Source organism: Streptomyces sp. NBC_00376, from assembly GCF_036077095.1.
GTDB lineage: Bacteria > Actinomycetota > Actinomycetes > Streptomycetales > Streptomycetaceae > Streptomyces.
In genome coordinates this window covers 4,766,357-4,824,027 of record NZ_CP107960.1, presented here as the reverse complement: position 1 = coordinate 4,824,027, position 57,671 = coordinate 4,766,357, and the positions used below count along the sequence as shown (strand labels likewise).

General features: G+C 72.2%; 40 protein-coding genes, 1 tRNA gene and 2 pseudogenes (2 of these 43 running past the window's edge). 14 read left to right on the top strand and 29 right to left on the bottom strand.

Annotated features, from left to right (window positions below; genetic code table 11):
- From OG842_RS21815 to OG842_RS21805, 3 genes are all read left to right on the top strand, one after another.
- A protein-coding gene (locus OG842_RS21815) for an ion channel protein (RefSeq protein ID WP_266731863.1) crosses the window boundary here: on the top strand, positions 1 to 343 show its final stretch. It extends 944 nt beyond the left edge of the window; the window shows 343 of its 1,287 coding nt (coding positions 945–1,287); its start codon lies off the left edge, out of view; its stop codon occupies positions 341 to 343.
- A 153-nt stretch (positions 344 to 496) separates the two neighbouring features.
- Positions 497 to 1,120, top strand: a complete 624-nt coding sequence (wrbA, locus tag OG842_RS21810; protein ID WP_266731862.1) for an NAD(P)H:quinone oxidoreductase — start codon at positions 497 to 499, stop codon at positions 1,118 to 1,120.
- A gap of 12 nt (positions 1,121 to 1,132) precedes the next feature.
- Positions 1,133 to 2,557 (top strand): glutamate decarboxylase, encoded by a 1,425-nt coding sequence (locus tag OG842_RS21805; RefSeq protein WP_266731861.1) that lies wholly within the window; start codon positions 1,133 to 1,135, stop codon positions 2,555 to 2,557.
- A gap of 24 nt (positions 2,558 to 2,581) precedes the next feature.
- Here OG842_RS21805 and OG842_RS21800 read toward each other — a convergent pair whose 3' ends face one another.
- The 4 genes from OG842_RS21800 to OG842_RS21785 all read right to left on the bottom strand — a co-directional run bounded on the left by OG842_RS21800 (position 2,582) and on the right by OG842_RS21785 (position 6,258).
- Positions 2,582 to 3,202, bottom strand: coding sequence for a PadR family transcriptional regulator (locus tag OG842_RS21800; protein ID WP_266731859.1), 621 nt, complete (start codon positions 3,200 to 3,202; stop codon positions 2,582 to 2,584).
- An 18-nt stretch (positions 3,203 to 3,220) separates the two neighbouring features.
- Entirely contained in the window at positions 3,221 to 3,772 is a 552-nt protein-coding gene (locus OG842_RS21795; protein WP_266731858.1) for a DinB family protein, read from the bottom strand.
- Positions 3,773 to 3,863: 91 nt separating this feature from the next.
- A complete protein-coding gene (locus tag OG842_RS21790; protein WP_266731857.1) occupies positions 3,864 to 5,321 on the bottom strand; it encodes an aldehyde dehydrogenase family protein in 1,458 nt (485 codons plus the stop codon).
- A gap of 55 nt (positions 5,322 to 5,376) precedes the next feature.
- The gene (locus tag OG842_RS21785; protein ID WP_266731855.1) at positions 5,377 to 6,258 is read right to left on the bottom strand and encodes a helix-turn-helix domain-containing protein; all 882 of its coding nucleotides are present in this window, start codon (positions 6,256 to 6,258) and stop codon (positions 5,377 to 5,379) included.
- 327 nt (positions 6,259 to 6,585) lie between these two features.
- On the opposite strand from OG842_RS21785, the gene OG842_RS21780 reads away from it, so the two are divergent.
- On the top strand, positions 6,586 to 7,083 hold the full coding sequence (locus OG842_RS21780) for an ATP-binding protein (RefSeq protein ID WP_266731853.1): 498 nt from the start codon (positions 6,586 to 6,588) through the stop codon (positions 7,081 to 7,083).
- A gap of 258 nt (positions 7,084 to 7,341) precedes the next feature.
- On the opposite strand, the gene OG842_RS21775 is transcribed toward OG842_RS21780, so the two are convergent.
- On the bottom strand, positions 7,342 to 7,584 hold the full coding sequence (locus tag OG842_RS21775) for a DUF397 domain-containing protein (RefSeq protein WP_037690973.1): 243 nt from the start codon (positions 7,582 to 7,584) through the stop codon (positions 7,342 to 7,344).
- A 265-nt stretch (positions 7,585 to 7,849) separates the two neighbouring features.
- Here OG842_RS21775 and OG842_RS21770 point away from each other — a divergent pair, with 265 nt between their 5' ends.
- Positions 7,850 to 8,338: a hypothetical protein gene (locus tag OG842_RS21770; protein WP_266731850.1), complete on the top strand. Its 489-nt coding sequence runs from the start codon at positions 7,850 to 7,852 to the stop codon at positions 8,336 to 8,338.
- Between the two features lie 16 nt (positions 8,339 to 8,354).
- Here the strand turns inward: OG842_RS21770 and OG842_RS21765 are convergent, their stop codons facing one another.
- Both OG842_RS21765 and OG842_RS21760 read right to left on the bottom strand, forming a co-directional pair.
- Positions 8,355 to 10,520, bottom strand: a complete 2,166-nt coding sequence (locus OG842_RS21765; RefSeq protein WP_266731849.1) for an FUSC family protein — start codon at positions 10,518 to 10,520, stop codon at positions 8,355 to 8,357.
- Between the two features lie 137 nt (positions 10,521 to 10,657).
- Positions 10,658 to 11,848, bottom strand: coding sequence for a DUF2786 domain-containing protein (locus OG842_RS21760; protein WP_266731848.1), 1,191 nt, complete (start codon positions 11,846 to 11,848; stop codon positions 10,658 to 10,660).
- A gap of 105 nt (positions 11,849 to 11,953) precedes the next feature.
- On the opposite strand from OG842_RS21760, the gene OG842_RS21755 reads away from it, so the two are divergent.
- From OG842_RS21755 to OG842_RS21730, 6 genes are all read left to right on the top strand, one after another.
- Complete coding sequence (locus tag OG842_RS21755; protein WP_266731847.1) at positions 11,954 to 12,763, top strand: ABC transporter ATP-binding protein; 810 nt, start codon at positions 11,954 to 11,956, stop codon at positions 12,761 to 12,763.
- Complete coding sequence (locus tag OG842_RS21750; protein ID WP_266731846.1) at positions 12,757 to 14,913, top strand: ABC transporter permease; 2,157 nt, start codon at positions 12,757 to 12,759, stop codon at positions 14,911 to 14,913. Before OG842_RS21755 ends, OG842_RS21750 begins: the two co-directional genes overlap by 7 nt.
- Before the next feature lie 206 nt (positions 14,914 to 15,119).
- Positions 15,120 to 16,124 (top strand): DUF1259 domain-containing protein, encoded by a 1,005-nt coding sequence (locus OG842_RS21745; RefSeq protein WP_266731844.1) that lies wholly within the window; start codon positions 15,120 to 15,122, stop codon positions 16,122 to 16,124.
- 209 nt (positions 16,125 to 16,333) lie between these two features.
- On the top strand, positions 16,334 to 17,539 hold the full coding sequence (locus OG842_RS21740; protein ID WP_266731842.1) for a cytochrome P450: 1,206 nt from the start codon (positions 16,334 to 16,336) through the stop codon (positions 17,537 to 17,539).
- A gap of 532 nt (positions 17,540 to 18,071) precedes the next feature.
- Complete coding sequence (locus tag OG842_RS21735) at positions 18,072 to 19,130, top strand: type III polyketide synthase (protein ID WP_266731840.1); 1,059 nt, start codon at positions 18,072 to 18,074, stop codon at positions 19,128 to 19,130.
- A 108-nt stretch (positions 19,131 to 19,238) separates the two neighbouring features.
- On the top strand, positions 19,239 to 20,936 hold the full coding sequence (locus OG842_RS21730) for a bifunctional 3'-5' exonuclease/DNA polymerase (protein WP_266731838.1): 1,698 nt from the start codon (positions 19,239 to 19,241) through the stop codon (positions 20,934 to 20,936).
- Here OG842_RS21730 and OG842_RS21725 read toward each other — a convergent pair.
- From OG842_RS21725 to OG842_RS21715, 3 genes and pseudogenes are all read right to left on the bottom strand, one after another.
- A complete protein-coding gene (locus OG842_RS21725) occupies positions 20,899 to 21,117 on the bottom strand; it encodes a hypothetical protein (protein WP_266731836.1) in 219 nt (72 codons plus the stop codon). The two genes, OG842_RS21730 and OG842_RS21725, sit on opposite strands and share 38 nt — an antisense overlap.
- A gap of 151 nt (positions 21,118 to 21,268) precedes the next feature.
- Positions 21,269 to 22,102 (bottom strand): dioxygenase family protein, encoded by an 834-nt coding sequence (locus OG842_RS21720; RefSeq protein ID WP_266731835.1) that lies wholly within the window; start codon positions 22,100 to 22,102, stop codon positions 21,269 to 21,271.
- Between the two features lie 209 nt (positions 22,103 to 22,311).
- Positions 22,312 to 22,500, bottom strand: a pseudogene (locus tag OG842_RS21715) (carbohydrate-binding protein); the annotation flags it as partial.
- Between the two features lie 222 nt (positions 22,501 to 22,722).
- On the opposite strand from OG842_RS21715, the gene OG842_RS21710 reads away from it, so the two are divergent.
- The gene (locus tag OG842_RS21710; protein WP_266731831.1) at positions 22,723 to 23,403 is read left to right on the top strand and encodes a phosphotransferase; all 681 of its coding nucleotides are present in this window, start codon (positions 22,723 to 22,725) and stop codon (positions 23,401 to 23,403) included.
- Positions 23,404 to 23,424: 21 nt separating this feature from the next.
- On the opposite strand, the pseudogene OG842_RS21705 reads toward OG842_RS21710, so the two are convergent.
- The 3 genes and pseudogenes from OG842_RS21705 to OG842_RS21695 form a co-directional block, all read right to left on the bottom strand.
- A pseudogene (locus OG842_RS21705) lies at positions 23,425 to 24,127 on the bottom strand (serine hydrolase domain-containing protein); the annotation flags it as partial.
- A 112-nt stretch (positions 24,128 to 24,239) separates the two neighbouring features.
- A complete protein-coding gene (locus OG842_RS21700; RefSeq protein WP_266731829.1) occupies positions 24,240 to 25,364 on the bottom strand; it encodes a winged helix DNA-binding domain-containing protein in 1,125 nt (374 codons plus the stop codon).
- Positions 25,361 to 26,350: an MDR family NADP-dependent oxidoreductase gene (locus OG842_RS21695; protein WP_266731827.1), complete on the bottom strand. Its 990-nt coding sequence runs from the start codon at positions 26,348 to 26,350 to the stop codon at positions 25,361 to 25,363. Before OG842_RS21695 ends, OG842_RS21700 begins: the two co-directional genes overlap by 4 nt.
- 96 nt (positions 26,351 to 26,446) lie before the next feature.
- Between OG842_RS21695 and OG842_RS21690 the strand changes: the two genes are divergently transcribed.
- Entirely contained in the window at positions 26,447 to 27,403 is a 957-nt protein-coding gene (locus tag OG842_RS21690; RefSeq protein WP_266731825.1) for a helix-turn-helix transcriptional regulator, read from the top strand.
- 154 nt (positions 27,404 to 27,557) lie between these two features.
- Here OG842_RS21690 and OG842_RS21685 read toward each other — a convergent pair whose 3' ends face one another.
- The 6 genes from OG842_RS21685 to OG842_RS21660 all read right to left on the bottom strand — a co-directional run bounded on the left by OG842_RS21685 (position 27,558) and on the right by OG842_RS21660 (position 39,439).
- Positions 27,558 to 30,515, bottom strand: coding sequence for a tetratricopeptide repeat protein (locus OG842_RS21685; RefSeq protein ID WP_266731823.1), 2,958 nt, complete (start codon positions 30,513 to 30,515; stop codon positions 27,558 to 27,560).
- Positions 30,516 to 30,517: 2 nt separating this feature from the next.
- On the bottom strand, positions 30,518 to 32,365 hold the full coding sequence (locus OG842_RS21680; protein WP_266731821.1) for an HSP90 family protein: 1,848 nt from the start codon (positions 32,363 to 32,365) through the stop codon (positions 30,518 to 30,520).
- A 106-nt stretch (positions 32,366 to 32,471) separates the two neighbouring features.
- The gene (locus OG842_RS21675; RefSeq protein ID WP_266731819.1) at positions 32,472 to 33,458 is read right to left on the bottom strand and encodes a hypothetical protein; all 987 of its coding nucleotides are present in this window, start codon (positions 33,456 to 33,458) and stop codon (positions 32,472 to 32,474) included.
- 616 nt (positions 33,459 to 34,074) lie between these two features.
- Positions 34,075 to 36,246, bottom strand: a complete 2,172-nt coding sequence (locus OG842_RS21670; protein ID WP_443063994.1) for a protein kinase domain-containing protein — start codon at positions 36,244 to 36,246, stop codon at positions 34,075 to 34,077.
- Positions 36,243 to 38,492 carry a protein kinase domain-containing protein gene (locus OG842_RS21665; protein WP_266731817.1) on the bottom strand — a complete coding sequence of 750 codons (2,250 nt, stop codon included), beginning with the start codon at positions 38,490 to 38,492 and terminating at the stop codon, positions 36,243 to 36,245. The genes OG842_RS21670 and OG842_RS21665 overlap by 4 nt, the downstream gene beginning before the upstream one ends.
- Positions 38,493 to 38,548: 56 nt before the next feature.
- Positions 38,549 to 39,439, bottom strand: coding sequence for a hypothetical protein (locus OG842_RS21660; protein ID WP_266731816.1), 891 nt, complete (start codon positions 39,437 to 39,439; stop codon positions 38,549 to 38,551).
- A gap of 227 nt (positions 39,440 to 39,666) precedes the next feature.
- Between OG842_RS21660 and OG842_RS21655 the strand changes: the two genes are divergently transcribed.
- Positions 39,667 to 42,840, top strand: coding sequence for an AfsR/SARP family transcriptional regulator (locus OG842_RS21655; protein ID WP_328512443.1), 3,174 nt, complete (start codon positions 39,667 to 39,669; stop codon positions 42,838 to 42,840).
- Positions 42,841 to 42,953: 113 nt separating this feature from the next.
- Here the strand turns inward: OG842_RS21655 and OG842_RS21650 are convergent, their stop codons facing one another.
- From OG842_RS21650 to OG842_RS21605, 10 genes are all read right to left on the bottom strand, one after another.
- Positions 42,954 to 43,169, bottom strand: coding sequence for a hypothetical protein (locus OG842_RS21650; RefSeq protein WP_266731812.1), 216 nt, complete (start codon positions 43,167 to 43,169; stop codon positions 42,954 to 42,956).
- 84 nt (positions 43,170 to 43,253) lie between these two features.
- Positions 43,254 to 43,330, bottom strand: a tRNA-Thr gene (locus OG842_RS21645).
- Positions 43,331 to 43,448: 118 nt separating this feature from the next.
- Positions 43,449 to 44,993, bottom strand: a complete 1,545-nt coding sequence (locus OG842_RS21640; RefSeq protein ID WP_266731811.1) for an alpha/beta hydrolase — start codon at positions 44,991 to 44,993, stop codon at positions 43,449 to 43,451.
- Between the two features lie 239 nt (positions 44,994 to 45,232).
- Positions 45,233 to 46,438 carry a DNA polymerase III subunit delta' gene (locus OG842_RS21635; protein ID WP_266731810.1) on the bottom strand — a complete coding sequence of 402 codons (1,206 nt, stop codon included), beginning with the start codon at positions 46,436 to 46,438 and terminating at the stop codon, positions 45,233 to 45,235.
- A gap of 178 nt (positions 46,439 to 46,616) precedes the next feature.
- The gene (gene tmk, locus OG842_RS21630; RefSeq protein ID WP_266731809.1) at positions 46,617 to 49,739 is read right to left on the bottom strand and encodes a dTMP kinase; all 3,123 of its coding nucleotides are present in this window, start codon (positions 49,737 to 49,739) and stop codon (positions 46,617 to 46,619) included.
- Positions 49,740 to 49,902: 163 nt separating this feature from the next.
- A complete protein-coding gene (gene topA / locus OG842_RS21625; protein WP_266731808.1) occupies positions 49,903 to 52,761 on the bottom strand; it encodes a type I DNA topoisomerase in 2,859 nt (952 codons plus the stop codon).
- 330 nt (positions 52,762 to 53,091) lie between these two features.
- Positions 53,092 to 53,289 (bottom strand): hypothetical protein, encoded by a 198-nt coding sequence (locus tag OG842_RS21620; RefSeq protein ID WP_266731806.1) that lies wholly within the window; start codon positions 53,287 to 53,289, stop codon positions 53,092 to 53,094.
- 450 nt (positions 53,290 to 53,739) lie between these two features.
- Positions 53,740 to 55,254: a N5-glutamine methyltransferase family protein gene (locus tag OG842_RS21615; RefSeq protein ID WP_266731805.1), complete on the bottom strand. Its 1,515-nt coding sequence runs from the start codon at positions 55,252 to 55,254 to the stop codon at positions 53,740 to 53,742.
- Positions 55,255 to 55,436: 182 nt separating this feature from the next.
- A complete protein-coding gene (locus OG842_RS21610) occupies positions 55,437 to 56,054 on the bottom strand; it encodes a small secreted protein (protein WP_266731803.1) in 618 nt (205 codons plus the stop codon).
- A 323-nt stretch (positions 56,055 to 56,377) separates the two neighbouring features.
- On the bottom strand, positions 56,378 to 57,671 hold the 3' portion of the coding sequence (locus OG842_RS21605; RefSeq protein ID WP_266731802.1) for a sodium-translocating pyrophosphatase. Its footprint extends 1,166 nt past the window's final position; the window shows 1,294 of its 2,460 coding nt (coding positions 1,167–2,460); its start codon lies beyond the right edge, outside the window; its stop codon occupies positions 56,378 to 56,380.

The window sequence follows — 57,671 nt, the reverse complement described above, 5'->3', positions numbered from 1 at the left end:
CGCGCTCATGGCTCTGGTGAAGGCGGCCGCGCTGGTGATCGCGGCGAGCTGCGGCTTCCGGGGCGGGCGGATCTTCCCCGCCGTCTTCGTGGGCGTCGCGCTGGGACTCAGCGCACACGCCCTGGTCACCTCGGTGCCGGTGGCGCTGGCGGTGACCTGCGGGGTGCTGGGGGTGCTGCTGGCGATCACCCGGCAGGGCTGGCTGAGCCTGTTCACCGCCGCGGTGCTGGTCGGCGACGCGGGCGTGCTGCCGATCCTGTGCATCGCCTCGCTGCCCGCCTGGCTGCTGGTGACCGGGCGGCCGCAGATGCAGCTGCACGAGGACGGTACGCCGCTGAAGTGAGCCGTCGGGGTCGGGACGGACAAAGGGTGCGCGGTCGAAGCGCCGAATGACCGGCTCTTCCGTATCGTCGCATCCGTACGCATTCCTCCCGCAAGGCCCCTGCCTGCCGGGTCCGTACGGATGCGTCCCATCAGCTTGCCGGAGGTTCGCGCAATGCCCACGCCCGTCAACGTCGCCGTCATCTACTACTCGTCGACCGGAACCGTCGCCACGATCGCCAAGGCCATCGCGCAGTACGCCGAGAAGGCCGGTGCCGAGGTGCGGCTGCGCAAGGCCCGTGAGCTCGCCCCGCAGGCGGCCATCGACTCCAACCCGGCCTGGGCGGCCAACGCGAAGGCCACCGCCGACGTCACCGAGGTCTCGCCCGACGACATGATCTGGGCGGACGCCGTGGTCCTCGGTACGCCGACCCGGTTCGGCAACGTGAGCGCCCAGCTCAAGCAGTTCCTCGACACCCTCGGCGGCCACTGGCAGGCGGGCCACCTCGCGGACAAGGTCTACAGCGGCTTCACCTCCACCAGCACCGCCCACGGCGGCCAGGAGTCCACGCTGCTCGCGCTCTACAACACGATCCACCACTTCGGCGGCATCCTGGTCGCCCCCGGCTACACGGACCCGTCGAAGTACGTCGACGGCAATCCGTACGGCACCTCGCACGTGGCCGGCCAGGGCGACATCCCGGTCGGCGAGCAGACCCTGACCGCCGCCCGGGTCCAGGCCGAGCGGGTCGTGAAGTTCACCCGGGCCATCAAGGACGGCCTCGCCGCCGAGAGCTGAAAGGGCTCCCCGATGCCTCTCCACAAGGGCTCGTCCCAGAGGACGGAACCGTCCGAAGCCCGCCGCAGACTCGCCCTCAACCCGTTCTACGGGGAGGCGGACCCGGCCGCCGGCATGGAGTCGGCGCCGCCCCGGCACCGGCTGCCCGACGGGCCGATGCCTCCGTCGACCGCGTACGGCCTGGTCCACGACGAGCTGATGCTCGACGGCAACTCACGGCTCAACCTCGCCACCTTCGTCACCACCTGGATGGAGCCCCAGGCCGGGGTGCTGATGGGCGAGTGCCGCGACAAGAACATGATCGACAAGGACGAGTACCCGCGCACGGCCGAGCTGGAGCGGCGCTGCGTGGCGATGCTCGCCGACCTCTGGAACGCCCCCGACCCCTCGGCGGTCGTGGGCTGTTCGACGACCGGCTCCAGCGAGGCCTGCATGCTCGCCGGGCTGGCGCTGAAGCGCCGCTGGGCGGCCCGGAACGCCGACCGCTATCCGGCGGCCGCCCGGCCGAACCTGGTCATGGGCATCAATGTGCAGGTCTGCTGGGACAAGTTCTGCAACTTCTGGGAGGTCGAGCCCCGGCTGGTCCCGATGGAGGGCGACCGCTTCCACCTCGACCCGCAGGCCGCGGCCGACCTCTGCGACGAAAACACCATCGGCGCCGTCGGCATCCTCGGCTCCACCTTCGACGGTTCGTACGAGCCGGTCGCGGAGCTGTGCGCGGCGCTGGACGCCCTCCAGGAACGCACCGGCCTCGACATCCCCGTCCACGTGGACGGGGCCTCCGGGGCGATGGTGGCGCCGTTCCTGGACGAGGACCTGGTGTGGGACTTCCGGCAGCCGAGGGTGGCCTCCATCAACACCTCCGGGCACAAGTACGGCCTGGTCTACCCGGGCGTCGGCTGGGTGCTGTGGCGCACGCCCGCCGACCTGCCCGAGGAACTGGTCTTCCGGGTCAACTACCTGGGCGGCGACATGCCGACCTTCGCGCTGAACTTCTCCCGGCCGGGTGCGCAGGTGGTGGCGCAGTACTACACCTTCCTGCGGCTGGGCCGAGAGGGCTACCGGGCCGTCCAGCAGGCGTCCCGGGACGTGGCCTGCGGGCTCGCGAAACGGATCGAGGAGATCGGCGACTTCCGGCTCCTCACCCGGGGCGACCAGCTGCCCGTGCTCGCACTGACGACCGCGCCGGACGTGGAGGCCTTCGACGTCTTCGACGTGTCGCGGCGGCTGCGCGAACAGGGCTGGCGGGTACCGGCGTACACCTTCCCCGCCAACCGGCAGGACCTGTCGGTGCTGCGGGTGGTGTGCCGCAACGGCTTCTCGTCGGACCTCGCCGAACTGCTGCTGGAGGACCTCGGGCTGGTCCTTCCCGACCTGCGCCGCCAGCCGCATCCGATGAGCCGCGACCGGCAGATGGCTACGTCGTTCCACCACTGAGACGCCGTCCACCACTGGGCGGAGTCAGTGCCCCGTCGCGTAAGGGTTTTTTTGCCCTTCGGCGAGCACCCCGACGAAGGGCTCGCCCTCCCCCGCGAAGGTGTACGCCCCGCCCTCGATACGAGCGATCAGCCCGCGCGTCCACTCGGCCCCGGCGTCCGCCGAGTGGACCCACATGTTCATGATCTCGCCGATGTGGCCGATCGACTGGGGCCCGGCCTCCGGCGTGTAGTACTCCGTGACCGTGGCCCGCCACGCCTCAAGGCCCGCGACCCGCTCCTTGAGCAGCGCGACCGCCTCGGCCCGCTCCAGGTCGACCATGCCGCCGAGGGCCGCCGACAGCACGTCCGGCTTCTGGTCGTACGAGGTCAGCGCAGCTCGCAGCAGCGTGAAGTACTCCTCGTCGCCCCGCTCGGTGATCTCGTACTCGGTACGGGGCGGGCCGCCCGCCGTGCTCGGCGCGGTCTCGTGGGCGAGCAGCAGCCCCTGCTTCGCCATCTGCTTCAGCGCGTGATAGACCGAGCCGGGTTTGGCGTTCGACCACTCGTGCGCGCCCCAGTACTCCAGGTCGTTGCGGACCTGGTAGCCGTGCGCCCGGCCGTGCTGGCGGACGGCGCACAGGACCAGCAGCCGGATCGCGGACATCTCACGCACCCCTTCTGCTCAACTTTGATCAGAGTAGCCCCCCGCCTCGGCGGCCAGCTCCAGCGCGGTGCGGCCGTCCAGGGACTCCCGGATGATGTCGGCGTGCCCGGCGTGCCGGGCGATCTCCTCCACGAGGTGGGCCAGCAGCCACCGCATCGAGACCCGCCCGTCCTTCGGGAACCAGGGCGCCTCGGGCAGCGGGAAGGTGTCGCTCAGGTCGGGCACCGAGCGGATGAACTCCTCCTCCTCGGCCACGACGCCGTCCCAGAACTTCAGCACCTGCTCCACCGTCTCGTCGCCGACGAGCCGGAAGCTGTCCGCCCAGGTGTCCTGGGTGCGGGCGTTCTCGTTCGGCTGCTGCTGGGCCATCCGCAGCCAGTTCAGCTCGGTCTCGGCGACATGCTTGAGCAGTCCGGACAGGGAGAGTTCGCTGGCGCTGGGGCGGCTCGCCGCCTGCTCCTCGGTCAGCCCGAACAGCGAGCGCCGGATCGCACCGCGCTGGGCCTCGACGAAGGAGAGGAGCATGCCGCGCTCGTCGCCGGAAGCTTCTGCGGGAACGTGAGTGACCATGGTGTCCGCCTTGATGATCCGTGCCGGTTCTTCCTGACACCGACCAAGCTACGGACCCTTGCGGTCAGCCACGGTCCTCAACTCGCGGCGTTCAGAAGGGGAACCCGCTCCGGCCGTGCTGGATCGAGATCCACTTCTGGGTGGTGAAGGCGTCGACGGTCGCCTCGCCGTTCAGCCGGCCGAGCCCGGAGGACTTCTCGCCGCCGAACGCCACCAGCGGATCGTCCTGGATGGTCGAGCCGTTGACGTGGAACATGCCGCTGACGACGCGCCGCGCGAACCGCACCCCGCGTTCGGTGCTGCGGGTGTGCACGGCGCCGCTCAGCCCGTACGGGGTGTCGTTGGCGATGCGTACGGCCTCGTCCTCGCCGTCGAACGTCATCAGCAGCGCCACCGGACCGAATATCTCCTGGGACAGCAGCGGGGAGCCTTCGGGGAGCCCGGCGAGCACGGTCGGCTCCACGAGGTTGCCACGGGTCCGGCCCCGGACCAGTGCGGTGGCTCCTTCGGCGATCGCCTGGTCGACCAGGGCGGTCAGGGCGTCGGCCTGGAAGGTGTTGATGACCGGGCCGATCCGGGTCTCCGGTTCGCGCGGGTCACCGGTCCTCAGCGCGGCCACCGCGGCGGTGAACCTCTCGGTGAACTCCCGCTCGACGCGGCGGTCCACCAGGATCCTGTTGGCGGCCATGCAGACCTGCCCCTGGTAGACGAAGCGGCTGTGCACTGCGGCGTCGACCGCGCAGCCGATGTCCGCGTCCTCCAGCACCACCAGGGGGCTGTTGCCGCTGAGTTCGAGGATCGTCCGCTTGAAGTGCCCGGCCGCGACGGCGCCGACATGGCGGCCGACCCGGTCCGATCCCGCGAACGAGATCACCTTGGGCACGGGGTGCTCGATGAACGCGTCACCGATCTCGGCGACATCGGTGATCACGATGTTCAGCAGCCCGGCGGGCAGTCCGGCGTCCTCGAAGATCTTCGCGATCAGCGTGCCGCCGACGACCGGGGCGTTCTGGTTGGGCTTGACGACGACCGCGTTGCCGAGCGCGAGGGCCGGTGCGACGGACTTCATCGCCACCAGGAAGGGAAAGTTGAAGGGGCTGATCACGCCGACGACGCCGACGGGCAGCCGGTAGAGACGGTTCTCCTTGCCGTCCGCCAGGGCGGGCAGCAGGGCGCCCGGCGGACGCAGCGTCTGACGGATCGCGTCGCGCAGGAATTCCTCGGCGACCCGGACCTCGTACTCCGCCTTGACCCGGGTGCCACCGAGTTCGTCGATGATCGCGTCGACTATTTCCTCGTGCAGTTCGCCGGTGATGCGCAGTGCGCGTTCCAGGATTTCGCGGCGCTCGTACGGTCCGGTGGTGGCCCAGGTCCGCTGGGCGCGCTCCGCGGCGCGGTAGGCCAGGTCGATCTCCTGCGCGGTGGCAATGGTGATCGCGGCGAGTTTCTCCCCGTTGTAGGGGTTGAAATCGATGATGTCCCACGAGCCGGTTCCGGTCCGCCACTCACCGTCGATGTATTGGTCGGCCAGCTCGTAGAAGAAGGACATGCAGATCCCTTGATTCAGGTGCAGACTCCCGTCGAACCGTCATCGTACTTACGAATCAGGTGAGTTGGAGTAGACCACGGAGCAGATCGCGGCTCTCCTCGGGGCCCGGACTGTCCTCGTGGAGCCGCACCATGGCCTTTTCGTACTGCGCGACTTCTTCGGCCTTGTCCAGATAGAGCGCACTTGTCAGCTGCTCCAAATAGACAATGTCCGACAGATCGGATTCCGGGAATCGCAGCATCGTAAAAGAACCGCTCTCGCCGGCATGCCCGCCAAAACTGAAGGGCATCACCTGGAGAGTGACGTTGGGCTGTTCCGACATTTCGATCAGATGCCGCAATTGCCCACGCATCACTTCGCGGTCACCGTAGGGGCGGCGCAGTGCGGCCTCGTCCAGTACGGCATGGAGATGGGGTGCGCGTTCGGAGACGAGGGCCTTCTGGCGTTCCAGCCGCAGCGCGACCCGGCGGTCGATCTCGACGGCGGGCGCGGCGCCCATGCCCCGGGAGACGACCGCGTGTGCGTACGCCTCGGTCTGCAACAGGCCATGGACGAACTGGACTTCGTACACCCGGATGAGGGATGCCGCTCCCTCCAGTCCGATGTACGTCTGGAACCAGCCGGGCAGCACATCTCCGTAACTGTGCCACCAGCCCGCCACGTTGGCCTCACGGGCCAGGCCGAGCAGAGCGTCCCGCTCCGCCTCGTCCGTGACTCCGTAGAGCGTGAGCAGGTCCTCGACGTCCCTGGCCTTGAAGCTCACCCGTCCCAACTCCATGCGGCTGATCTTCGATTCGGAGGCCCGGATGGAGTAGCCGGCCGCCTCACGGGTGATGCCGCGCGAGTCGCGCAGCCGCCTGAGCTGCGAGCCCAGCAGGATGCGCCGCACCACAGATCCACTCGACTCGCCTGCCGCCACTGGCCCGGTCCTCCCCATCGCTTCCCTGGCATCGGGGCTCCCCCTGACCCCAAGTGCCGGATTCTGCCATCAAAACGCTTCAGCCCGTACTCATTCGATTACGGAAATGAGAAGCCTTCCAGAGAGCTGTGAAAATACACGCAGGAAGAAATGACCAAGAACCGGCACGGGGTCGGACAGGTCAGGCGCGTGCACGTGCATCTGCCCTTGCATCTGCCCAACGCATTGGGAACCATGGGGCTCGCGCACCTGCGTGCTCGTTCGTGTTGTGCCGCTGTACCCCCCGCAGTACTGATACAGCCGCGAATCCCGGGAGTGCCTCGCATGGGGACGAATGGATCGACGATGCTCGAGCCGTTACGGCAGGGGCTTCCCCCCATCGATCCCTCAGCCGTCTCCGGCTCGGCCACCTGCACACTGCCCGCCCGCTACGAAGCCGTGGGCGGGGCAAGGCGGTTCACCCGGACGACGCTGAACGGATGGGGAATGGCCGAGCGTTTCGACGACGTCGCGCTGGTGGTCTCCGAACTCGTCACCAACGCCCTGCGCCACGCCCTGCCCTCGGACATCTCCGCTCCGGAGCCCCAGGACCCGCCGGTACGGCTGCACTTGATGCGCTGGAGCTCACGGCTGGTGTGCGCGGTGCGCGATCCCAGCCGGGAGAGCCCGGTCGCCTCCGAGGCACCGGACTGCGCGGAATCCGGCCGCGGTCTCTTCCTCGTGGAGTCCTTCAGCGACTCATGGGGCTGGCACCCCGCCCCGGAGGCGGAGAGTCCGAACACCCCGGCGGCATCGCGCGGCAAGGTGGTCTGGGCGCTGTTCCGGCTCTCCGACGGCATGTGACCCGCCCGGCCGCGACGAGCGGCCGGCGGTCCGGGCCGGACACCGGCCCGCGGGAAGTGGTCTGCCGCCTGCCACGAGGCGGCCAGTCGCCTGCTGCTAGGCGGTCGGCCACCCGTTGCGAGGTGGTCTGCCGCCTGCCACGAGGCGGCCAGTCGCCTGCTGCGAGGCGGTCGGCCACCCGTTGCGAGGTGGTCAGCCGCGCTCTGCGAAGTGGTCGGCCACCGTCCGTGAAGTGGTCACCCACCCACTGTGAGGCGGTCAGCCGCCCGCTATGAGGTGGTCGAACTCCCCGTCCTTCACCCCGAGCAGCAGTGCCTCTATCTCGGCCGGCGTATAGACCAGCGCCGGCCCGTCGGGGTGGCGCGAATTCCGCATCGCCACATCTCCGTCGGGCAGTTTCGCGAACTCCACGCAGGAACCCTGGGAGTTGCTGTGTCTGCTCTTCTGCCAGACGACTCCGCGAAGCTCTGTGGCCGCCATGCCGTTGTACACGTGGTGCACAGGACGCTCCCCGAGTTGCAAGGTGCAAGTGTCAACTGTCTCGGATCATAGCTCTGTTCAAATATTGCTGCATGCGCAGATGCATGTGCCGATGCACGTGCACGCGGGGTGTTCTCGCGATTACAGCTTTACTCCGATCCTTGCTCCGTATGGACAGACGCACGGAACGCCGTTTCGGCTGCGTCTACCCCCGGTCGATCTCTCCATCTCGGCGGAACGCGCTGATAACTTGGCTCGGTCTTTCGTCAACAAGGGGGAATTACAGATGCACGGAGCCGTACGGACCGGCGCGGCGATCGCCGCCGGAATCCTCTGCACCGCGGCACTGACCAGCTGCAGCAGCGACAGCGAAAAGAGCGACGAACGGGGCGGCTCCACCGCCTCGGACCAGCCCGGCCGCCAGGCCGACGAAACCAGCGGGTCCGGGACCGACGCCGCTGCGCTGGAAGGCGGTTGGGCCGGAAAGACCGACGGCAAGGCGGTCGTCCTGTCGGTGGCGTCGGGGAAGGCCGTGCTCGTCACCGAACAGCATGCCTGCACGGGCACCGCGCAGGGCGCGGGCAAGGTGACGCTCACGCTGAAGTGCGTCGACAGCGGCGACGACCGCACCTCGGGGTCCGTCGACTCCAACGACGGCAAGACCGTCGTGGTTTCCTGGGACAGCGGGGTCAAGGACACTCTGGCCAAGACCGACCCGGGTGCCCTGCCGTCCGGCCTGCCGGACCTGGCCGACCTGCCGACCACTGCCCCCTGACGGCCGCCGCCCGGCCTCAATCCGCCTTGCCTCCAGGCGATTTCTGCTTCGTCCCGGATTCGGACCTTCCGTCCAGCCCCCGGGAGAAATCCTCCAGGGCTTCGAGGAGCAGGTGAGCCCCTTCCCGCACGAAGGGGTCCGCCTCGCCCTCGTCCGTGCGCTGCCGCGCGTCCCACTCCGCCAGCGCCTCGCGTACCTCGGACCAGTCCGGCACCCGCCGCTCCCGCACCGCCTTCGCCCCCTGTTCGGTGGCCTGGCGCAGCGCCTCAGCCAGGTGTGCCGCGTCCGGTACGGGGGCGGCTCCGCCACCCGGGAGGTGGGCCTCCAGCAGCATCGCGGCCCGGCCCAGCTGGGCGAGCGCGTGCTGGGTGTCGTCGGCGGCGGAGCGCGAGAGGCCGCGGTTGCGCACCGGTTCGTGCTGGGCGGCGGCCAGCGCCTCCTGCCAGGCGACCCGGGCCTCACGGGTGTCGAGCAGTGCGGATCGCACGTCGTCGTGGCCGCGCTCGGCCGGTTCGGCGTACTGGTCGACGACCGAGGCCGCGTACCGCCCGTCCGCCTTCAGCCAGTCACCGAGCCTGCCGCGGAGCCGCGGGGTCTCCCAGGCCGGGTAGAGGGCGTACGAGGCCATCGCGAGGAGGCCGCCCGCGAGGGTGAGGACGACGCGTTCGAGCACGGTCTGCGACCAGTTGTCGCCCGCCATGCCGAGCAGGAAGACGACGTACGCCGAGACGCAGGCCTGGCCGACCACATACCCCGTGCCCATCAGCAGGTACATCAGCAGGGCGCAGAGCACGGAGAGCGCCGCGGCCGTGGTCACCCCGGGGTGGGCGGTCTGCACGATCGCGGTGGCGAGCGAGACGCCGACGATCGTGCCGCCGAACCGGGCCACGGACCGCGCGTACGTCTGGGAGAACTCCGGCCGCATGACCATGACGGCGGCCATCGGCGCCCAGTAGCCGTGGCCGAACGGCAGCACGGTGCCGATGAGATAGCCGCCGGCCGCGACGACGGAGACCCGGACGGCGTGCCTCAGGATCGGTGAACCCGGGCGCAGCTCCGCGCGCATCGCCGCCAGCACGACGGGGACCAGCCGGAGCAGGGTGGGGCGGCGGCGGTGCGGGGCGGCGGGGGTCCCGTCCGCGGGTGCCTCGATGGCCTCGGCGGCCGCCTCGGCCTTGGCTTCCTGCTCCTTCGTGCCCTCGCCCTCGGCTGTTTCGATGACGTCGGAGAGCAGTGCGCCGAGCCGGTCGGCGGCGCGGAGCGGTGGGCCGGTGAGGAGCGTTCCGGTGTCCGGGGTCTTCAGCGCGGCGACGGCGGACGGGGCGAGCTCGACCGGGTTGCCGTGGCGGATCGCGCGGGCCGCCGAGTCGAGCACCGATCCGGCGGCGGCGAGCAGCTCGCGGACGCGCTCCCGTTCCGGTCCCTCGGACGGCACCCCCAGGGACGGGTCGGCGAGCGAGGCGAGCACCGGCCTGATCCGTTCGGCGACCCCTCGGGAGCCCCGCAGCTCGGGCGGCCGGCGGCGGGCCTGGCGCGGGGTGACCGCGGCCGCCTTGCGGGCCGTCATCAACGGCACCGGGTCGAACGGGGCGAGCGGGTCGTGGCGCAGCCGGCGGGCGTAGTCGGCCTCGGCGGCCAGCGCGTCGGCGAGGGCGTCGCGCTGGGCGCCCCATCTGCGTACCGGGAACAGGACGATCAGCGCCGCCTGCACGATCCCGCCGAACAGGATCATCACGGCATGCACGGCCGAGTTGGCGACGGAGGTGGGCAGGGTGACCGTGACCAGCATGATCGCCACGTTCGACGCCGCGATGATGCCGGCGGTCGGGCCCGCCGCCCAGGCCAGGCCCGCGACGAAGGTCCAGAGCACCAGCAGGGCGAGGAACAGCACGAGCCGGGAGCCGGTGAGATAGCCGAGGAACGTCGACACGGCGAGGCTCGCCCCGGAGACCAGGGCGAGGACGGGCCGGGGACGCCAGCTGCGCTGGAAGGTGGCGATGGCCGCCTGGAACGCGCCGAACGCGGAGCTCGCGGCGACGACCGGCCCGAAGAACGCGAGGCTGATCCCGATGACGAGGGCGAGACCGGCCGCGCCCCGGATCGCGATGAGCGGTTCGAGACGCCGCCGCTCGATCGACAGCCCCGAGCGGGCGGTCTCCTTCAGCGCCCGGAGCCAGCTCATGCCCAGAGCCTAACCGGAATTAGCGTTTAGCCCGAGTTGCCCCGGAATCTGATCGTGGGGGCGGTCCCTGCCTCCGCCTGCGATCGCCGGGGCGGCACTGCCTGCCCCTCTGCCGACGTTCGTCGGGGCGGCGCCGCCTACCGCCTCCCGCGTCCACCACGGAGCTCCGGGCCGTTGCCGCCCATCCGTGCCCGGTCCGCCGCGGCCGTGCCATGGGTCCATCCGTCCAGGTCGGTGGCGCCCCGGACCCGGGTGGTCGTGGTCTCGGGGAACATCCGCTCGGCGGTGTCCGTGACGGCCATGTCGCGGGCGGCGAGGACCGGGAGGAGATCCGGGTCGCCGGCCTCCGCCGGTCCGGCCCCGGTCCCGGCCTCGGCGGCGGCGGTGACCCGGGCGGTGTCGGAGGCGAGCCTGCTGCCCAGCCGCTGGGCGTACGCCATCAGGAAGGACTGCCGGAACGTCTTGGTCCGCTTGCGCCCCCCGGCCCGCTGGCCCGCCTCCGCCTTCGTCATCGCCACCGTGCCCTGGACCAGTAGCGAGGTGTACAGCAGTTCCACGGCGTCCAGGTCCGGTTCGAAGCCGACCACCGTGGAGAAGCCGAGGTCGCTGTTCCACACCGCACGGCAGCGATTCGCGGCGGCGACCGCGTCGAGCAGGATCGCCTTCGCCGTCTCGTACGGCGCGTCGACCCCGATCCGGCACGCCCCAGGCGCCTCCTTGCTGTGCGTACGGGCGGCGAGCAGGGCCTCGTCGATGGAGTGGCGGGCCATCAGCTCCTGCGCCTTGGTGGTGAGGGCCTCCGCCTCCTCGGGAAAGCCGGTCGCCTCCGCCTTGGCGAGCAGGGCGCGTATCCGGGTCAGCATCCGGGGTTCGTCGTGCGCCGGCGGCAGGTGGAGCCCGTGCGGGGCGGTGCCGGGTGGGGGCCCGACCGGTTCGATCGCGGGGAGCCGCAGCAGCAGCCGGTACAGGCCGAGGACGGCGGACGCGTAGGAGAAGCGGTCCGGACGGTTACGGGGCGGGGCGTCCGGGAGCCCGTCGAGCTGGGCACGCCAGCGCGGCGGCAGCCGCTCGTACCGCGCGGTCTCCGAGACGATCAGCCCGGCGGCGAGGCAGGCCGCCGTCTCGTCGAGGTCGCGGCGGACCAGGCGTACGACATCGGCGGGCTGCCAGCCGCGCTCCCAGGCCCGGCGGACGAACTCCTCGCCGCGCCGGAACAGTTCCGCGTCGGCCGTCGGATCGGCGGCGAGGAGGGAGGCGCCGGCGTCGAGACCGGCGTCGCCGTCCGAGTAGAGGGCTGCCGCGAATGCCTGGTCGGTCACCGGTTCCATGAGGTCAGGGTAGGCAGGGCGGTGCGGCGGGGTATGGCTGGCCCTACCCCGTGGACGGGCTCTGGTGGTCGTGATCGCGGGGCGCGGAAACGGTTCGATCGGCGTATGACTTCCTCCCGAGCAACCGCCGCCCCCGCGAGGACGGGTGCGAGCGCCGCCGACGCGGTACGGCTCCGCTCCGTGCGCCGCGCCTACGGTGAGGTCGAGGCCCTCGGCTCCATCGACCTCACCGTCCGCACCGGCACCTTCACCGCCGTCATGGGCCCGTCCGGTTCCGGCAAGTCCACGCTGCTGCACTGCGCGGCCGGGCTCGACCGGCCGACGTCCGGCACCGTCGAGGTGGGCGGGGTGGAGCTGACCGGGCTGAGCGAGCGCCGGCTGACGCTGCTGCGCCGGGACCGGATCGGCTTCGTCTTCCAGGCGTTCAACCTGATCCCCTCGCTGACCGCCGCCCAGAACGTCGCGCTGCCGCTGCGGCTCGCGGGCCGCCGCCCGTCCCGTACCGAGGTACGGGACGCCCTGGCCCGGGTCGGTCTCGCGGACCGGGCGGGGCACCGGCCCGCCGAGCTGTCCGGCGGGCAGCAGCAGCGGGTGGCCCTGGCACGGGCCCTGATCACCCGGCCCGCGGTGCTCTTCGGCGACGAGCCGACCGGCGCGCTGGACACCGCGACGAGCCAGGAGGTGATGGGGATGCTGCGGGAACTGGTGGACCTGGAGGGGCAGACGATCGTGATGGTCACCCATGACCCGGTGGCCGCGGCGTACGCGGACCGGGTGGTCTTCCTGGTCGACGGACGGGTGGCGGACGATCTGACCGGACTCGACGCCGGGCGGATCGCGGCCTGGATGGCTGCGGGGCGCCGCACCGCCGGTGGAGGGGCCGTCGCGGCTCACGTCCGGGAGGCGTCGTGCTGACCGTCGCCCTGGCCTCCCTGCGCACCCGCTGGACCGCGCTGACCGGCACCTTCGTCGCGCTCGCGCTGGGCGTGGGGCTGATCGCGGCCATGGGTCTCGGTCTCGCCTCGACCGTCGGCGCCCCGGACCGGGCACCTCAGCGCTTCGCCTCGCCGGTGGTGGTGATGGGCAACGACACCCTGACCGTGCCGGTGCGGCGCGGGCCGTCCACGGCCGGGGCGAGCCGGAAGCTCGCCCATCCACACCCTGTGGATACCGAACTCCTGCGCGAGCTCCGGGCGCTCGGCCCGGTGACCCGGGACGACGGGAAGGACGCCGTACGCGACCGGCACGAACCCGACGCCGTGGGGGTGGACGCTCCCGTCGCCGAGGTGCGCCGGGTGGTCGGCGACCGCGCCCTGGTCCTCACCGGGGACGACCGCCGCCGGGCCGACCCGGCCACCGAGCGGGACGCCGAGGGGCTGCTGACCGCGAACGTGCTGCTCGGCACCGCGGGCGGCCTCACCGCCTTCGTCTCGGTGTTCGTCGTCGCGTCGACGTTCGCCTTCGCGGTGGCGCTGCGCCGGCGCGAGTTCGGGCTGCTGCGCACGGCGGGCGCCACGCCGGCCCAGCTGCGGCGGCTGCTGCTGACGGAGGCCGCCGTGGTCGGCTCCCTGGCCTCCGCCGCCGGGTGTGTGCTGGGCGGTCTGGGCGCGCCGCTGCTCGCCGGGCTGCTCGTCGACGAGGGGATGGCGCCGCCCTGGTTCGTCATCCGTCCGGCCGCCTGGCCGCTGCACGCCGCCTTCTGGACCGGGCAGGCGGTGTCCCTCGCCGGGGTCTGGGCCGCCTCGCGGCGGGCGGGCCGGACCGGCCCCGCCGAGGCGCTGCGCGAGGCCGATGTCGATACGGGGGTGCTCCCGCCGGTCCGCCGGTTCCTGGGCTTCGCCCTGCTCGCGGGCGCCGCGTTCCTGATGACGCGGACCCTTGCCACCGACCCGTCCGCGATGCTGAAGCGGAAGACGTACATCACGCAGCCGATGGTCCTGATCACGGCCGTCGCCCTGCTCTCGCCGCTGCTCGTACGCCCGTTGGCCCGGCTGGTCCGGCTGCCGGGGGCGACCGGGATGCTGGTGAACGCGAACACCTCGGCGGCACTTCGGCGTACGGCGGCGGTGGCCGCTCCGGTGCTGATCACCGTGGCGCTGGCGGGTGCGGTGGCCGGCTCCGCGATGACGGGTCCGGCGGCGAAGGCGGCGGAGGCGCGCGAGCGCACCGGGGCCGATCTGGTCGTGACGGGCGAGGAGTTGAGGCCCCGTCCGGTGCCCGGCGCCACGCTGTCCGCCTCCGCCCCGACCGCCGTCTACGTACGCGAGGAGGGCACCGCCCTCGTCGCCTCCGAGGCCCGCGCGGTGGACGACGCGAAGGCGCTGGCCCGGGTCGGGCGGCTGCCGGTGGTGGCGGGCGACGTCGCGGACCTGGACGACGGCTCGATCGTGGTGAACGAGGAGTGGGCCCAGCACACGGTGGGCTCGACGGTACGGGTGTGGCTCGGCGACGGGCGTCCCGCCTCCTTGCGGATCGCGGCGGTGCTGGCCCTCGGCACGGGGAACAACGGCGCCTATGTGACCAGGGCGAACGCCCCGGCGGCGGCCGTGGACCGGATCGAGGTACGTCTCTCGCCGGGCGCCGACCGGGCTCTCGTCGAGGCGCGGTTGCGCGGGACCGGCGGCACGGTGCGGCCCACGGAGCAGTGGCTGGAGGCGACGTACCCGGGCGCCGGTCCGCAGACCCGGACCGGTCTGGTCGTGATCCTGGGGATCGCGCTGGTCTACACCCTGATCGCGCTGGCCAACACCATGCTGATGGCGGGGTCCGTACGGTCCTCGGAGCTGGACGCGCTCCGGCTGGCCGGCGCCACCCGGCCGCGGGTCCTCGCGGTGGTGGCCGGGGAGACCGTGTTCGCGGTCGGGCTCGGGGCGCTGCTCGGCCTGGCCGTGGCCGGGGTGCACCTGGCGGGCCTGGCCGCCGCGCTGGCCTCGGTGTCGGCGCCGGTCGTGGTGTCGGTGCCGTGGGCGCTGATGGGCGGGGCGGCGGGGGCGTGCGCGCTGGTCGCGGTGGGGGCGGCGCTGCTGCCGGGGGCGGTGCGGCGACGCTCGACGAGGACGGGCTGAGGCGGTGGGGGCGGTGCGGCGACGCTCGCCGGGGACGGGCCGAGGCGCGGTGCGCTCGTGCTGTCCGGCCGCCCCCACCGGGCCCGGCCGGACACCGCGTTTAGTCCATCCAGCCCCACCCGCTGACGATGTATCCGCTTTCATCCTTTCGTCATGATTTCGCATGCTTTCATCTCGCCATGAAAGCGACCGATGGAGGCGATCGGATGATGACCGGAGACCGACGGCAGGGCCTGGACCCACGGGCCATCACGTCACGGCGGCGCCTGCTGGCAGCCGCCGCGCTCGCGCCGGTACTGACCGCGGCGAGCCCCGGCGTGGCCCGCGCCCTGCCCGCCGGAATGACCGGGCCGGGGCACGGAAGGCGGATCAGGCCGGTACCGACCGCCCTGGACGACTGGGAGGACGTGGCGAAGGCACTGGGCCGGAGCGGCAACATGCTGCGCGACACGACGTACCACACGGGCTTCCCCCGGCGGGATCTCCTGGTGGTCTCCGACGGCGTCGTCGTCACACCGGGACTGGCACTGGGCACCCACGTGGCCTTCGTCCGCTACGCCGACGGCTCCACGATGGTCATGGGCGACGTGGTGGTCACCGAGGACGAGCTCCAGCACGTGACCGACGCGTGGCAGGCGAACGGGATCGAGCAGACCGCGCTCCACAAGCACCTGCTCGCCCAGACCCCCGACCTCTGGTGGACCCATGTCCACGGACACGGCCACGACGCGGTGGCCCTGGCCCGCGGGCTGCGCGCCGGATTCGACCGCACCGGCACCCCGCCCCCGGAGCGGCCGCAGCCGCCGGCCCCGGTCGACCTGGACATCGCCGGGATGGAGGCGGCGCTGGGCGCCAAGGGGTCCACCGAGGACGGGCTCTACAAGGTCCTCTTCGTCCGCCGCGAGACCATCACGGACGGCCATCTGATCCTGCCGCCCGGCCTGGGGTCGACCAGCGCGTTCAACTTCCAGCCGCTGGGCGGCGGCCGGGCCGCGCTCAGCGGCGACTGCGCCATGCGCGCCGACGAGGTCCCGCACGTGCTGAAGGCGCTGCGGCGCGGCGGGATCAAGCTCGTCGAACTGCACAACCACCATCTGTCGGAGCACCCCCGCCTGTTCTTCACCCACTTCTGGGCGGTGGGCGACGGTGTCGCGCTCGCCCGCGCGCTGCGCCCCGCGGTGGACGCCACCGACGTCGTACCGGGCGGCTGACCCCCGGCCGCGCACCCACCGGCCACCGCCCTTCCGCCGGTCGCCGGACCGGATTGCGCCGGTCCAGCGACCGGCGCCGTCCGATCCGTTCTTCATATGGACCAATCGGGCCGGAGCGGCGCGTGGCCCGGCGGACGACCGGGCACCCATGTCCCGTCCAAGCCCGCGATCGCGTGGACCACCCGTCAGATCCCCGTCTGGAGCTCCGCATGGAACCAGTAGCCGGCGCACGGCACTGCCCGTTCGACTACGCCGAGGCCCTCGAATTCGACCCGGTGCTCAGGCACTTGATGACCGAAGAGCCCGTCTCCCGCATCCGTCTCCCGCACGGCGACGGCGATGCGTGGCTCGTCACCGGCTACGACGACGTGCGTACGGTGACCACCGACCGGCGCTTCAGCCGCAGCGCCATCATCGGCCGGAACTTCCCGCGCATGACCCCCGAGCCGATCGTCCAGGACGAGGCGATCAACGTCATGGACCCGCCGGGCAGCAGCCGCCTGCGCAGCCTGATCTCCAAGGGCTTCGCCCCCCGTCACCTGGAGCGCATGCGGGTCCGCACACAGCATGTGGTCGACGAGCTGCTGGACCGCATGGAGGAACACGGCGCCCCGGCCGACCTGTTCGAGCATCTGGCCGCGCCGCTGCCCCTGACCACCATCTGCGAGGTCCTCGACATCCCGGACGCCGACCAGGCACAACTGCGCGCCCACGCCCGGACCATGATGGACACCACCGTCGACAACAAGGAAGCGGCGATCCGGTCCAAGGCCGAGCTCCGCGCCTATTTCGAGGAGCTGACCGCCGAACGGCGCGCCAACCCGGGCGACGACCTGATCAGCGCGCTGGCCACCGCCCGCGACGGGGACGAGCTCCTCGACGACCAGGAACTGGCCGTCATGGCCATGGTCCTGCTGATCACCGGCCAGGACACCACCACGTACGAGATCGGGAACATCGCCTACACGCTGCTCACCAGGCCCGCCGAGCTCGCCATGGTGCGCGACCGCCCCGAGATGCTCCCGCAGGCCATCGAGGAGCTGCTGCGCTTCATCCCCTTCCGCAAGGGCGTCGGCATCCCCCGGGTCGCCCTGGAGGACGTGGAGCTGAGCGGCGTACGGATCCGGGAAGGGGACATCGTGCACGTCTCCTATCTGACGGCCAACCGCGACGGCCGGAAGTTCGACCGCCCCGACGAGCTGGACCTGGAGCGCGAGGGGCCGTCCCACATGACCTTCGGGTGGGGCGGGCACCACTGCCTCGGTGCCCCGCTCGCGGCCACCGAGCTCCAGATCGCCATCGGGACGCTGCTGAAGCGCTTCCCCGCACTGAAACTGGCGGCTCCGGCCGAGGAGGTGCGCTGGAACAGAACGTCGATCTGGCGCTATCCCCTCGAACTGCCCGTCACCTGGTGAGCGGGCGCCCGGGCAGCCGACATCGATGATGCGTCGGCCCCCGGCCGGCGGCAACCCGGACGCCTCCGGGGCGGTCCGGGGCCGCCCCGGGGCGGCGGCCGGGGGCTCCGGCGGACGACCCGGCCCACTCCCCGCAGGGCCCGCGCCACTCCTCCGCAGAGCGCGCGCCACTGTCCTCCGCAGGGCCCGCGCCCACTCCTCCGCAGAGCCCGCGCCGCTCTCCTCCGCAGGGCCCGCGCGGCGCCTCGGCGCGCTCGGCGTGCGGCCCCGATCCACCTGCCGTATCGTGATCCCGACGGCCACCCAAGCCGTGGCGGATCCGCTTCCGCCCACGAACGGCTAGAACGTCAGTCTTCGACGGTCGGCCCGTCCGCGCCCGTTCCAGGGGTATCTGGCCCGGCGCCGGAATCCACCCCGTGTCCGCATCCGTGCGACGCCGCGTGTGCGGCACCGTGGTGGCCGCCTCCGGCCGGGATGCCCCGGAACCCTTCGGGCCCGGCCGTGTTGGACCATGCCCGCTAGGAGGAGTTCCATGGCGGTTCTCTGCAAGCCGGCCATCGCGGTTCCCGAGTACGTCATCACCAACGAGGAAACCCTTGAGCTGGCACAACGGTTGCACGGCGACCACCCGCAGATAGACCTGGTCCTTCGGCTGATCGAACACACCGGGGTGCAGAAACGGCATCTGATCCAGCCGATCGACAAGGTGCTGCAGCACCCGGGCTTCGACGCCCGCAGCATCACCTACGAGGAACACACCAAGGCCCGCGTTCCGGCGGTGGTGCGCCAGGCGCTCGACCAGGCCGAACTGGAGCCGCAGCAGATAGACTTGATCGTCTACGTCTCCTGCACCGGCTTCATGATGCCGCCGCCGACCGCGTGGCTCATCGGCGAGCTGGGCTTCCGGCCGGAGACCCGGCAGCTGCCGATCGCCCAGCTCGGCTGCGCCGCGGGCGGCGCGGCGGTCAACCGGGCCCATGACTTCTGCACGGCGTACCCCGACGCCAATGTGCTGATCGTGGCCTGCGAGTTCTGCTCGCTCTGCTACCAGCCCACCGACCTGGGCGTGGGATCGCTGCTGTCCAACGGGCTGTTCGGCGACGGCATAGCCGCCGTCGTGCTCCGCGGCAGCGGGGGCACCGGAGTCCGTCTGGAGCGCAACGGCTCGTTCGTCATCCCGGCAACCGAGGACTGGATCTCCTACGCGGTCCGGTCCACCGGGTTCCACTTCCAGCTCGACAAGCGGGTCCCCGGAACCATGGAACCCCTCGCACCGGCCCTGGAGGCGGTCGCCGAGGAGCACCAGTGGAACGCGGGCAAGATGGACTTCTACATCATCCACGCGGGCGGCCCGCGCATCCTGGACGACCTGAGCCACTTCCTGGACGTGCCGCCCGAGGCGTTCCGCTTCAGCCGCGCCACGCTCACCGAGTACGGCAACATAGCCAGCGCCGTGGTGCTCGACGCCCTCGGCCGCATGTTCGACGAGGCATCGACCCTCGACGGGCAGCGCGGCCTGATGGCCGGCTTCGGCCCCGGTATCACCGCCGAGATCTCGCTGGGCACCTGGACCAGCGAGTCCGAGTCCTGACGCCCGCCGCTCCCCCGGTCCCGGTTCCGTTCCCGGCACCCGCGGACCGGGGGACACGCACCGCCCGCCCACCGTCCGCTGTCAGTGCCGGCTGCCAGAATCGAAGGCATGACCGAACGGTGGGCTCTGGCCATGACGGAGACCGGCGGCGCCCTCCTCGCCCCGCTGGCCCCCACCGGCCTGCCCGCCGCCCCGGTCGTGACCGAACCCGACCTGGTGGCGGCGGTCCGCTCCCGCCCGGACGTCACCCGCTGGGTGTGGCGGTCCACCGCCGAGATCTACCCGCGGCTGCTCGCGGCCGGCGTCCCCGTGGACCGTTGTTACGACATCGAGGTCGCCGAATCCCTCCTCCTCGCCCATGAGGGCCGGCTCGGCGAACCCCGCTCCGCAGCCGCCGCCCACGCCCGCCTGCACAACGCCCCCGTGCCCCCCGATCCCCCGGCCCGCTCCGCGGAGCCCGGCTCGCAGTCCTCGCTCTTCGAGCCCCGCTCCGGCACGCAGCTCCCCTTCGAGGACCTGCTCCAGGTGTACGCCGACCAGCTCCGCCGGCACGACGCCACCGCGCACCCGGGCAGGATGCGCCTGCTCACGGCCGCCGAGTCGGCCGGCATGCTGGTCGCCGCGGAGATGAACGGATCCGGCCTCCCCTGGCGCGCCGACGTCCACCGCGACGTGCTGGACGAACTGCTCGGCGAGCGCTACGCGGGCGGCGGCGAGCCCCGCAGGCTGGCCGAGCTGGCCGACGAGGTCTCGGCCGCCTTCGGCAGAAGGGTCCGCCCCGACCTCCCCGCCGATGTGGTCAAGGCGTTCGCGCAGGCCGGGATCAAGGTGAAGTCCACCCGCCGCTGGGAGCTGGAGGGGCTGGACCACCCGGCGGTGGAGCCCCTCATCCAGTACAAGAAGCTGTACCGCATCTGGACGGCGCACGGCTGGAGCTGGCTCCAGGACTGGGTGCGCGACGGCCGCTTCCGCCCCGAGTACCTGCCGGGCGGCACGGTCAGCGGCCGCTGGACTACCAACGGCGGCGGTGCGCTCCAGATCCCCAAGGTGATACGCCGGGCGGTCGTCGCCGACGAGGGCTGGCGCCTGGTCGTCGCGGACGCCGACCAGATGGAGCCCCGGGTGCTCGCCGCGATCTCCCGCGACCCCGGTCTGATGGAGGTGGCCGGCCATGACGGCGACCTGTACACGGCGCTGTCGGACCGGGCGTTCCACGGCGACCGGGACCACGCCAAGCTCGCGCTGCTGGGCGCGGTCTACGGCCAGACCTCGGGCGACGGGCTGAAGAATCTGGCCGCCCTGCGCCGGAGGTTCCCGCTGGCCGTGGCCTATGTCGACGATGCCGCGAAGGCGGGCGAGGAAGGCCGTCTCGTACGGACGTGGCTGGGCCGGACCAGTCCTCCCGCGGCCGGGAGCGGAGCGGACGAGGAGGCCGGCATCCCGCAGGAGAGCCCCGATCCGCCCCCTGCCGACAGCGGCGGGTTCACCCCTGGTTACGCGTCGTCGAACGCCCGCGCCCGGGGTCGCTTCACCCGCAACTTCGTGGTGCAGGGCAGCGCCGCCGACTGGGCTCTGCTGCTCCTGGCCGCCCTGCGCCGGTCGCTCGCCTCGGCCGGTCTCCGGGCGGAGCTGGTCTTCTTCCAGCACGACGAGGTGATCGTGCACTGCCCGCAGGAGGAGGCTCAGGCCGTGGTGGAGGCGATCCGGGCGGCCGGTGAGCTGGCCGGGCGGACCGCCTTCGGTGAGACACCGGTGCGTTTCCCTTTCACTACGGCGGTGGTGGAGCGTTATTCGGATGCGAAGTAGAGCCCGTACCGGGGCCGGTACGGGGAGCAGGGCCGGGACCCTCGTCGAACCCGGCCAGCCCGCCGTCGTAGTGCGCCGGACGCAGATGCTGATGCCGGTGCCGGGCATTGAGCAGATGGATGACGAACGCTGCGATCGCGATCATCGCGAGAACGACGACGACGGTGACCAGGGTTTCCATGCGATACCGGCCCCCTTCGATGCGCAGGCCGACACGAGCGGCTCACCGGGAGCCGTACGTATCCAGGCTACTCCGCCACGCGGAACGTGCCCACGGGGAAGAACCCCCGGGGCGCGCCCGCGCAGCGGCGTACGCCCGCCGTGCCGCGTGCCTACCCGCGTTCCCACAGCGCGGGGACGTTAGGCGGTTCCCAGCCGGCCATCGCCGAGTGCGCCTGCAGACAGCGGTACGCGACCCCGCCGTACGTGACGCGGTCTCCCGCGCTGTAGAGCGTTCCGGCCGCCCAGGTGGAGCCGGGCGGGTCGGTCGGCGGATCCGTGGGCGGGTCGGTCGGGCCCTGGTCGATGTCGAGGACGAAGTCGAACGTCCCCTCCCGCCCCGAGCCGATCTCCCGGACGTTCATCAGGAGCGCCGGGTCGAAGATCGAGTCGGTGTTGTTGCGCGGTTCGTCGGGGAAGTACAGCTGCGTGGTCAGGATGCCCGAGCCGGTTGCCTGGACCTTGACGTGGATGTGGCGCGTGCGCCCCGGGTACAGCCCCGGCACGATCGTGGTCAGGCTGAAGGCCCCCGACTGATCGGTGAACTGGTGCCCCCGGAAGGCGAATCCGCTCATGTCGTACGCGCCGTTGGTGTCGGCCTGCCAGAAGTCCAGCAGCGTTCCGGGGACGGGCTTGCAGCCCCGCCCGAAGACGAAGCCGCTCACGGTCAGCGGCACGCCGGGCGTGCTGCCGGTCACCAGGCTGGTACGGAGCGGGGAGTCGGGCTTGAAGTAGGGTCCCTCGATCTGCTCGTGGGTCGGGCCGTCGCCGTCGTCGCAGTTCGGCGTGGGCACCAGCGGCCGGCCGGCGGAGCCGGCGTCGCGGGCCAGCGCGACGCCTCCGCCCGCGAGCAGCGGGACGGTCCCGGCGACGAGCGCCGCCCTGAGCAGTGTCTTGCGGCTGATCCGGCGGTCGCCGCCGGGGCCTTCGGTCGGTTCTGGGGTCATGGCTGATTCCTCGGGTGGGGGGAAGGGCACGTGCATGACACGGAGCGGGGGCGGGAGGTGCGCGCCGCCCGGCCGGGAGGCGTGGAGTTGAGGCCGGGCGGGCGCGGTATGCGGCGGCGGCCCCGCCGGAGCCGCCTGGGCCACCGGACCGGCCGTGGATCACGGACCCGCCGGGATCACGGAACGGCCGGGGCTGCGCGGGACGGCCGTCAGACGCGCTGCCAGAGGGCCGGCACGTTCGGCGGTGTCCAGCCGGGCTGCGCCTGGTGCGGCTGGAGGCAGCGGTAGCTGTCGGAGCCGTACGTCACGACGTCGCCCGCCGCGTACGTCGTACCGGCCGCCCAGGTGCCGCCCGGCTCGGTCGGCGGGTCGGTGGGCGGGTCGGTCGGGGTGTCGCTGGCGGTACACGCGGCCAGGGCACGTCTGCGGAGCATGGAGCTCTCCACGGAACTCTCCTCGACTTCGGGGGAATTGACGTCAAGGTAGCCGCGTACACGTCATCCCCAGGAGATCCCGTCCACCCCCTCACTTCGCGTTATGGGGCCCCTGACCGGCGCTGTCGACCCCGTCTCGCCCGCCTCACCCCCCACACCCGGCGTCCGCCCCCGTAGGTTCGCCTCATGCGAATTGGTGAGCTACTGGGTGCGGGACGGTCCGCCGATGTGTACGCACTCGACGAGAAGTGGGTGCTGCGCCGTTACCGCGACGGCAAGGACGCCACCCACGAGTGGATGGTCATGTCCTACCTGGGCGCGCACGGCTTCCCGGTCCCCCGCCTCGGCCCCCGGAACTCGAAGACGCCCCCCTGCGACCTGATGCTGCAACGCCTGACCGGCCCGACGATGCTGGACTCCATGGTGGCCGGCGAACTGCCGGCGGCCGAGGCGGCAGCCATGCTGGCCGGCCTCCTCGCCGAACTCCACACTGTCCCGGCCAGGCTCTCCCCGGACCCCGAGGACCGGATCCTCCACCTGGACCTGCACCCGGACAACGTGATGCTGACGGACCGGGGTCCGGTGGTGATCGACTGGAGCAACACCGAGGAGGGCGTCCCGGCCGCGGACCGGGCCATGTCGTCCCTGATCCTGGCCCAGGTGGCGGTCGATCCCCGCTCCCCCGCGTCGACCGACGCCCGCTCCCTGCTGGACGCCCTGCTGCCGCACCTCTCCGCGTCCGGCGGCATCCCCGCCCGTCACCTGGCCGAGGCCGCCTCGCGACGCGCCGCCAACCCGACGATGAGCCCGCACGAGGTGGCCCTCATCGGCGACGCCACCTCCCTGATCACGGAGCTGAAGGCCTGAGAACCGCCACCGTCGCCCGGCTCATTTCGCGGCGGGCCGGGCCGGCAGCGAATAGACGTGCTGCGGGGTCACGACGCGGGTGATCGCCTCACCGAAGAGGGTGCTCGGCTCCGAACCCCGGTGGTCGGTGTCCGTGTTGAGGAGCACGACCAGGGTCGCCCTCGCCTCCGGCAGGTAGATGACCAGGGCTTCGTACCCCGGCAGCGAGCCGTTGTGCCCGATCCAGCCATGTGCGTCGAAGATGCCCAGGCCGTAGCCGGTGTCCGGCAGATCGCTGGGGGCCGTCTTCAGCCGCTCGGCCTGGGGCCGGGCTGAGCAGCGTGCCGGTGGCGAGCACCCGGGCCCAGGTCCGCAGGTCCCGCTGGTCGGAGACCGCACCCCCGGCGGCCCATGCCCAGGAGGGGTTCCAGTACGTGGCGTTCTCGGTCCTGCCGGTCGCCGTCCGGTCGGTGTACCCCTGGGCGTGCGGGGCGGGGAACGCCGCGGTCCGGGGCAGGAACGTGTGGTTCATGCCCGCCGGCTCGAAGACGTTCCGTTCGAGGTAGTCCGCCAGCGGCCGGCCGCTCGCCTTCTCCACCACGAGCCCCAGCAGAATCGCGTTGGTGTTGGAGTACTCGAACTTCTCGCCCGGCTGGAACTGCATGGGGTGCTTGAAGGAGAAGTCCAGCAACTCCTGCGGCGTGAAGTGCCGTTGCGGGTCGCTCGTCAGCGCCGTGAAGAAGCCGGGAGCCCGCGGCGGCGGGGGCGCGCGGACAGCGACCGCCGTTGCCGTATCGCCGACGGGGGCACGGACAGCGACCGCGGCCGCCGTATCGACGTATCGCCGACGGCAGGGCTCAGGACGACCGGCTCACCACCGCCTCGCCGCAGTGCACCGCCGTGCCTCCCACGAACGGCAGCAGCCGCTCCGCCTCCTCCTCCAGGGCCGCCCGGTCGGTCGCGGAGAGCGGCCGGAGCGAAGTGAGCCACAGCGTGCCCGCGTCGAGGGACCACGTTCCGTGCACCCGGCCGTCGATCAGGAAGGTCGGCCGCACCCGCGCCTGGCCGGGCATCACGTGTGCGCGGTCCTCGTCGCTGATGACCCGGGTGCGGTCGGCGTGGCCGAGCAGGACGTTGTCGAAGGCCGGCAGCAGCCGCACCGGGGCGGGGGTCCCGGGGTCGGGCAGCTCCGCGTCGGCCAGGTCGAACAGTTCCCGGCCGTCGGGGTCGCGGTAGCGGCGCAGTTCGCCGCCCATCTCCGCGACGACCTCGCCCAGGCGGGTCAGCCCGCACCATGCCTGTACGTCCTTCACACCGGCCGGGCCGAAGCCGGCCAGATAGCGGCGGATCAGCCCCTTCGCCGCTTCCCGGGCGGAAGCCGCCGTCGCCGCGGTCGCCATCGGCCGGCCCAGCCAGACCTCGGCGGGCGTGACGGAGACCGCCGACCGGTTGCCCCAGGAGCCCCACGCGCCGGTGGCCGCGCCGTGGACGAGCGGGGTGCTCAGCTCCACCTGCCCGGCCAGGATCCGCCCGTCGCGGCCCGGATGGCGTTCGGCCAGCCGCCGGGCCAGCTCCTTGCGCGACAGGGTTCCGCCCGCCAGCAGCCCGAGCGCCTCGGCCACCAGGGAAGCCCCGTCCAGGCCGGAGCTGTTCCGGGTGAAGTGCGGCGAGCCGGCGGTACGGTCGAGCACGGGCTGCAGCAGCGGCCGCAGCAGGCGGAAGTCGTCGGCCGCGGCGAGGTGCTGGGTGGAGCGGAGCAGTCCGGAGCGGACCACCTGCCGGTCCGCCAGCAACGCGGTGAGCTGCGGCTGCGTGAAGCCGTGGATCCTGCTCCACAGCCCCACGTAGGCCCAGTTGGGCTCCTGCGCCTGGAGCGCGACCAGCCGCCCGATCACCTCCAGCACGGTGCGATCGGTACGGGCCAGCAGGAACTGGCGGTCCATCAACGCCCGGTTCAGGGTCCGGAGGGAGAGGGTGGTCACGACAGCCGCACCGACACATTGCCCCGGTAGGAGCCCTGGAGCAGGGCCAGGAACGCCGCCGGTACGTCCTCGATCCCGCCCTCGACCACCGTCTGCGGGTGGACGAACCAGCCCGCGTCCAGCCAGGTGCTGAAGCACTCCCGCCAGGCCGCGATCTGATCGGGTGTGTGGTAGCAGGAGAACGGCAGCAGCCTCACGCCCCTGGCCTCGGCCGCCTCCTGGTCGGGCTTCGGGAAGCGCTCCGCCGCGTCGCCGAGCTGGCTCGACAGCGAGCCGCACAGCGCGAACCGCGCGCCGGGCCGGGCCGCCCGCAACGCGGCGTCGTACTGCTCGCCGCCCACGACGTCGAAGAACACCGTGATGCCGTCGGGCGCGAGCTCCCTCAGCCGGTCCGCCGGGGAGCCGTCGTGGTAGTCGAACGCGGCGTCGTAACCGAGCTCGTTCACCAGGTAGTCGACCTTCTCCGGGCTCCCCGCGCTGCCGATCACCCGCGCCGCCCCGAGGCACCTGGCGATCTGCCCGGCCAGCGAGCCGACCCCGCCCGCCGCCCCGGAGACGAACACCACGTCGCCCTCGCCCACGCCCGCCACGTCGGCCATCCCGTAGTACGCGGTCGGCCCCTGGCCGAGGTGGTGGCCGGGGTCGGCGAAGAGCCCGCGGTCGAGCTTGACGTACCCGGCGGCCGGACCCGCCGAGTACTCGCTCCAGCCGGTCATCGACTGGACCAGGTCACCGACCGCGAGCTCGGGGCTGTCGGACCGGACGACCGTGCCGATGGTGGCGACCCCCACCCGCTGGCCGGGCTCCCAGGCGGGCACCGGGATGGTGCAGTCGGCCCGCATCAGCTCCAGGTACGTCGCGGCGAGCCCCACCTGGTCGGTCCGCACCAGGACCTCGCCGTCCACCTCCGTCTTGGCGACGGTGAAGTGCTCGGGGGCGGGGATGCCGGTGATCCGGGCTGCCAGCTGGATCTCACGGGTGATCATTTTCTGGTCCTCACGTCGGTCCGGTTCGGCCTTCGGGATCGACTCTAGGAAGACTTCCGGCCACTTTCCGGCCGGAAGTCGCGAGAGGATCCGGGCATGGCGAACACCAGCTCACGGACGCTCAGACTGCTCTCGCTGCTGCAGACCCACCGCCACTGGCCCGGCCTCGAACTGGCCGGCCGGCTCGGGGTGTCCGAGCGGACCCTGCGCCGCGACATCGACCGGCTGCGCGAGCTCGGCTACCCGGTCAGCGCCGCCCGGGGCACGGACGGCGGCTACCAGCTCGCACCCGGCGCCGTACTGCCGCCGCTGCTGCTGGACGACGAGGAGGCGGTGGCTCTCGCGGTCGGCATCGGCGACGCCGCACGGAGCGGGATCGCGGGGATGGAGGAGGCGTCCCTGCGGGCGCTGACCAAGGTGGTACGGGTCCTGCCGCCCAGGCTGCGGGCCAGGGTGGACGCCCTGGGAGCGATGACCGTCTCCGCCTCCGTGTCCGGGCCGGTCGTCGCGGCGGGGGTGCTCACCGCGATCGTCCAGGCCTGCCGGGACGAGGAACGGCTGCGGTTCGGTTACACGGCCAGGGGCTCGGCACCGACCGAGCGCGAGGTCGAGCCGCACCGCGTCGTCGCCAGTGACGGACGCTGGTACCTGGTCGCCTACGACCTGCACCGGCACGACTGGCGCAGCTTCCGCCTCGACCGGCTGACCGGGCCGACGGCGACCGGCACGCGCTTCCGGCCCCGCCCGCTCCCGGCCGACGACGCCGCGGCCTTCGTCCGGACGACGGGCGGCGCCCCCGCCCCGTACCGGGTCGAGGTCCTGGTCCACGCACCCGCCGAGCGGATCCGGCGGACGGTCGGCCAGTGGGGCACGATCGAACCGCTCGACGACGCCAGCTGCCGCCTCACCATGTCCTCCACCTCCCTCGACTGGCCGGCCCAGGCACTGGGCAACATGGGAGCCGAGTTCGAGGTCCTCGGACCACCGGAGTTCGTCGCACACGTCCACGAATGGGGCGCCCGCTTCCTCCGGGCCACCCGCCCGCCCCGGTGACCTGCCCCGCCACCTCGCGGGCAGATCACCGGGCGCACCGGCGCGGCCGGATCACTCGACGCGTCGACGCGGGCAAATCACCCATCGCATCGACGCGCGCAGATCGCCCGCCCCTGCCCGCATCCGTCCGGCGCGCGCAGGGACGGGCGGGGCGTCACTCCTCGTCCCGCAGCCGTGCCGCCAAGGCGGTCAGCGGCTCGGTCTCCTCGGTGTGGCCCAGGGCGTTCAGACGCGACACCGCCGAGGCGAGGCGGGGCAGGGCGGCGGCGGGCCGTTCCAGGTAGATGCCCTCCACGGCACCCGCGAGACGGACGCACTCGGCCCACTCGCCGGCGTGGTCCTCCTCCGCCCCCGGCTCACCGAGCAGGGCGAGGGCCTTCTCCAGAGCGGCCAGGGCGTCCTCGAACTCACCGGCGTAGGCATTGACCCGCCCGTGCTCGTAGGCCAGGGCGGTGTCCAGGGAACGGCCGCGGGCCTCGTACTCGGCGGCGCGGGCCTCGTCGGCGATCCGGCCGGCCTCGGCGAGGAGGGCGAGGGCGTCGGCCAGGCCGTCGGGGCCCTGCTGCTCGGCCTGGAGACGGGCGAGTTCGCGCAGGCAGTTGCTGAGCTGCTCGTAGCGCGGGGCCCGCGCATGGGCGGCGAGCGCCTGGTCCACGGCCTCGCGCGCCCGGCCGAACTCACCGGACTCGCCGAGGAGTACGGCCGCCTCCGCGGCGATCATGGCGTGGCTCCCCGGGTCGTCCTCCCAGCCGGCCGACTCGGCCGCGAGGGCGACGAGCTCCGCCGCGGCGACCTTGAGGTCCTCCCCCGCGTGCAGCGCGCGGGCGCGGGTCAGGCGCAGCTGGGCGACGAGCCGGTCGTCCACCTCTCCGGCGGCGACGTCCGGTTCGGCCAGGAGGGAGTCGAGCAGCGCGATGCAGTCCTCGACCCGGCCCAGGTCGAGGCAGAGCTGAGCCGCGTTGCTGTAGGCGCAGTACGCGTCCGTCCGGCTGCCGCCGCGCAGCTGCAGCTCCGCCGAGCGCGTCAGGTGCCGCAGCGCCTCGTCGGGGCTGCCGAGGTGCATGCACGCCTCGGCCAGATCGCTGTGGAGGCGGGCGGTCTCGACCGCGTCGGCCGGCCAGTCGGCGGCCAGCCGCAGGCCCTCGGCCAGGTCCGCCCGTGCGGTCCGCGCGTCCTGGAGGGCGAGGTGGATCCGGCCGCGCAGGGCGAGCGTGTGAGGCAGGTACCAGGCGGGGCCTTGTGTCTTCAGCCGGTCGAGAAGGCCGTCGATCTCGGTGACCGCGACGGGCAGGTCACCGGAGAGGGCGTGGGTGGTGGCCCGGATCAGCAGCGCGCGGGAGATCTGCCCGCCGAGGTCGTGCCGGGTGGCGAGCGCGTGCAGCAGGTCGGCCTCGGCGAGGACCGGCGCGACGTGCTCCTCGTTCCCCGAGTTCTGCAGGCGCATGCCCAGCGCGGTCGCCCGCAGCCGCAGCAGACGGGCCTCCTGGTGCGGGGCGAGGCCGGCCGTCTCCTCGTGCAGGCGGACCATGGACGCGTGGGCGGTGCCCAGCGCGGCGGCCTTCGCCTCGGCGGCGGCGTCGCCCTCCACGGGGGTCTCGGCGTCGCTCTCCACGGGGGCCTCGGCGGCGGCGAGCAGGGCGCAGGCGCGGGCGACCGCCGCGTGGCCCGGCAGCCCGGCGTCGTCGTACAGGCCCGCGGCCTCCTCCTGGAGAGCGGCGGCCTCGGCGAACTCGTTCCGGTCACCCGCCCGGCTCGCCTCGTCGCCCAGCAGGTCCGCGCGCAGCTGTGCGAGCGGCCCCACGGCCGGGTCGTCGGGATGGCTGTAGCCGCCGGCGGCGACGAGCGTACGCAGCTTCGCCCAGCACGCCTTCGCGTCCGGGTGCCCCTGAACATCCAACTCCCTGGCGCGAACGATGAGTTCGGGCAGCGAATCCGGGACGGCGGCGGCCTTACGGGCCGGGGGCGCGGCAACCGGGGCGGCCGGGGTCACCTCGTCGAGGCCTCGGGTGCGCAGGGTGAGTTCCAGCGCGTCCACGAGCGGGGCCCGGTCGAGGCGGGCCCTGCGGCGGTCGGTGTGGGCCGTGGTTCCGTTGCGGGCGTCGAAGCGGGCGGCGAGGTCGTCGGCGCGGCCCCGCACCTCGGCGCGCAGTCCGGCCACCGTCCAGCTGCGGCCCGCGTATCCGGCGGCGGGCAGCTCGCCGTGGCCGAGGAGCTCGACGCGCTGGAGGAGGACCTCCACGCCGGTGAGGAAGTCGAACAGGTCCAGCGGCGAGTCCACCTCGCCGAACAGGTTCCGGTTCTCGGCGAGCAGTTCCAGGCCGCGTGTCTCGTTGCCGGTCAGCGCGCAGAACTCCAGGTGCCGGCCCACCTCTCCCGCCATCGAGGGGTTGCGGCGGCAGTTGCGGTAACCGGCGAGGTGCAGTTCACGGGCCCGGTCGGCGCGGCCGTCGCGCAGCAGGGGCAGCAGCGCGTACGAGACGGAGCGGGCCGGCTCCTCCTGGCAGGATTCCGTCCCGGCCAGGACGGGTTCCCAGGCGCTCAGCGCCCGTTCGTCGTCGCCCGCCGCGAGGTGATACAGGGCGCGCTCGCAGATCTCGCAGGCCTCGCAGTCGCTGAGCCGGGTCCGGGAGCGGCCGGCCCACAGCTCGTAGGCGAGGGTGGTGTCCTCGCCGATGTGGGCGGCCAGCTGGTACGCCTGGCCGTAGTACGGCTGAAGGCCCAGGCCGGCCTTCTCGTACCGGTCGCGCATCTCCGTCAGCCACTGGCGCAGGCTGGCCAGCGGGATCTCGGGCAGCACGCGCAGGGCGTTGGCCACCCACTTGAACCGCCAGAACAGGGTGTGGCGCCGGCGCTCGTCGAAGACGTCGGGCTGCTCGTCGAACAGGGTGAGGAGGCGGGCGAAGACGACGGGCGACTTCCGGGGCTCGGAGCCGTAGGTGTACGCCTCCTGGAGCTCGAAGAGCGCGTGGACCAGCGGGACGGGCTCCGCGAACTGCTCGGCGGCGTCCACGAGTTCCTCGGCGGTGACCGTGCGGGCGCGGCCGTAGGGGCGCCGGTCGTTCTCCTGGAGCGCCTGGTACAGCTCGTCGGTGTTCTGGGGTGCGGTCGTCATCGTCAGCTGTCCTTGCGGAGGGCGTGGGCGAGGAGGTCGAGGAAGGAGCGGTTGATGAGGCTCGATTCGGCGGGCCTGAGCGGGCGCCGGGACAGCAGCACGGCCTGCCCGTAAAGGGCTTCGGCGCTGGTACGGGCCAGTTCGGGCTCTTCGATGGTGACGGCGGCGCGGACCAGCGGATTGAGCTGGTTGAGGATCAGCTGGGCCCGCGGGGCCTCCTGGCGCAGGGCGCCGAGGATGTCGCCCCACACGCCGCCCTCCTGCTCACGGGCGAGCCGGGAGCGGGTCCGCTCGTGCCGGGCCTCGCGGCTGTCCACGAGGAGGGCGGGGGCGGAGGCGGGCTGGAAGGTGCGCAGCGCGACATCGCAGTCGAAGACGGCGAGGGCGTCGCGGGCCAGGGCGAGGTAGGCCACGGCGGCCAGTTCCGTCTCGCGGTCGACGGGGTCGAGGTGGGCGGTGAGGGTCGCCGGGTCGAGGTCGGCGACGCTGACCTCGGGCCTGATCTCGGGCAGCCGGTGGACCAGTTCGCGGTCATACGTGTAGCCGCCGTTGACGACACCGAGCCCGGCGGCCGAGGCGATCGCCGCGACCTGCCTGAACTCCTCCACGCTCGACGTCACGAGCACGGTGCGGTGGGTACGCGCGAACTCGTCGAGAGTGGTGTGCCCGTCGGTGGTCTCGAACGGCAGCCAGGGCAGCAGCATCCGCAGGATCTCGTCGTCGTGCACCGCGAGCGACTTCACGGCCAGGTGGTGGGCCTGGAGGAACCGGCCGAGCAGGTCCGGATCGCTGGCGGCGGCCCGCGCCATCCACGCGCGCAACCGCTCGGCGAGGGCGTCGCGGACGGCGGCGAGCGTGTCGTCCTCGTACAGGGACTCGCGGGACGCCGTCGGGCGCAGGCTCTCGGCGTCGACGACGCAGCGGACGAAGAACGCCCACTCGGGCAGGATCTCCTCGGCCTGCTCGGACAGCAGCATGCCCTTGACGTGCACGCGGTGGCCGTGGCGGCGCCCGGCCGGCACCGCCTCGGGCAGCACGCACGCGATGCCCTTCAGGCCCACGGCCGGCAGGTCCAGCTCGATGGTGTCCAGCGGCGTGAACCCGAAGACCTCCTCGCCGTACGCGGCAAGCGCCCGGGAACGGGCCCCCGGCGTGGGGTACGAACGCGCCCAGGGCGCGGGCTCCGCATTGACGGCCGCGCCCGCTCCCCCCGTGCCGTCGTCGAAGGTCACCGGATGGCGCAGCAGGGAGCCGAACTGCCGGGCCAGCGCGTGCACCTGCGCCGGCCGGGTCCACTCGTCCGTGTCGGCGCGCGGCGTCAGCGTGACGGTGGTGCCGGGCCGGGGGCGGGCGGACGCGGGCAGGGTGCGGACGGTGTAGCTGCCGTCGCCGCGCCCCCGCCACTCCACGGCGTGTGCGTCGGGGGTGCGGGCGGAGCGGCTCAGGACGTGGATCTCGTCCGCGACCAGGAAGCAGGAGAGCAGCCCGATCCCGAACTGGCCGATGAAGTCGCCGCGTTGCTCGGCGATCCGCTCGGCGCGCTTGCTGCTGCGCCCGATCGTGGCGAGGAAGGCGTGCACGTCGTCCTCGGTGAGACCGACGCCGTCGTCCTCGACACGCACCACCGAACCGTCGGCGTACAGGCGGATGCCGAAGGCGTCGGCGGGTGCGTCCGGCGCGAGGCCGCTCCGCGCGGTCAGCGCGTCCACCGCGTTCTGCAGGAGTTCGCGCAGGTAGACGCGTGGGCTGGAGTAGAGGTGGTGGGAGAGGAGATCGACGAGGCCGCGCAGATCCACCTGGAAGGTGCGATCGGCGCCGGCCGGGGTCGCGGCGGTGTCGGGCAATGTCATCAGGCAGTCCGGGGTGAAAGGGGCGACGGGTGACAGGGTGCGGCCGGCATCGGCACCGGCAGCAGGCGGTATCGGTACGAGAGCCGGGACCGGGACCGGCGTACGCTCAGGCGCGGCGCTGGAAGCGGGCGAACTGCTTCTGGGGCTCCGCGAAGTAGGACCAGGGCCATTCCGTGCAGGCGCCGTCGAGCGCCTGGAAGACGCGCCGGACCGTGTGACGCTCGCCGGCCAGCGACAGGGCCATGGCGAACATGTTGAAGTCCCGCTGCCAGCCCGGATTCCGCACATAGCCGGGATGGAGGATGCTGTGATCGGCCGCATTCCTCAACTCGGCCTGGATCTCAGGGGTTTCGAGGCAGCCCACGCTCTCCGACTCGACCCATTCATCGATGTGCGCCATGGCGATCACACAGCCGATCCGGTGCCCCTCGGGGGCGCGGGCGAACGCGTCGCGGGCGAACGCCAGGGCCTGCCCCGGCTCGCCGCCCCAACGGGGCTGCAACTGCGACACCCAGTCGATGTGGGTCTCCAGGTCCAGCGGATCACGGCGCAGGGCGGCGTCGAGACGGGTCCGGTTGACGACGTCCCCCAACGACATGCCGCGGCCCGAGATGAGGAGACGGTGCCACGGCGCGACCCACTCCGGCCGCAACTCGGCGGCCTCGAACAGCTGCTCCTCGGCGATGTGGAGCCGCTCGTGGAAGACCCGCCACTGATCCTGCGTGACGTTCACCGCACGCTCGGCCGTACGCGCCTCCCAGCCCCAGCTGACGTGACGCGCCCCGGATATCAGCAACGCCGTCGCCCGGTGCTCCTTGTCCTCCTCGACGGCACGGCCGATCCAGTCCTGCACACCGTCCAAGTCGGCCAACTGGTCCAGGACTCCGTGGTCACGTCCGAGGTCGAACGGCACCAACGCCGCCTTGACCCCCTCCCAGTCCCCCGCACCGGCCGCCTCCACCAGCCCGAGCACCCGCTGATCACCGAGCGCGTGCAGCGTGTACATCCCGTTCCTCTGCCGACGTGGAACGGGCAGAGCGTACGGATCCGCCGCCGGTCTCTCCCCACCCCTGCCGAACAGCCTGCCGAACATCCGAGCCCTCCCCTGGTCCCGCGCGATCGTCCGGTGCAGCATAAGCGGCACCACCGACATCGCTTCCACGGAGTATTCACGGATACTTCACACCTCGGGCCGGAATCTCGGCCTCGATCCCGGCCTCGATCCCGACCTCGGGTTTTCTGCGGAGCCGCCCTTCGGGATTCGAACCCGAGACCTACGCATCACGAGACCACGGGCGTTCGTGACAGCTGATTCCGGCTCGTGCCACCGGGTGCTGTTTTGCCTGATCGGAAGAGGTGCGGACGGTCCCGCCATCACACCCTGTGCTATCTCGCCCAAAGGCGTCCGGCCGCACTCCGGCCGCACCTATGGAGGTATCAGGCCACCTGAGCAGCATTGTCACTGCCCTGCAGAGCAGCCACCACCCGCGAGAGAAGCCATCGGAACGGGCTTTCCCCCGCGATCACGCGCCCGCGACGCAGTAGGCGTTTGCGTCTACCGACGTTCGCGGGACGGTCACGGACTCGGAGCGCAGTCGGTACCGAATCTCCCGGGTTGGCTCGTCGCGCTCCACAGGAGCGAGGGAACCTGTGCGCTGATGGAATGGCTCAAGGGAGGGCGATTCAAGTATTCCCTGAGGCGGGTTCGCCTATGCCTTGGGCACCGAGAAGCGGAAGAGCCTGCCGGACCAGGTGGCGTACAGGTGGTCGCCGACGGCGTGCGTCGACCAGGAGCCGGAGCCGCCGGTGGCCTGATAGTGCCAGACCTGCTTGCCGGTCTCGGCGTCGAAGGCGTACAGGCCCTTCTTGCCCGCGGCGAGGAAGAGTCCGCGCAGGGCGCCCAGGAAATCGAGGTCGGCCAGGCCTGACCCTGCCGTCCAGCGTCTCGCGCCGGTCTTGGCGTCGATCCCGTGCAGGATCTTCTTGTCCAGGTAGCAGACGGTCGCGCCGGCGCGTGCGTAGCCGCGGTTGCCGTCGGCGGCGGTCTGCACTGTCCACAGGGTCTTGCCCGACGCCGGGTCGAAGGCGACGAGCAAGCCGCGGGTCGAGCCGTTGAAGTTGGTGCTCGGGTAGCAGAAGAGGGTTCCCTCGATCAGGCTCATGGACCCTGTGAGGCCGAGGATCTCGCTGTTCGTCGGCGGGAGTTCGGTGGGACTGCTCCAGAGCGTCTCGCCGTCGTCGGGGTCGAGGGCGAGCAGCTTCATGTCGGCGTCGATGCCGTAGAGCACCTTGCTCTTGTCCGGTGGGTACAGGGTGACGAGATCCTTCGCCCATACGCGTTTGCCCGTGTCCGGGTCGAGGGCCGTGTATCCGTTGAGCGTCGCGGCCGGGTTCGTCTTCGATGCGCCGCCCCAGGCGAGCAGCGCGCCCGCCGGGGTGGCGCCGAGGACCATGCTCACGTCTTCCACGTCGGCCGAGGTCCACCGCACCTCGCCGCTCGACGCCTCCAGGGCCTGGATGCGCCCGCCGCTCATGGTCACCACCAACTCGCCGTCCGAGAAGTCCAGCTCGGGCGCGCTGTCCCCGGCCGGGGACGCGTCCCACACCTCCTCGCCGGACCGGCCGTCGAACGCGTGCACCTTGCCGTCGGTACGTACCGTGTAGACGCGCTTGTCGTCGGTGAGGGCGTCGGTGTTCTGGCCGCCGAGGTCCTTCCACAGGAGCTTGCCGGTGTCCCGGTCGAAGCAGGCACCGGAGGCCAGTTGGGTGCACAGCAGCGTGGACCGGGTCACCGCGCGCAGGGACATGGTGGGCTGCGGAAGCTCATTGGTCCAGTCCAGTTCGGGGGTGGCGACCGTGTCCTTGCTGTCCTCGCCCCGTGAGTGCAGGAACCAGGCGGTGCCCCCGGCCGCCGCGGTAACGGCGAGCACCGCGCCGCCGGTCAACAACCGGCGGCGGCTGAGCAGCGGGGTGCGTACCACGTCCTGCAGGGTGCGCTCGTCCTCGGTCACCCGCAGTTCGACCGCGCCGAGCCAGCCGGCGGTGGTCTCCGGGCGCAGCCAGGCCTGCAGGTGCTCGACGGTGGGGCGCCGGGCGGGGTCCTTGTCGAGGCAGGCGGCGACGATGCCGAGCAGGCCGTGCGGGACGCCGTTCAGCTTCGGATCCTCGTAGGCGGCCCGGTAGAGCAGGGCGTGGGCCGCACCGGTGCCGAAGGGCGGGATGCCGGTGGCGGCGAAGGCGAGCACGGCGCCGAAGGCGAACACATCGCTGGCGGGCGTGAGTTCACCCCCTCTCGACTGCTCGGGCGACATGAAGCCGGGCGAGCCGGCGACCTGGCCCTCGGCGGTGAGCACGGTTCCGTCCACGGCCCGGCTGATGCCGAAGTCGATGACTCTGGGGCCGTCCAGGGTGAGCAGGATGTTGGACGGCTTGAGGTCGCGGTGGATGAGCCCGGCGCGGTGGATCGCGGCCAGCGCCTCGGCCAGGCCGCCACCGAGCACGCGCAGGGTGGACTCGGGCATGGGCCCGTGGGCGTCCAGGGCGTCGGCGAGGGAGGGGCCGGGGATGTACGCGGTGGCCAGCCAGGGCTGGGGCCCCTCGGGGTCGGCGTCGACGACCGGCGCGGTGAAGGCGCCGGAGACCGCGCGGGCGGCGTCCACCTCGGCCTTGAAGCGGCGGCGAAAATCCGGGTCGGCGGCCAGTTCGGGACGTACGACCTTGACGGCCACCGCGCGGCCACTGCGCGATGCGGCGAGGTGGACGAGGCCCATGCCGCCCGCGCCGAGTTCCCGGATCACCCGGTAGGGGCCGATGTACGAGGCGGGTGAGGCGGCTTGCAGGGGGCGCGCGGACGGCATCGGCGGGGGCGGCGGCGTGGTCACGGGGTGTCGCTCCGGAAGGCGTAGAGGGTGGTCTCGGATGCGGCGAAGAGGGTGCTGCCGGAGGTCTGCAGCAGCCAGTCGTTCTTGCCCCCGGCTCTGCTCCCGGAGGGCTGGTGCGCCCAGAGCGGCTTGCCGTCAAAGGCGCGCAGGACGACGAACCCCGGGACGTCGCCGGTGGCGAACGTGGCGATGGCCACCACGGACGCGGAGACGGTGGGCCCCTGGTCGTATGCACCGCCGGTGGTCGTCAGGTCCACCGGGCTCGCTGTGTGCCACACCTGCTCACCGCTCTGCATGTCCAGGGCGAACACGGTGCCCGGACCGTCGTAGACATAGGCCCGCTTGCCGCGGACCCTGGCCGGGCTGATGGTGGTCGTCTCGTTGACGGCGGTCCACAGTCTCTCGCCATCGGCGGCGCGGAAGGCCTGCACCTTGGTGCTGGTGACGAGCAGGGTCTTGCCGTCGGTGGACAGGTGCGGATAGGCGCCGGGCTCGATGACGTCCCGGACCTGCCACCGCTCGGTGCCCGAGCGCAGGCCGAGTCCGCGGAGCGTGCCGTTGTCCTGCAGGAAGCAGAAGCTTCCGTCGGCGTAAGCCTGGAAGTCGCTGCCTTTGACCATGCGCGACCACAGCACCTCGCCCGAGTCGATATCGACCGCGCGCACGCCATAACCGTCGTCGCCGCCGGTGCCGACGACGGCGACCGAACCGGCGACGGACAGAACGCTCTCGACGGAGTCGGCGGACTGGGTGCCGGCGCCCTGCTGGGTGACCGCGTGGGTGAACTTCTGCTTGCCTGTGGCGTCGACACCGAGGAGATAGCCGCGCTCGCCGCCCCAGGCCTCGGCGTACAGCATCGATCCGTGCACGCCCAGCCACTTCGGATCCCCCGAGACGTCGGAGGGTGCGCGCAGCGAACCCGTCCAGCGTTCCTCCCCGGTCGCGGCGTCATAGGCGTACGCGCTGCCCTGGTCCCAGTGCACCAACGTGTCGCCGAGGAGCCGCAGTTGTCCGCTCTCCAGCTTCTTCAGCGGAGCCGACCACTGCGGCTTCGGGCCGGCCGGAACCGTGGGCTCGGGCAGGCCGGTGGCGCCCGCGCTGCCGCCGGCCCGGTCCGGGGTCCTGCCAGGCTTCGACCACCCCCCGGCCAGCGTCGCGGCGCCTGCGCCCGCTGCGACGGTGGTACCGGCCGCGGCGATCCACAGGAACCTGCGGCGACTCGGCCCGCTCGGGACGGCGGTGGCGAGCGGGTCGACGGGCGGCGCGAGGGACGTGGGCACGGGCGGTGCGGCCACCAGAACGGCGGCGTGCGCCTCCCGCCGCGCCAGGTCCTCCCGCAGGCCCTCGGTGAGCAGCGCGGCAGGGTCGGCTGCCCCCAGCGCGGCCAGCACCGACGCGGCGGGCGGCCTGCGGGCGGGATCCTTGTCCAGACAGGAACCGATCAGCGGCCTCAACGCCTGGGGAACGCCGTCCAGTTGGGGCTGATGGTGGACGGCCCGGTAGAGGATCTCGGCCGTCCCTCCGGCGCCGAAGGGGCCCCGCCCGGTGGCCGCGAAGACCAGGACGCAGCCCAGGGAGAAGACGTCGGCCGCCGGTCCGGCCTCGCGGCTCGACACGATCTGCTCGGGCGCCATGAACCCGGGCGTCCCCATCACGGCGCCCGTCCGGGTCAACTGGGTGGCGTCCACCGCCCTGCTGATGCCGAAGTCGATGACGCGGGGCCCGTCTTCGGCGACGAGTACGTTGCCGGGCTTGAGGTCGCGGTGGACGATGCCGGTGTCATGGATGGCCAGCAGCGCCTCCGCGAGGCCGGCGCCCAGGGCCCGCAGGGCAGGCTCGGGCAGCACACCGAAGCTGCGTACGACATCGTGCAGCGACGGCGCGGGGACGTAGGCCGTGGCCAGCCAGGGCTGTGGGGCATCGGCGTCCGCGTCGAGCACCGGCGGGGTGAAGAATCCGCTCACCCGGCGGGCGGATTCGGCCTCGCGCCGGAAACGCCCGCGGAAGTTCGACGCCTCGGCGTACTCGGGCCGGATGACCTTCAGGGCGACCAGGCGCGATCCCGGTGACCTGGCCAGGAACACCTTGCCCATGCCGCCCTCGCCGAGGAGTTGGAAGACCTCGTAGGGGCCGATCCGGGCAGGGCTCTGCTGCTGAGAGACCTGCCCGGGCGGCCGCGGGACGGCGGTGACCGGCCGGGTCGCCGCGGCCGGCGGCTGCGGCACTGTGGTGTGCGCAGGCTGCATGGCCGTGGGGTCGCTGCCTCCGTGTGGGGGTGTGTGCACGTCGTTGCCGCGGGCGGTCAGCTCAGTGAGCCCAGCACATCACGGGCGGCGGTGATGGCGGCGTCCTCGGCCTGCTTCCGGGTGGTGTCGGAGGTATCCCGACTGTAGGTGAAGTTCGTGGTGAGCGAGGCGTTGCCCTCACGGACGATCACCTCAGCCTGTGCCAGCGACCCGTCCATGGTGTCGACGGTGTCGACGACGAAGGCCTCCTCGCCGAGCCCGCTGACCGACCGGGATTCCTGCACCTTGCGCATGCCCCCGAGGTCCTTGAGAGCGGTCTTCTTGTTCATGCCGTACGTGCTCTTGGCCGTCGTGCCGACCATGAGGTTCACGTCAAGGCTCTGATAGGCGCCGCCGTAGCCGGGGTGCTCCCACCTCGGCATCCTGGTGATCATCGAGGCCAGATCCTTGTCGTCCATCAAGCCGGGCGTGCACTCGCCTCCGGGCGCGATCTTCTCGATGGTGGAGGCCTTGATCAGCTCGCACCCCTTGGGCACCTTGGTGAACGCCTTGCCCGACGGCGCCTCCGGCTTGGCGGCGTCTCCCGGGGAGCCGGAGGGCTTGCCCGACGCGGTGCCCTTGTCGCCGTCCCCTGACGTGGCGATGACCCCGCCGACGATCACGGCCACGGCGAGCGCCGCAACGCCACCGATCAGCCAGATGCGCGAACGGCCGCCGCGCGGGCCTGGGTTGCCCGGACCGCCCGCCGGAACCGGCTGCGACCAGGCCGAGGGCCCACCCGGCGCCTGCGGCGGGACGGGCGGCGGCGCCTGACCCGGCATCGGGGGCGGCGCCTGGCCGGGTCCCTGCGCCGCGGGTCCCCAGGCCGGAGTGCCCTGCCCGAGCGGCTGGGTGGGACGGCTCTCGCCGAAGCCCTGCCGGGGGTCCACCTGCGGGGTCTCACTCACGGAACAGCTCGCTTTCGTACGGTTCATGCCCTCGGGACCGGCAGGAACCCGTCCCATGGGGCCAGGCCGGAGCGACGGTCGACCGGGACCCGGCACAACATCCCGAACCCTCTCGCGAGACACTGCAATTCCGATGAAATTCTGATGAAACAGAGGACTCGGCGGCGGCAGACGACTCGGCTGCAGCAGAGCAACGGGGAACTACGGGGACCATGGGGGGCTGCGGCGTGGGCACGAACACAGCGGACACAGTCGGCTCAGGCGTGGGCGCGTGGGATCCGGCGGATGCGACCGGCACGACAGCCGCGACAGACACAGCAGGTACGACGGGTGCGCAGGATGCGGCGGATCGGCTGCGCCTCGACCTGCTCGGCCCGGTCGAAGCCCACCGCGGCGAGGCGCCCCTCGACCTGGGGCCCGTGCGACGTCAGGCGGTGCTGGCCGCGCTGATCCTGCGCGCGGAGACGCTCGTCACCCACCAGCAACTGCTCGACGACGTATGGGGGCTCGAACCCCCGGGCACGGGCCGCCGGGTCCTGCCCAGCTACGTCTACCCCCTGCGCAAGGCACTGGACGCGCCCGGCACCGGCCCCGCCGCATCCGCGATCCGCGGCGAGCGCGGCGGCTACCGCTTCGTACCCGGCCAAGCCCGCACGGACATCGGCGAGTTGGCCGGACAGGCCGCCGCGGCCCGCAGGGCGAAGGCCGCGGGCGACCTCGCCACCGCTCTCGACGGCTGTACGCGGGCACTGAACCTGTTCCGCGGGGAGCCGTTGGCCGGCCTGCCCGGGCCGTTCGCCGACGCCGAGCGGCAGCGACTTGCCCGGCAGCGGCGCACCCTCCATCAGGAGCGGGCGGAGTGCCTGGTCCTCCTGGGCCGGTACACGGAGGCTCTGGACGAGCTCCTGGCCGCGCCCACGGCGCAGCCGCACGACGAGCCGCTCGCCGCCCTGCGCATACGCGCGCTGTACGGCAGCGGCCTGCAGACCGAGGCACTCGCCGCCTACCAGGAGACCCGGGACCGGCTCCGCGGCGAGCTGGGGGTGGAGCCCGGCGAGGAACTGCGCCGGGTACACCAAGGCGTACTGCGCCGGGACGACCTGATGCTGCTCGGCCGGGCACCGCTGCCCCGCACCGCCGGATCCGACGCAGCACAAGCACCGGCCCCGGCACCGCCATCCGCACCCACACCGGCATCGGCATCGGCATCGGCATCGGCATCGGCATCGGCATCGGCATCGGCACCCGAGCATCCCCTGCACCCGCCACGACCTCACCGCAACGAACTCCCCGGCGACACTGCCTGGCTCGTCGGCCGGGAGACAGAACTCGCCCTGCTCACCACGCCCGTGCCTCCCGGCTCCGTCTCCGTGGCCGCCGTCGACGGCACGGCGGGCGTCGGCAAGACCGCGTTGGTGGTCCGCGCTGCCTGGACGCTGCACGACCAGTACCCGGACGGCTGCCTGTTCGTGGACCTGCACGCGCACGGCGTCCCCCACGAGAGCCTGCGCCCGCAGCGCGCACTGCACCGGCTACTCCGTGCCGTCCACGGCGTCGACGGCGAACTGGCGGACGAACTTGACGAGTTGGTCATCGCCTGGCGCGCGGCCACCAGCTCCCTGAGGCTGCTGCTGGTCGTGGACGACGCCCGCAGCGCGGAACAGGTGCGCCCGCTGCTGCCCGCGGGCCCGGGCAGCCCAGTGCTGGTGGCCGGCCGCCAGCGGCTGCCCGGCCTCGACGCCGACCGACGGCTCACCGTGGAGCCGCTGGGCACGGGCGAGGCTGTCACGCTGCTCACGCATCTGCTGGGCGAGGCGCGCGCCGAACAGGAACCGGAGGCCGCGCAGGAACTCGCACGCCGCTGCGGCGGTCTGCCGCTGGCGCTGCGGATCACCGGGGCCCGGCTGCAGAACCGTCCGTCCTGGACACTGGCCCACCTGGTCGGCCGGATGTCGGACGACGAACGCCGCCTGGGCGAGCTCCGGGCCGAGGACCGCAGCGTGGAAGCCGCCTTCCGGATGTCCTACGACCAGCTCACCCCTGAACTGCAGCGCGTCTTCCGGGCGTTGGGCCAGTCCCCCACCGCCGAGTTCGACGGGCTCACCCCCGCCGTCATGCTGGGCCGCTCGCGCCAGGACACCGAGGACCTCCTGGAGTGCCTGGTCGACGCGAGCCTGCTGCAGCAGCCGCGGCTCAGCCGCTACCGGCTGCACGATCTCGTACGCGACCACACGCGCCGCCTGGCCGCCGCCGTACCCGAGGAGACCGCCGCGGACCGCGCCGCCGTGCTGCACCTCTACACAGCCGCCGGCCGCATCGCCAGCGACTGGGGCCCCGAGGGCTTCCCGACCGGCCCGGACGTCTCCCACTCCCCCTTCTCGAACTGGCAGGACGCCGACGCATGGCTGGACGCCGCGGGCGGCCAACTGCTCGACGTGATCGCCTACGCGGCCGCCACCGGGCAGCACGACCACGTCTGCTGGATCGCCGAATCCCTGGTCGACCCGCTGGTCCGTCAGGGCCGCTACCACGAGTGCCGCTCGGCCCTGGAGCTCGCACTGCCCAGCGCGGACGTGGCCGACGACCGGCGGATGCCCTCCGCCCTGCGCAACTGCATGGCCGTCGCGGACCTCTATCAGGGGCGCTTCCAGCAGGGCCACGCCTGGTGCACCGACGCGCTGCGCCTCGCCCGCCACCAAGGCGACCTGCGCGAGCAGGCCCGGGCAACCGCCGGGTTGGGCGCTGCGGAGCGTGCTCTGGGCCGCATCCCGGAGGCGGTCGCCCACCTGAGCGAGGCCATGGAGCTGGCGGCCCGGCTCGACGATGACTGGCTGGCCGGGATGTCGAGCTGCAACCTCGGCGCCCTCCACGACCAGCAGGGACGGCACGAGGAGGCACTCACGTACTACGCCACCTCCCTCGCCTTCGCCGAGAAGATCGGCCACCCCAGAATGATCAGCAAGACCCTGTGCTTCATCGCCGAGGCCCACCTGGCACTCGACCGGCGCGCGAAGGTCAAAGACGTGGCGAGACGCGCAGCGGACCTGGCCCAGGAGGTCGGCGACCTGCAGCTGCGCGCGACGAGCCTGTCCCTGCTCGGCGCCGCGGAACACGGCGAAGGAGACCTGTCGTTGGCCATCACCCTCCAGCAAGAGGCCCTGGCCACGCTCACCGAGCACACCAGCAGGCCCCTGGAGATGGAGGTCCGCCGCCGGCTCGGACACACCTACTCGGCAGCGGGCCACCAGGCCGAGGCCGAGCAGCAGTTCCACATCGCCCTGTCCTTGGCCGGGACGGGGGAGCCGGGACGGCCGCCCTCCCCCGGTGGCGCACCATCCGTGACGGCACGAGATGCGGATCTGCACGAAACCCGAGCAACCCGGCGGGACTCGGATGCCTGATCTCGCCGGTTCCGGCTCGCGCACCTTCCGACGGCGCAGTACTCCTGGACCACCCTCGCACCCAGTGATGCGACGCTTCACCGACGCCGACCTGACAACCCGCTGAGGCGCGCTCAGCTGCGTTCGCATGGGCCCTCGACCAGGAGGCGGAGGGTGGCGAGAGCGGCCGGGCGGCTGGTGGCGGACAGGGAGATCGGGGCGTCGATGGACCGTTCCGGCTCCAGGCAGCCGAGTTCGCGGCCGGCGCGCCAGAACCTCCACAGCAGCCGCTCGGTGTCCTTCCCCTCCATCGCGGTGCCGTCGCCGTGCGTGAAGCCCGCAGCAAGCACCGGCCACACGTGTCCGTTTAGCCCGAATTTCAAGGTCAACGAAAGAAGAAACCCCAGGTCAAAGATCTGACCTGGGGTTCACCATGGAGCCGCCTTCGGGATTCGAACCCGAGACCTACGCATTACGAGTGCGTTGCTCTGGCCAACTGAGCTAAGGCGGCGCGCCCTGTCGCACCATGGTGCGATCAGCAGCGTCGCCAAGTCTACACAGTTTCCGGGGGTGCTCCGTACCAGCCTCGCTCCGAGCCGTTTTCGCAGGTCAGTGGCGCGGTGGGGTGGTCAGGTGCACTTCTTGCCCTCGGTGGGCGGGGTGCCCTCCAGGAGGTAGGTGTTGATCGCCGTGTCGATGCAGTCGCTGCCGCGGCCGTACGCCGTGTGGCCGTCGCCCTGGTAAGTGAGGAGGGTGCCGGAGGAGAGCTGGCCGGCGAGGGACTCGGCCCACTTGTACGGGGTGGCGGGGTCGCGGGTCGTGCCGACCACCACGATCGGGGCGGCGCCCTTCGCCTCGATGCGGTGGGCGGTGCCGGTGGGCGGGACCGGCCAGTCGGCGCAGTTCAGGGCGGCCCAGGCGAAGGCCTTGCCGAAGACCGGGGACGCCTTCTCGAAGCTGGGGACGGCCCGGGTGACGGCCTCTGCGTCGGCGAAGGCGGGCGGCTGGTCCAGGCAGTTCACGGCGGCGTTGGCGAACATGAGGTTGGCGTACGTGCCGTTCGGCTGGCGCTCGTAGTAGCTGTCCGACAGGGCCAGGAGGCCGGAGCCGTCGCCCTTCTGGGCGCCGGCGAGGGCCTCGCGGAGCTGGGGCCAGGCCGACTCGTCGTACATGGCGGCGATGACCCCGGTGGTGCCCAGGGATTCGGTGAGCCTGCGGGAGTCGCCGGTGGCGATCGGCCGGGCGTCGAGGTCCGCGAAGAGCCGCTTCAGGCGGGTGGCCGCATCGGCGGTCGAGGTGGTGCCGAGCGGGCAGTCCGCCTTCTTCACGCAGTCGGCGGCGAAGGCCTGGAACGCGGTCTCGAAGCCCGCGGTCTGGTCGCGGTTCAGCTCGACGGCGTCCAGCGACGGGTCCATCGCGCCGTCCAGGACCAGACGGCCGACCCGGGCGGGGAAGAGCCCCGCGTACGTCGCACCGAGGAAGGTGCCGTACGACGCCCCGACGTAGTGCAGCTTCTCGTCGCCGAGCAGGGCTCGCAGCATGTCCATGTCGCGGGCGGTCTCGACGGTGGAGACATGGGGCAGGATCTCGCCGGAGTGCTCCTCGCAGCCGCTCGCGAACTGCTGGTACGCGTTGTCCAGATCGGTGACCTCGGCCGCGTCGTCCGGGGTCTGGTCGACCTGGGTGTACTTGTCCATCTGCGGACCGGTGAGGCATACGACGGGCTCGCTGCGGGCCACTCCGCGCGGGTCGATGGCGACCATGTCGTACCGGGCCCGGACCTGGGCCGGGTAGCCGACGCCCGCGTAGCTCTGGAGGTATTCGATGGCGGAACCGCCGGGTCCGCCCGGGTTCACCAGGAGGGAACCGATCCGCTCACCGGGGCCGGTGGCCTTCTTGCGGGAGACGGCCAGCCTGATGTCGCCACTGCCCGGATTCTTGTAGTCCAGCGGGGCCGTCATCGTGGTGCACTGGAAGCCCTCGACGCCGCAGTCCCGCCACTTCAGCTGCTGCGCGTAGTACGGCTTGAGCGCTTCGGGGACGGCCGGCGCGGACGCTGCGGGCGATGTGGAGGGCGAGGCGCTCGTCGAACTGCCGCTGGTGCAGCCGGAGATGAGAAGGCCGGCGGTGCCGAGCGTGGTGGCGAGGATACGGAGCGAACGCCTGGTGTTCATCCTCGGAGCGTAGTCGCCCTGTGACGACTCGCCCGATTCGCTCCCCGGACGAGTGAACGCGCGATCATGAATGAGCGATCGTGAACGGGGTGGTGCGGATCGGCCGCCGGTACGACGGATTCGCGAGTGGGGGCGGTGGGCGCCGGACGGGCTCGGTGGGCTCGGTGGGCTCGGCAGGTGCGGATGGGGTCGGGCGGACGGGGGCGCCCACGGACAGGCAGCCGCGCCCCGCCGTGGTGTCAGCCCGCGCGCAGGGCCATCGTCATCGCCTCCACCGCGAGCAGCGGCGCCACGTTGCGGTCCAGCGCCCGGCGGCAGGCGATCACCGCCTCTATCCGGCGCAGGGTGCCCTCGGGCGTGGAGGAACGGGCGATCCGGTCGAGCGCGTCCTCGGCGTCCGCGTTGGCGATGGCGATCCGCGAACCCAGCTGGATGGCCAGGACGTCACGGTAGAAGCCGGTCAGATCGGTGAGCGCCAGATCGAGGCTGTCGCGCTGTGTACGCGTCTTGCGGCGCTTCTGCCGGTCCTCCAGCTCCTTCATCACCCCTGCGGTGCCGCGCGGCAGCCGTCCCCCGGCGGCGGCTCCGAGCGCGGCCTTCATCTCTTCCGTCTCCTTGGCGTCGACCTCCTCGGAGACCTGCTTGGCGTCGTCGGTGGCGGTGTCGATCAGCTCCTGGGCGGCCTTGAGGCAGCCCCCGATGTCCTCGACCCGCAACGGGAGCTTGAGCACGGCGGCGCGGCGCGAGCGGGCCCGCTCGTCGGTGGCGAGGCGGCGGGCCCTGCCGATGTGGCCCTGCGTGGCCCGGGCGGCGGACGCGGCCCGCTCCGGGTCGATGCCGTCGCGCCTGATCAGGACGTCGGCGACCGCGTCGACCGGGGGCGTGCGCAGCGTGAGGTGACGGCAGCGGGAGCGGATGGTGGGCAGCACGTCTTCGAGGGAGGGCGCGCAGAGCAGCCACACCGTGCGGGGCGCGGGCTCCTCGACCGCCTTCAGCAGCACGTTCCCCGCGCCTTCGGTGAGGCGGTCGGCGTCCTCCAGGACGATGACCTGCCAGCGGCCGACGGCCGGGGAGAGCTGGGCGCGGCGGACCAGCTCGCGGGTCTCCTTCACACCGATGGAGAGCAGGTCCGTACGGACCACCTCGACGTCGGCGTGCGTACCGATGAGGCTGGTGTGGCAGCCGTCGCAGAAGCCGCAGCCGGGTGCTCCGCCCAGGGCGCGGTCCGGGCTGGTGCACTGGAGGGCGGCGGCGAAGGCCCTGGCGGCGGTGGAACGGCCCGAGCCCGGGGGCCCCGTGAACAGCCAGGCGTGGGTCATCTTCGACCCCGGAGGGACCTGCTCCCCCGCCGAGTGGGCGGTGACCAGCGCATCGGCGTCCCGGGCGGCGGCGCCGAGCTGCTCCTGCACCCGGTCCTGGCCGACCAGGTCGTCCCATACGGTCATGGGTCACCGCCCTTCCTGCTCGTCGCTGCTTGTTGTTGCCGGTCGCTGCTTGTCGATCCGGATTCCCCGATCCGACTCCCATTGTGGGGGACGGGTCTGACAATCCCGGCAACAAGGCATCCCAACCCACCGGAACCGGCCGCCGGAACGGGACACCCCGCCCGGCGGCCGGCACGGATCAGCGGCGCGGGCGGCGTCCCCGGCCCGAGCGGCCCGAGCCCTCGTCGTCCGGCTGGTCGCGGTGATCGCCCAGCAGTTCGTCCGCCAGCGTCGGCAGATCGTCCAGCGGGGTCTCCTCGGCCCACTCGGGGCGAGGACGCCGGCCGGAGCGCTCCCGGTGCTCCGGATGCTGCTGGTCCTCCCAGCCGCCGACCTGCGGAAGCTCGCGAGTGCGCTCGTTCTCGCTCTCCGGCGCGGAGCCCACCGGGCGCTCGTCACGGAAGATGCCCCGCGGAATACGGTCCGCCGGATTCGTCTCCCGTACCGGGGGAAGAACCGTCGTCTCGTCGGCGGCACCCGCCGCACCGGAGCCGCCGGCACGGCCGGACCGGTCGTGGATCTTGGGGATCATCGCCGTCTCGGCCTCGTCGGAAGGCGAGCTGTCCGGCGCGGGCACCTGCTGCGTCACGTCGTTCGGGTTGACGATCGGCGTCGGCACCGTGATCTCGCTCTCCGGCACGGACGCCGCAGCGGCGGCCTCCGCACGGGCCTTCTCCGCCGCCGCGGCGGCCTCGGCCTCCGCACGCCTGCGGGCCTCCTCGGCACGCAGCAGCGCCTCTTCGGCCTTGCGCTGCTTCTCCAGCCGCAGCGCCTCGGCCTCCTTGCGCAGCCGCGCCTCCTCCTCGGCCTGCCTGCGCAGCCTGGCCTGCTCGGCCTCACGGGCAGCCTCCTCGGCCTCCCGCCGGACCCGCTCCTCCTCGGCCACCCGACGGGCTTCCTCGGCCCGCTGCCGGGCCTCCTCCGCCTGGCGTTCGGCCTCGCGCCGGCGCGCTTCCTCCAGCTCGCGGGCCTTGCGCTCCTCCTCCTCGGCACGGAGCTTGGCGAGCTGTTCCTGCCGCTCGCGCTCCAGCCGCTCCTCCTCGGCCTTGCGGGCCGCCTCTTCCTCGGCCTTGCGCCTGGCCTCCTCCTCGGCGGCCTTGCGCGCCTCCTCCTGGGCCTTGATCTCGGCCTCGGAGAGCGGAAGGAGCTGGTCGAGCCGGTGCCGTACGACCGTGGTGATCGCCTCCGGGTCCTGGCCCGCGTCCACGACCAGGTAGCGGGTCGGGTCGGCCGCGGCCAGCGTCAGGAAGCCGGACCGGACCCGGGCGTGGAACTCCGGCGGCTCGGACTCCAGCCGGTCGGGGGCCTCGGTGAACCGTTCCCGCGCGGTCTCCGGGTCGACGTCCAGCAGCACCGTCAGGTGCGGGACGAGGCCGCTCGTCGCCCAGCGCGAGATCCGGGCGATCTCGGTCGGGGAGAGGTCGCGGCCCGCTCCCTGGTAGGCGACGGACGAGTCGATGTAGCGGTCGGAGATGACGATCGCGCCGCGCTCCAGCGCCGGGCGGACGACCGAGTCGACGTGCTCGGCGCGGTCGGCGGCGTACAGCAGCGCCTCGGCCCGGTTGGACAGCCCGGCCGACGAGACGTCGAGCAGGATCGAGCGCAGCCGCTTGCCGACCGGCGTCGCGCCCGGCTCGCGGGTGACGACGACCTCGTGGCCCTTGGCGCGGATCCAGTCGGCGAGCGCCTCGACCTGGGTGGACTTGCCCGCACCGTCGCCGCCCTCCAGAGCGATGAAGAAACCGGTCGCGGCGGGGGCGACCGCCGGGTCGCCGCCGCGCAGCGCCTCGCGCAGATCGCGGCGCAGCGGCACTCCGGAGCGGTCGTCCGTCTTCGCGAGGACGATCACGGCGACCGGCAGCAGCAGCGCGCCGATCAGCATCAGCGTGAAGGCCGCTCCACCGTGCTCGAAGACGAAGTCGCCCGAGCCCACCCGGTGGGCGCCGATCGCGGCGGCCAGCAGCGGGCCCGCGAGCGCGCCGAGCGCGATGAGGACCCGTACGACGGCCTGGAGGTGCTCGGTGGTCCTGGCCCGGCGGAACTCCTCGGTCTCCTGGTCGACCAGGACATGACCGGTGTGGGCGGCGACGCCCGCGGCGTAACCGGCGAGCACCGCGATCATCAGCACGGTCGCCGTGTCCGGCACGAGGCCCATGGCGAGCAGCGCGAGGCCGGTGACGGCGGTGGCCAGCGAGAGCAGCCGGCGCCGCGACAGGGTGGGCAGCACCTTCTCCGCGGTCCGGATGCCGACCCCGGTGGCGCCGGTCAGGCCGAGGATCAGCAGTGCGAAGGTGGCGGGTCCGCCGCCCAGGTCGGCGGCGTGCAGCACCGAGACGGCGGCGGCCGCGGCGATGGCTCCGGCGACGGCGGCCGACGCTCCGACGACCAGCGGGACGGATCCGGTGCGGCCCTTGTCGGGTCCGCTGCCGCTCGACGGCCGTCGCAGGCCCTCCAGCGGCGAGCGCGGGCGCGGGGTCTGCGTACCGGGCAGTTCCAGGAAGTACAGGATGGAGATCGACGCAGAGAAGAGCCCGGCCGCGACGTACGAGCCGAGGGCCGCCTGGTGGATCGAGAACCATTCCAGGCCCGAGCCCAGCAGGTTGCCGATGAGGGTGGCGATCAGCAGTGCGGCCGCCGCCAGCGGGATCGCGGCGAAGTCGGTCCGGACGGAGAGCCGGCGCAGTGCGTCGAGGTGGTCGGGCAGCGGGCGTACCGTCGCGCCTTCGGGGGGCGGGGCGGGCAGCAGCGCGGGGGCGGCGCCGTCCTTGGCGACCGTCCACAGGCGCTCGGCCGCGCCGACGACGAAGACGGTGATGAGGATCATCATGAGTGCCTTGTCGGGCATCCAGTCGATCCACAGCGGCGCGACGACCAGCAGCGCGAGCCGCAGCCCGTCCGTCCCGATCATCAGCCACCGCCGGTCCAGCGGTCCGCCGGGCGCGGTGAGCGTCGTCAGCGGCCCCAGGAGTACGGCTCCGAAGAGCAGGGTGGCAAGGATCCGGGCACCGAACACCGCGGCGACGGCAAAGGCCGCGCCTCGGTACCCGGTCCCGAATGAGCCCTCAAGGACCGCCGCTTGCAGCGACATCAGCACCAGCACGAGAAGGGCGAGTGCATCGCCGGTACTGCCGACGAGCTGCGCGCTCCACAACCGCTTCAGCGGGGGAACACGCAACAGGGCTCGTACGGCGCGCTCGCGTGAGTCTGCGGCAAGTGTGTCGGAGGTGGGGCTCACGACCGTTGGCTGCTCGGCTCGCGTCATCCGCCCAGCCTATCCGGAGCGGCAGGGTCCCCGTGGGCCCCGTCCGAACATATGGGCGCCCGAGCCGTTCCGGTGCTTCCGGCCCGCCCTGCCGGAATCCCGTGCGAACGCCGAAGGGGCCGGAAAATCCGGCCCCCGGGACGTTTCGGCCCTGCCGCTCGGTTCAGTCCTCCACGGACGCCGCGGTGGTCCTCTTCGCCGCGGTCGCCTTCTTGGCGGTCGTCGTCTTCTTCGCGGCCGCCGTCGTCTTCTTCGCCGCCGTCTTCTTGGCGGTCGCCGTGGTCTTCTTGGCGGCCGTCTTCTTCACGGTCGCCTTCTTGGCCGGGGCCTTCTTCGCCGTCTTCTTCTTGGCGGGTCCCTTGGCGCGCTTCTCGGCGAGCAGCTCGTAGCCGCGCTCCGGCGTGATGTCCTCGACGCTGTCGGCGGTGCGCAGCGTCGCGTTGGTCTCGCCGTCGGTGACGTACGCGCCGAAGCGGCCGTCCTTGACCACGACCGGAGCCCCGCTCACCGGGTCCGTGCCCAGTTCCTTCAGCGGCGGCTTGGCTGCGGCCCGGCCGCGCTGCTTGGGCTGGGCGTAGATCGCGAGGGCCTCTTCGAGCGTGATGTCGAAGAGCTGGTCCTCGGAAGTGAGCGAACGCGAGTCCGTGCCCTTCTTCAGGTACGGGCCGTAGCGGCCGTTCTGCGCGGTGATCTCGACACCCTCGGCGTCCTCGCCGACGACGCGCGGCAGCGACATCAGCTTGAGCGCGTCGGCCAGTGTCACCGTGTCCAGGGACATGGACTTGAAGAGCGAGGCGGTCCGCGGCTTCACCGCGTTCTTGCCGGTCTTCGGGGTGCCCTCGGGCAGCACCTCGGTGACGTACGGGCCGTAACGCCCGTCCTTGGCGATGATCTGGTGCCCGGTGACCGGGTCCGCGCCGAGCTCGAAGTCGCCGCTCGGCTTGGCCAGCAGCTCCTCCGCGTACTCGACGGACAGCTCGTCGGGCGCCAGTTCCTCCGGCACGTCCGCGCGCTGGTGGCCCTCGGCGTCCTTCTCACCGCGCTCGATGTACGGGCCGTAGCGGCCCACCCGGAGCTTGATGTCGTTGCCGACGGGGAACGAGGAGATCTCACGGGCGTCGATCGCACCGAGGTCGGTGACGAGCTCCTTCAGACCGCCGAGGTGGTCGCCGTCGCCGTTGCCCGCGTCGGAGGCCGAGCCCGCACCGGCCGTGTCGTCGCCCGCACCGAAGTAGAAGCGCTTGAGCCACGGCACGGACTGGGCCTCACCGCGTGCGATGCGGTCGAGGTCGTCCTCCATCTTCGCGGTGAAGTCGTAGTCGACGAGCCGGCCGAAGTGCTTCTCCAGCAGGTTGACCACGGCGAAGGAGAGGAACGACGGGACGAGCGCCGTGCCCTTCTTGAAGACGTAGCCGCGGTCCAGGATCGTGCCGATGATCGACGCGTACGTCGACGGGCGGCCGATCTCGCGCTCTTCGAGCTCCTTGACCAGCGAGGCCTCGGTGTAGCGGGCCGGCGGCTTGGTGGCGTGGCCGTCGACCGAGATCTCCTCGGCGGACAGCGCGTCGCCCTCGGCGACCTGCGGCAGGCGCCGCTCGCGGTCGTCGAGCTCGGCGTTCGGGTCGTCGGCGCCTTCGACGTACGCCTTCATGAAGCCGTGGAAGGTGATCGTCTTGCCGGACGCGGAGAACTCGGCGTCCCGGCCGTCGCTCGCCCGGCCGCCGATCTTGACGGTGACGGAGTTGCCGACCGCGTCCTTCATCTGGGAGGCGACGGTCCGCTTCCAGATCAGCTCGTAGAGCCGGAACTGGTCGCCGGTGAGGCCGGTCTCGGCGGGGGTGCGGAAGCGGTCGCCGGAGGGGCGGATCGCCTCGTGCGCCTCCTGCGCGTTCTTGACCTTGCCCGCGTACGTGCGCGGCTTGTCCGGCAGGTAGTCGGCGCCGTAGAGCTGGGTGACCTGCGCCCGTGCCGCGGAGACCGCGGTGTCCGAGAGGGTCGTGGAGTCGGTACGCATATAGGTGATGAAGCCGTTCTCGTACAGCTTCTGCGCGACCTGCATGGTGGCCTTGGCCCCGAAGCCCAGCTTGCGGCTCGCCTCCTGCTGGAGGGTCGTCGTACGGAACGGGGCGTACGGGGAGCGGCGGTACGGCTTCGACTCGACGGACCGGACGGCGAACGAGGAGTCGGCGAGCGCGGCGGCCAGGGCGCGGGCGTTCGTCTCGTCCAGGTGCAGCACCTGGCCGGAGGCGGACTTCAGCTGCCCGTCCGGACCGAAGTCGCGGCCCTGGGCGATGCGGCGGCCGTCGACCGCGCTGAGGCGGGCGGTGAGGTTCGACGGGTCGGAGGCGTCACCGGTGCGGCCGGTGGCGAAGGTACCGGTGAGGTCCCAGTACTCGGCGGAGCGGAAGGCGATGCGCTCGCGCTCCCGCTCGACGACGAGACGGGTCGCCACGGACTGGACACGGCCGGCCGACAGGCGCGGCATGACCTTCTTCCACAGGACCGGCGAGACCTCGTAGCCGTAGAGGCGGTCGAGGATGCGGCGGGTCTCCTGGGCGTCGACCATGCGCTGGTTGAGCTCGCGCGGGTTGGCGACGGCGGCCCGGATCGCGTCCTTGGTGATCTCGTGGAAGACCATCCGGTGGACCGGGACCTTGGGCTTCAGGACTTCCTGCAGGTGCCACGCGATGGCTTCGCCCTCGCGGTCCTCATCGGTGGCGAGGAAGAGTTCGTCGGACTCGGCCAGCAGCTGCTTGAGCTTCCTGACCTGGGCCTTCTTGTCCGCATTGACGACATAGACGGGCTGGAAGTCGTGCTCGACGTCGACGCCGAGCCGACGGACCTCGCCGGTGTACTCGTCCGGTACCTCTGCGGCGCCGTTCGGCAGGTCGCGGATGTGCCCGACGCTCGCCTCGACGACGTATCCGGGGCCGAGGTAGCCCTTGATCGTCTTCGCCTTGGCAGGCGACTCGACGATGACGAGTCGGCGGCCGCCCTGTGCGGTCTCGCTGGTCGGGGACAACTTCGCTCTTCTCTCCGGTCGACGCTCGGTGGGCATCCGGGCAGCGCGATGACGCTGCCGATGGTGCTGTCGCTGCGGAGTGTGACGGTACAACCCGCCCCCGTGTCAAACGGCAAAAGCCCGCAACGGCCACTCGAACGGTAACCCGACTTCCGCCATTCCTGCCGCCCGGACCGCCCGGTCCGCCGTGTGCGCGGTCACTGCCTGCGGGTTTCCGGGTGCTGTGGCGGCGCCGCGGACGTCGGTGGCGGGCGGCCTGCGGTCCGGGCGTGTTCCCCGCCACTGCCTGCCGTGCGCTGCGGGTTTCCGGCCGGGCCGGTGGGCGGTGGATCAGATGCGGGTGAAGCACCACACGCCGAGGACGAGAAAAAGTACGCCGAACACAGTGGCGAGCGCTGCGGAGGCGACGGGGCTCACGCCGTGTGCCACCGGCGCGCGGTGCAGCACACGCGCCCCCGTCCACAGCAGCAGCGCGGCGCCGAACAGCGCGAATGCCGATCCGGCGAAGACCGCGGGTCCGCTCTCCATGCCGTACGCCTCCCTGTCCCTGGCCGGGCCGGGGCGTGTGCCGTCCGGCCACGGGGAGGCTGCCACCCCAGGACGTCGGCCATGCGAACCCCGGGTGAATGGCCGGTTCCACCCGCGTCCGCCCCCGCCCCGTGACCGGGACGGACATCCGAGCACGACCCCGGCCACGAACCGGCCGGGTTCCCCGGGACGGCCCCCGCCACGAACGGGCCGACGAGCTCCCCCGGGACTCCGTCCGGCGCCCCGCCGGGCCCCGCCCGGCACCCGATCCGGAATCCGCCCCCTCCCCGACGCACCGTCGACGGCGAACCCGAATCCGCTGATCGCGGGGCCCTTTCTTACGTACGGCGGTACACGCCCAGGAAGGAGCGGAGCCCGAGGAAGCCCTTCGGCACAACCGGCGCACCACCGGTCCTGCCGCACCAGCCCTGCCGGACCGGACCCGCGCGATCAGCCCGCCGAAGGAACCGGCTCCAGGAAGCCCTCCTCGACCAGCAGCCGGATCGCCTGCGGGGTCCGGTCGCGCAGCAGCACCGGGTCCTCGTTCATCAACTGGGCGATCGCGTCCAGGATCCGGCCCGCGGGCAGCGTGCCGTCGCACACCCCCGCGAAGCCGGCGCCCACGGCGTCGACCTTCGTCGCACGTCGCATGCCCCGGTTCTGACGGAGCACCACGTGCTCCGGGTCCTCCGCGCCCGGCAGGCCGACCTGCTCCTGCACGACCTCGGCGGCCAGGGTGAAATGCCCGGCCAGGAGTGCCGCGTCGTCCTGCTCGCGGAGGTAGTCCTGACGGGCGAAATGGGCCTCGACGGCCGGTCCGAGCGGCTGCTCCACCGCGTGCGGCCACTCCTCGATCACGACGGACGGGTTGCCGGCGGCGGCCGCGGCGGACTTGCGCAGGGTGATCCAGCCGAAGCCGACGCCCTTGGTCTTGCGGGCCTCGAACTCGTCCAGCCAGGCGTCGTACCGCGCGGCGTACTCGGCGGGGTCCGTACGGTGATCGCCGCTGTCGCGCAGCCACAGCTCCGCGTACTGCGTGACGTCCTGGACCTCGCGCTGCACGATCCAGGCGTCGCAGCCGTAGGGAACCCAGGACCTCAGCCGGCTCTGCCACTCCTCGCCCTCGACGTGCTGCCAGTTGGCGAGGAAGTGGGCGTATCCGCCCTCGTTCAGCCGGTCGCCGGTCTGCTGCACCAGGGTCCGGCAGAGATCGTCACCGCCCATGCCGCCGTCGCGGTAGGTGAGACGGGCACCGGGCGAGATGACGAACGGGGGGTTGGAGACGATCAGGTCGTACGTCTCGGCGCCGACCGGCTCGTACAACGAGCCCTGGCGCAGCTCGGCCGGGGCGACCCCGGAGAGCGCGAGCGTCAGCCGGGTGAAGTCCAGCGCACGGGGGTTGAGGTCGGTGGCCGTGACCCGGGTGGCGTGCTGCGAGGCGTGCAGCGCCTGGATGCCGGAGCCCGTGCCGACGTCGAGCGCGGAGGCGACAGGCGTACGGACGGTGATCCCGGCGAGCGTGGTGGACGCCCCGCCGACGCCCAGGACCACGCCCTCCTCGCGCGAGCCGATGCCGCCCGCGCCGCCGACGGCACAGCCCAGGTCGGAGACGATGTACCAGTCCTGCCCCTCGGGCCCGCTGTACGGACGTACGTCGACCGCGGCCCGGACCTCGTCGCCGACGTGGGTCACCCAGCCGTCCTCGACGCACTCGGCCAGCGGGAGCGCGGCGCGTGCCCGCTCGTACTGCACCGGGTGCTGGAGCAGGAAGAGCCGCACCAGCGTGTCCAGCGGAGCGTCACCCCGGGTGGCGCGCAGCGCCGGAACCGTCTCGCTGCGGGCGAGCGCGGCGTAGGCGGGCGCACCGAGCAGGTCGAGGAGCCCGTCGGCGGTGAAGGCGGCGGCAAGCAGGGCTTCGCGGAGCCGGGGCGAACGGTCGGGCACGGGGAGGCTGGTCGTACTCACCCACCCATTGTGGCCGCTCCCACTGACAACGGCAGCGGCCCGGCGCCCATCGGGGCGGCCGGGCCGTCCGTACGACATGTCATGCGGCGCGGCCGTCACTCCGGCACGTCGTCCGGCGCGACAGCCGCGCGTCGCAGCGACCGCGCATCGTGGGAACCGTCACCGGCGCTGCTGCCGCCGGGTCACGCCTTCTTGCTGGGCGAGGCGGAAGGCGCCGTGGACGGCGACGTGTCGGCCTTCGGCGGCACCGAGGCCGTCGGCTTCTGGCAGCCCTTCTGCTTCGCCATGGCGGTGCCGACCTCGCCGGACTGGAGCTTCTTCAACGCCTCGTCACCACTGGTGCTGATCTTGTTCAGCTCGTCCGCGATGCCCTTGAGCCCGTCGGCGAACTTCGCCTGGTCCTTCGTCTCCAGGGCGTCGATCTTCTTCTGCAGGTTCGCATACGCCGCGGAGGATGCTTCGAGCTCCTTCACGGCCTCCTTCTGCGTGGTCTCACCGCCGTCGACCGGCGGCGGGCCCGCGGAGTCGACTGCCGCGCCCAGTGCCTTGTACGCCTGCGAGATCTGCTGGAAGGCGGCCGAGTCGGTCTTCTGGACATCGGCGGGCTTGCTGTTGTCCGCGGTCTGCTGCTGGATGGCGGCGTTGGCGTTCGCGATCTTCTGGAGCTGGGGCTGGACCTGGTCGCAGACCTTCTTGGCCCAGTCGTTCACCTTGTCGCTGTTGTCGTCGCCGCTGCAGCCCGACAGCGTAAGTACCAGTACCGCGCCGCCGGACAGCGCGGCCGCAAGCTTCTTGTTCACCGGATCGGTCCCTTCCAAGGCTCTCGGCCCCGGAACTTACACGGCGAGCGCACACCATCCGGATGCCGGGCGTCCGATGAGTGACCTTTTGCAGCCATTTGCACCAAGGGAAACAGGGGAGATACAACTCACCCGCACAGCCCTCCCCGTGCGGGAACAGACGCACGAGCAAGCACACGAACGGCGCACGGATCGGGCGGATCAGCCGAAGACGGGCACCGGGCCCGAGATGCGAGCGGGCGGACGGCGCATCAGAATGCGCCGTCCGCCCGGTCATTGAGCCGGGAGCGACTACGTGTCACCGCCCGGCCCCGGCCATCGGTTCACGAAACGGCTGCCTGGCCGGGCGACTTGGCCGGCCTGTTCCCGTCTCCGTCCCTGCCTCCGTCCCCGTGGCCCGGATCCTCGTCGCCCACGGCGATTCCACGCCGCTTGGACGCATAGACCGCGCCGACAATGACCCCGAGGGCGAGCGCCGCCACCAGCGCCCGCACGCCGACGCTCGCGTCCTGCCCGTAGCTGAACTGCACCACCGCCGGGGCGATGAGCAGGGCGACCAGGTTCATCACCTTGAGCAGGGGGTTGATCGCCGGCCCCGCCGTGTCCTTGAACGGGTCGCCGACCGTGTCGCCGATGACGGTCGCGGCATGGGCCTCGCTGCCCTTGCCGCCGTAATGGCCGTCCTCGACGAGCTTCTTGGCGTTGTCCCACGCGCCACCGGAGTTGGCGAGGAAGACCGCCATCAGGGTGCCCGTCCCGATGGCACCCGCGAGATACGAACCGAGCGCTCCGACACCGAGCGTGAAGCCGACGGCGATCGGCGCCAGAACGGCCAGCAGACCGGGTGTGGCGAGCTCGCGCAGGGCGTCCTTGGTGCAGATGTCGACGACGCGCCCGTACTCCGGTTTCTCGCTGTAGTCCATGATCCCGGGGTGCTCGCGGAACTGCCGCCGCACCTCGTAGACCACGGATCCGGCGGACCGCGACACCGCGTTGATCGCGAGCCCGGAGAAGAGGAAGACGACCGCGGCACCGAGGATCAGGCCCACCAGGTTGTTGGGCTGCGAGATGTCCAGACTGAGCGTCATCGCACCGGCCTTGGCCCCCACGTCGTCGACCGCCATGGCGATCGCGTCGCGGTACGAGCCGAAGAGCGCCGACGCTGCCAGAACGGCAGTGGCGATGGCGATGCCCTTGGTGATGGCCTTGGTGGTGTTGCCGACGGCGTCCAGGTCGGTGAGGACCTGCGCACCGGCACCCGTGACATCACCGGACATCTCGGCGATGCCCTGCGCGTTGTCCGAGACCGGGCCGAAGGTGTCCATGGCGACGATGACACCGACGGTGGTGAGCAGCCCGGTTCCCGCCAGGGCCACCGCGAAGAGCGCCAGCATGATCGACGTACCGCCGAGCAGGAACGCCCCGTAGACGCCCAGGCCGATCAGCAGCGCCGTGTAGACGGCCGACTCCAGGCCGATGGAGATACCGGCGAGCACGACGGTGGCCGGACCGGTCAGCGAGGACTTGCCGATGTCCCGGACGGGGCGTCGGCCGGTCTCGGTGAAGTAGCCGGTCAGCTGCTGGATCAGAGCGGCCAGCACGATGCCGATGGCGACG

Bases quoted from the DNA above. Each gene is read 5' to 3' on its own strand.
- OG842_RS21745 (WP_266731844.1), top strand. From the start codon at position 15,120: ATGATGACCGGAGACCGACGGCAGGGCCTGGACCCACGGGCCATCACG.
- wrbA (WP_266731862.1), top strand. From the start codon at position 497: ATGCCCACGCCCGTCAACGTCGCCGTCATCTACTACTCGTCGACCGGA.
- tmk (WP_266731809.1), bottom strand. From the start codon at position 49,739: ATGACGCGAGCCGAGCAGCCAACGGTCGTGAGCCCCACCTCCGACACA.
- OG842_RS21710 (WP_266731831.1), top strand. From the start codon at position 22,723: ATGCGAATTGGTGAGCTACTGGGTGCGGGACGGTCCGCCGATGTGTAC.
- OG842_RS21735 (WP_266731840.1), top strand. From the start codon at position 18,072: ATGGCGGTTCTCTGCAAGCCGGCCATCGCGGTTCCCGAGTACGTCATC.
- OG842_RS21800 (WP_266731859.1), bottom strand. From the start codon at position 3,202: ATGTCCGCGATCCGGCTGCTGGTCCTGTGCGCCGTCCGCCAGCACGGC.
- OG842_RS21665 (WP_266731817.1), bottom strand. From the start codon at position 38,492: ATGCAGCCTGCGCACACCACAGTGCCGCAGCCGCCGGCCGCGGCGACC.
- OG842_RS21760 (WP_266731848.1), bottom strand. From the start codon at position 11,848: ATGGAACCGGTGACCGACCAGGCATTCGCGGCAGCCCTCTACTCGGAC.
- OG842_RS21730 (WP_266731838.1), top strand. From the start codon at position 19,239: ATGACCGAACGGTGGGCTCTGGCCATGACGGAGACCGGCGGCGCCCTC.
- OG842_RS21695 (WP_266731827.1), bottom strand. From the start codon at position 26,350: ATGATCACCCGTGAGATCCAGCTGGCAGCCCGGATCACCGGCATCCCC.
- OG842_RS21740 (WP_266731842.1), top strand. From the start codon at position 16,334: ATGGAACCAGTAGCCGGCGCACGGCACTGCCCGTTCGACTACGCCGAG.
- OG842_RS21765 (WP_266731849.1), bottom strand. From the start codon at position 10,520: ATGAGCTGGCTCCGGGCGCTGAAGGAGACCGCCCGCTCGGGGCTGTCG.
- OG842_RS21805 (WP_266731861.1), top strand. From the start codon at position 1,133: ATGCCTCTCCACAAGGGCTCGTCCCAGAGGACGGAACCGTCCGAAGCC.
- OG842_RS21755 (WP_266731847.1), top strand. From the start codon at position 11,954: ATGACTTCCTCCCGAGCAACCGCCGCCCCCGCGAGGACGGGTGCGAGC.
- OG842_RS21675 (WP_266731819.1), bottom strand. From the start codon at position 33,458: ATGTTCGGCAGGCTGTTCGGCAGGGGTGGGGAGAGACCGGCGGCGGAT.
- OG842_RS21620 (WP_266731806.1), bottom strand. From the start codon at position 53,289: ATGGAGAGCGGACCCGCGGTCTTCGCCGGATCGGCATTCGCGCTGTTC.
- OG842_RS21635 (WP_266731810.1), bottom strand. From the start codon at position 46,438: ATGACCGTATGGGACGACCTGGTCGGCCAGGACCGGGTGCAGGAGCAG.
- OG842_RS21795 (WP_266731858.1), bottom strand. From the start codon at position 3,772: ATGGTCACTCACGTTCCCGCAGAAGCTTCCGGCGACGAGCGCGGCATG.
- OG842_RS21790 (WP_266731857.1), bottom strand. From the start codon at position 5,321: ATGTCCTTCTTCTACGAGCTGGCCGACCAATACATCGACGGTGAGTGG.
- OG842_RS21720 (WP_266731835.1), bottom strand. From the start codon at position 22,102: ATGACCCCAGAACCGACCGAAGGCCCCGGCGGCGACCGCCGGATCAGC.
- OG842_RS21640 (WP_266731811.1), bottom strand. From the start codon at position 44,993: ATGAACACCAGGCGTTCGCTCCGTATCCTCGCCACCACGCTCGGCACC.
- OG842_RS21725 (WP_266731836.1), bottom strand. From the start codon at position 21,117: ATGGAAACCCTGGTCACCGTCGTCGTCGTTCTCGCGATGATCGCGATC.
- OG842_RS21785 (WP_266731855.1), bottom strand. From the start codon at position 6,258: ATGGGGAGGACCGGGCCAGTGGCGGCAGGCGAGTCGAGTGGATCTGTG.
- OG842_RS21770 (WP_266731850.1), top strand. From the start codon at position 7,850: ATGCACGGAGCCGTACGGACCGGCGCGGCGATCGCCGCCGGAATCCTC.
- OG842_RS21780 (WP_266731853.1), top strand. From the start codon at position 6,586: ATGCTCGAGCCGTTACGGCAGGGGCTTCCCCCCATCGATCCCTCAGCC.
- OG842_RS21685 (WP_266731823.1), bottom strand. From the start codon at position 30,515: ATGACGACCGCACCCCAGAACACCGACGAGCTGTACCAGGCGCTCCAG.
- OG842_RS21690 (WP_266731825.1), top strand. From the start codon at position 26,447: ATGGCGAACACCAGCTCACGGACGCTCAGACTGCTCTCGCTGCTGCAG.
- OG842_RS21680 (WP_266731821.1), bottom strand. From the start codon at position 32,365: ATGACATTGCCCGACACCGCCGCGACCCCGGCCGGCGCCGATCGCACC.